53 protein-coding genes and 1 tRNA gene (2 of these 54 cut by a window edge) are annotated in these 56,972 nt (G+C 62.6%); 34 read left to right on the top strand and 20 right to left on the bottom strand.

Going from position 1 to position 56,972, the window contains the following annotated elements:
* From NQ490_RS04570 to NQ490_RS04550, 5 genes are all read left to right on the top strand, one after another.
* A protein-coding gene (locus tag NQ490_RS04570; protein ID WP_050764706.1) for a sensor histidine kinase crosses the window boundary here: on the top strand, positions 1-176 show its 3' end. Its footprint begins 1,681 nt before the window's first position; only the last 176 of its 1,857 coding nucleotides appear in the window; the start codon falls outside the window, past its left edge; it ends in the stop codon at positions 174-176.
* Complete coding sequence (locus tag NQ490_RS04565; protein ID WP_007047688.1) at positions 154-1,632, top strand: response regulator transcription factor; 1,479 nt, start codon at positions 154-156, stop codon at positions 1,630-1,632. The genes NQ490_RS04570 and NQ490_RS04565 overlap by 23 nt, the downstream gene beginning before the upstream one ends.
* Positions 1,633-1,759: 127 nt before the next feature.
* Positions 1,760-3,130: an ABC transporter substrate-binding protein gene (locus tag NQ490_RS04560; protein WP_040917836.1), complete on the top strand. Its 1,371-nt coding sequence runs from the start codon at positions 1,760-1,762 to the stop codon at positions 3,128-3,130.
* Between the two features lie 78 nt (positions 3,131-3,208).
* A complete protein-coding gene (locus tag NQ490_RS04555; RefSeq protein ID WP_007047686.1) occupies positions 3,209-4,102 on the top strand; it encodes a carbohydrate ABC transporter permease in 894 nt (297 codons plus the stop codon).
* A gap of 1 nt (position 4,103) precedes the next feature.
* Positions 4,104-4,949, top strand: coding sequence for a carbohydrate ABC transporter permease (locus tag NQ490_RS04550; protein ID WP_007047685.1), 846 nt, complete (start codon positions 4,104-4,106; stop codon positions 4,947-4,949).
* 276 nt (positions 4,950-5,225) lie between these two features.
* Here the strand turns inward: NQ490_RS04550 and NQ490_RS04545 are convergent.
* A tRNA-Asn gene (locus NQ490_RS04545) sits at positions 5,226-5,302 on the bottom strand.
* 205 nt (positions 5,303-5,507) lie between these two features.
* Between NQ490_RS04545 and NQ490_RS04540 the strand changes: the two genes are divergently transcribed.
* The 5 genes from NQ490_RS04540 to NQ490_RS04520 are packed head-to-tail and all read left to right on the top strand — an operon-like array spanning position 5,508 to position 11,448.
* Positions 5,508-6,845: a coiled-coil domain-containing protein gene (locus NQ490_RS04540; protein ID WP_007047682.1), complete on the top strand. Its 1,338-nt coding sequence runs from the start codon at positions 5,508-5,510 to the stop codon at positions 6,843-6,845.
* 22 nt (positions 6,846-6,867) lie between these two features.
* Entirely contained in the window at positions 6,868-8,589 is a 1,722-nt protein-coding gene (locus NQ490_RS04535) for an FHA domain-containing protein (protein ID WP_040917835.1), read from the top strand.
* Positions 8,590-8,614: 25 nt separating this feature from the next.
* Positions 8,615-9,091: an FHA domain-containing protein gene (locus NQ490_RS04530; protein ID WP_259951639.1), complete on the top strand. Its 477-nt coding sequence runs from the start codon at positions 8,615-8,617 to the stop codon at positions 9,089-9,091.
* Between the two features lie 12 nt (positions 9,092-9,103).
* Entirely contained in the window at positions 9,104-10,633 is a 1,530-nt protein-coding gene (locus NQ490_RS04525; protein WP_007047678.1) for an FHA domain-containing protein, read from the top strand.
* On the top strand, positions 10,615-11,448 hold the full coding sequence (locus NQ490_RS04520) for an ABC transporter permease (RefSeq protein ID WP_084759140.1): 834 nt from the start codon (positions 10,615-10,617) through the stop codon (positions 11,446-11,448). Before NQ490_RS04525 ends, NQ490_RS04520 begins: the two co-directional genes overlap by 19 nt.
* A 38-nt stretch (positions 11,449-11,486) precedes the next feature.
* On the opposite strand, the gene NQ490_RS04515 is transcribed toward NQ490_RS04520, so the two are convergent.
* Genes NQ490_RS04515 through NQ490_RS04505 form a run of 3 tightly spaced genes read right to left on the bottom strand, consistent with a single transcriptional unit; the run spans position 11,487 to position 14,313 of the window.
* On the bottom strand, positions 11,487-12,419 hold the full coding sequence (locus NQ490_RS04515; protein ID WP_007047676.1) for a putative ABC transporter permease: 933 nt from the start codon (positions 12,417-12,419) through the stop codon (positions 11,487-11,489).
* A complete protein-coding gene (gene trmB / locus NQ490_RS04510; protein WP_007047675.1) occupies positions 12,406-13,140 on the bottom strand; it encodes a tRNA (guanosine(46)-N7)-methyltransferase TrmB in 735 nt (244 codons plus the stop codon). Before trmB ends, NQ490_RS04515 begins: the two co-directional genes overlap by 14 nt.
* Before the next feature lie 21 nt (positions 13,141-13,161).
* Positions 13,162-14,313: an alanyl-tRNA editing protein gene (locus tag NQ490_RS04505; RefSeq protein WP_007047674.1), complete on the bottom strand. Its 1,152-nt coding sequence runs from the start codon at positions 14,311-14,313 to the stop codon at positions 13,162-13,164.
* 130 nt (positions 14,314-14,443) lie between these two features.
* Between NQ490_RS04505 and NQ490_RS04500 the strand changes: the two genes are divergently transcribed.
* The 5 genes from NQ490_RS04500 (at position 14,444) to NQ490_RS04480 (ending at position 19,246) form a co-directional block, all read left to right on the top strand.
* Positions 14,444-15,709 carry a hypothetical protein gene (locus tag NQ490_RS04500; protein WP_007047673.1) on the top strand — a complete coding sequence of 422 codons (1,266 nt, stop codon included), beginning with the start codon at positions 14,444-14,446 and terminating at the stop codon, positions 15,707-15,709.
* Between the two features lie 36 nt (positions 15,710-15,745).
* Positions 15,746-17,293, top strand: coding sequence for a 4-alpha-glucanotransferase (malQ, locus tag NQ490_RS04495; RefSeq protein ID WP_007047672.1), 1,548 nt, complete (start codon positions 15,746-15,748; stop codon positions 17,291-17,293).
* Positions 17,294-17,444: 151 nt separating this feature from the next.
* Entirely contained in the window at positions 17,445-18,242 is a 798-nt protein-coding gene (locus NQ490_RS04490) for a diguanylate cyclase domain-containing protein (RefSeq protein WP_007047671.1), read from the top strand.
* A 69-nt stretch (positions 18,243-18,311) separates the two neighbouring features.
* Positions 18,312-18,743, top strand: coding sequence for a hypothetical protein (locus NQ490_RS04485; RefSeq protein ID WP_007047670.1), 432 nt, complete (start codon positions 18,312-18,314; stop codon positions 18,741-18,743).
* Between the two features lie 68 nt (positions 18,744-18,811).
* Positions 18,812-19,246: a DUF523 domain-containing protein gene (locus tag NQ490_RS04480; RefSeq protein WP_007047669.1), complete on the top strand. Its 435-nt coding sequence runs from the start codon at positions 18,812-18,814 to the stop codon at positions 19,244-19,246.
* Between the two features lie 49 nt (positions 19,247-19,295).
* Here NQ490_RS04480 and NQ490_RS04475 read toward each other — a convergent pair whose 3' ends face one another.
* Positions 19,296-19,979: a 5'-methylthioadenosine/adenosylhomocysteine nucleosidase gene (locus tag NQ490_RS04475; RefSeq protein ID WP_007047668.1), complete on the bottom strand. Its 684-nt coding sequence runs from the start codon at positions 19,977-19,979 to the stop codon at positions 19,296-19,298.
* 13 nt (positions 19,980-19,992) lie between these two features.
* The gene (gene ychF / locus NQ490_RS04470; RefSeq protein ID WP_007047667.1) at positions 19,993-21,123 is read right to left on the bottom strand and encodes a redox-regulated ATPase YchF; all 1,131 of its coding nucleotides are present in this window, start codon (positions 21,121-21,123) and stop codon (positions 19,993-19,995) included.
* Positions 21,124-21,303: 180 nt separating this feature from the next.
* On the opposite strand from ychF, the gene NQ490_RS04465 reads away from it, so the two are divergent.
* Positions 21,304-21,990, top strand: coding sequence for a response regulator transcription factor (locus tag NQ490_RS04465; RefSeq protein ID WP_007047666.1), 687 nt, complete (start codon positions 21,304-21,306; stop codon positions 21,988-21,990).
* Complete coding sequence (locus tag NQ490_RS04460) at positions 21,987-23,420, top strand: sensor histidine kinase (protein ID WP_007047665.1); 1,434 nt, start codon at positions 21,987-21,989, stop codon at positions 23,418-23,420. Before NQ490_RS04465 ends, NQ490_RS04460 begins: the two co-directional genes overlap by 4 nt.
* A 49-nt stretch (positions 23,421-23,469) precedes the next feature.
* On the opposite strand, the gene NQ490_RS04455 is transcribed toward NQ490_RS04460, so the two are convergent.
* Complete coding sequence (locus NQ490_RS04455; protein ID WP_007047664.1) at positions 23,470-24,657, bottom strand: DEAD/DEAH box helicase; 1,188 nt, start codon at positions 24,655-24,657, stop codon at positions 23,470-23,472.
* Positions 24,658-24,770: 113 nt separating this feature from the next.
* Positions 24,771-25,364 (bottom strand): RICIN domain-containing protein, encoded by a 594-nt coding sequence (locus tag NQ490_RS04450; protein WP_007047662.1) that lies wholly within the window; start codon positions 25,362-25,364, stop codon positions 24,771-24,773.
* Between the two features lie 259 nt (positions 25,365-25,623).
* On the opposite strand from NQ490_RS04450, the gene NQ490_RS04445 reads away from it, so the two are divergent.
* On the top strand, positions 25,624-26,028 hold the full coding sequence (locus NQ490_RS04445; protein WP_040917833.1) for a methylglyoxal synthase: 405 nt from the start codon (positions 25,624-25,626) through the stop codon (positions 26,026-26,028).
* A 48-nt stretch (positions 26,029-26,076) separates the two neighbouring features.
* On the opposite strand, the gene NQ490_RS04440 is transcribed toward NQ490_RS04445, so the two are convergent.
* The 7 genes from NQ490_RS04440 to NQ490_RS04410 form a co-directional block, all read right to left on the bottom strand.
* Positions 26,077-26,631, bottom strand: coding sequence for a DJ-1 family glyoxalase III (locus NQ490_RS04440; protein ID WP_007047659.1), 555 nt, complete (start codon positions 26,629-26,631; stop codon positions 26,077-26,079).
* Between the two features lie 39 nt (positions 26,632-26,670).
* On the bottom strand, positions 26,671-27,423 hold the full coding sequence (locus tag NQ490_RS04435; RefSeq protein WP_040917832.1) for an alpha/beta hydrolase: 753 nt from the start codon (positions 27,421-27,423) through the stop codon (positions 26,671-26,673).
* A 468-nt stretch (positions 27,424-27,891) separates the two neighbouring features.
* A complete protein-coding gene (locus NQ490_RS04430) occupies positions 27,892-28,890 on the bottom strand; it encodes an SGNH/GDSL hydrolase family protein (RefSeq protein ID WP_007047656.1) in 999 nt (332 codons plus the stop codon).
* Positions 28,891-28,921: 31 nt separating this feature from the next.
* On the bottom strand, positions 28,922-30,490 hold the full coding sequence (locus NQ490_RS04425) for an MBOAT family O-acyltransferase (protein ID WP_007047655.1): 1,569 nt from the start codon (positions 30,488-30,490) through the stop codon (positions 28,922-28,924).
* 26 nt (positions 30,491-30,516) lie between these two features.
* Positions 30,517-30,750: an acyl carrier protein gene (locus NQ490_RS04420; protein WP_007047654.1), complete on the bottom strand. Its 234-nt coding sequence runs from the start codon at positions 30,748-30,750 to the stop codon at positions 30,517-30,519.
* 3 nt (positions 30,751-30,753) lie between these two features.
* Positions 30,754-32,265, bottom strand: a complete 1,512-nt coding sequence (locus tag NQ490_RS04415; protein ID WP_007047653.1) for an amino acid adenylation domain-containing protein — start codon at positions 32,263-32,265, stop codon at positions 30,754-30,756.
* A 178-nt stretch (positions 32,266-32,443) separates the two neighbouring features.
* Positions 32,444-33,520, bottom strand: a complete 1,077-nt coding sequence (locus NQ490_RS04410) for a branched-chain amino acid aminotransferase (protein ID WP_007047652.1) — start codon at positions 33,518-33,520, stop codon at positions 32,444-32,446.
* Between the two features lie 207 nt (positions 33,521-33,727).
* Here NQ490_RS04410 and NQ490_RS04405 point away from each other — a divergent pair, with 207 nt between their 5' ends.
* From NQ490_RS04405 to NQ490_RS04375, 7 genes are all read left to right on the top strand, one after another.
* Complete coding sequence (locus NQ490_RS04405; RefSeq protein ID WP_040917831.1) at positions 33,728-34,387, top strand: HAD family hydrolase; 660 nt, start codon at positions 33,728-33,730, stop codon at positions 34,385-34,387.
* 126 nt (positions 34,388-34,513) lie between these two features.
* A complete protein-coding gene (locus tag NQ490_RS04400; protein ID WP_007047650.1) occupies positions 34,514-35,125 on the top strand; it encodes an ECF transporter S component in 612 nt (203 codons plus the stop codon).
* A gap of 96 nt (positions 35,126-35,221) precedes the next feature.
* A complete protein-coding gene (locus NQ490_RS04395) occupies positions 35,222-35,875 on the top strand; it encodes an NAD(P)H-hydrate epimerase (protein WP_007047649.1) in 654 nt (217 codons plus the stop codon).
* An 86-nt stretch (positions 35,876-35,961) separates the two neighbouring features.
* A complete protein-coding gene (locus tag NQ490_RS04390; protein ID WP_007047648.1) occupies positions 35,962-37,347 on the top strand; it encodes an alanine/glycine:cation symporter family protein in 1,386 nt (461 codons plus the stop codon).
* 36 nt (positions 37,348-37,383) lie between these two features.
* Positions 37,384-37,833 carry a low molecular weight protein-tyrosine-phosphatase gene (locus tag NQ490_RS04385; protein ID WP_007047647.1) on the top strand — a complete coding sequence of 150 codons (450 nt, stop codon included), beginning with the start codon at positions 37,384-37,386 and terminating at the stop codon, positions 37,831-37,833.
* Positions 37,834-37,856: 23 nt separating this feature from the next.
* Positions 37,857-39,050, top strand: a complete 1,194-nt coding sequence (locus NQ490_RS04380) for an acyl-CoA synthetase family protein (RefSeq protein ID WP_007047646.1) — start codon at positions 37,857-37,859, stop codon at positions 39,048-39,050.
* Positions 39,051-39,169: 119 nt separating this feature from the next.
* Positions 39,170-40,435, top strand: coding sequence for an amidohydrolase family protein (locus tag NQ490_RS04375; RefSeq protein ID WP_007047644.1), 1,266 nt, complete (start codon positions 39,170-39,172; stop codon positions 40,433-40,435).
* 71 nt (positions 40,436-40,506) lie between these two features.
* Here NQ490_RS04375 and NQ490_RS04370 read toward each other — a convergent pair whose 3' ends face one another.
* Complete coding sequence (locus NQ490_RS04370; RefSeq protein ID WP_007047643.1) at positions 40,507-41,829, bottom strand: Sapep family Mn(2+)-dependent dipeptidase; 1,323 nt, start codon at positions 41,827-41,829, stop codon at positions 40,507-40,509.
* A gap of 203 nt (positions 41,830-42,032) precedes the next feature.
* Here NQ490_RS04370 and yfcC point away from each other — a divergent pair, with 203 nt between their 5' ends.
* The 3 genes from yfcC to NQ490_RS04355 all read left to right on the top strand — a co-directional run bounded on the left by yfcC (position 42,033) and on the right by NQ490_RS04355 (position 50,010).
* Positions 42,033-43,550 (top strand): putative basic amino acid antiporter YfcC, encoded by a 1,518-nt coding sequence (gene yfcC / locus NQ490_RS04365; protein WP_007047641.1) that lies wholly within the window; start codon positions 42,033-42,035, stop codon positions 43,548-43,550.
* Between the two features lie 335 nt (positions 43,551-43,885).
* Positions 43,886-49,072: a fibronectin type III domain-containing protein gene (locus NQ490_RS04360; RefSeq protein WP_040917830.1), complete on the top strand. Its 5,187-nt coding sequence runs from the start codon at positions 43,886-43,888 to the stop codon at positions 49,070-49,072.
* A 20-nt stretch (positions 49,073-49,092) separates the two neighbouring features.
* Positions 49,093-50,010, top strand: coding sequence for a hypothetical protein (locus NQ490_RS04355; RefSeq protein WP_007047638.1), 918 nt, complete (start codon positions 49,093-49,095; stop codon positions 50,008-50,010).
* A 90-nt stretch (positions 50,011-50,100) separates the two neighbouring features.
* Here NQ490_RS04355 and NQ490_RS04350 read toward each other — a convergent pair whose 3' ends face one another.
* Positions 50,101-50,946 carry an SDR family oxidoreductase gene (locus NQ490_RS04350; RefSeq protein WP_007047637.1) on the bottom strand — a complete coding sequence of 282 codons (846 nt, stop codon included), beginning with the start codon at positions 50,944-50,946 and terminating at the stop codon, positions 50,101-50,103.
* A 176-nt stretch (positions 50,947-51,122) separates the two neighbouring features.
* On the opposite strand from NQ490_RS04350, the gene NQ490_RS04345 reads away from it, so the two are divergent.
* The 3 genes from NQ490_RS04345 (at position 51,123) to NQ490_RS04335 (ending at position 52,669) form a co-directional block, all read left to right on the top strand.
* The gene (locus NQ490_RS04345) at positions 51,123-51,455 is read left to right on the top strand and encodes a PadR family transcriptional regulator (RefSeq protein ID WP_040917829.1); all 333 of its coding nucleotides are present in this window, start codon (positions 51,123-51,125) and stop codon (positions 51,453-51,455) included.
* Between the two features lie 4 nt (positions 51,456-51,459).
* Complete coding sequence (locus NQ490_RS04340) at positions 51,460-52,017, top strand: HAAS signaling domain-containing protein (protein WP_007047635.1); 558 nt, start codon at positions 51,460-51,462, stop codon at positions 52,015-52,017.
* Positions 52,018-52,108: 91 nt separating this feature from the next.
* A complete protein-coding gene (locus NQ490_RS04335) occupies positions 52,109-52,669 on the top strand; it encodes a flavin reductase family protein (protein WP_040917828.1) in 561 nt (186 codons plus the stop codon).
* A 52-nt stretch (positions 52,670-52,721) separates the two neighbouring features.
* On the opposite strand, the gene NQ490_RS04330 is transcribed toward NQ490_RS04335, so the two are convergent.
* The 3 genes from NQ490_RS04330 to NQ490_RS04320 all read right to left on the bottom strand — a co-directional run bounded on the left by NQ490_RS04330 (position 52,722) and on the right by NQ490_RS04320 (position 54,741).
* The gene (locus NQ490_RS04330; protein ID WP_007047633.1) at positions 52,722-53,453 is read right to left on the bottom strand and encodes an EFR1 family ferrodoxin; all 732 of its coding nucleotides are present in this window, start codon (positions 53,451-53,453) and stop codon (positions 52,722-52,724) included.
* A gap of 137 nt (positions 53,454-53,590) precedes the next feature.
* A complete protein-coding gene (locus NQ490_RS04325) occupies positions 53,591-54,157 on the bottom strand; it encodes a chromate transporter (RefSeq protein ID WP_007047632.1) in 567 nt (188 codons plus the stop codon).
* Positions 54,154-54,741, bottom strand: a complete 588-nt coding sequence (locus NQ490_RS04320; RefSeq protein ID WP_040917827.1) for a chromate transporter — start codon at positions 54,739-54,741, stop codon at positions 54,154-54,156. Before NQ490_RS04320 ends, NQ490_RS04325 begins: the two co-directional genes overlap by 4 nt.
* 116 nt (positions 54,742-54,857) lie before the next feature.
* Between NQ490_RS04320 and NQ490_RS04315 the strand changes: the two genes are divergently transcribed.
* From NQ490_RS04315 to NQ490_RS04305, 3 genes are all read left to right on the top strand, one after another.
* Entirely contained in the window at positions 54,858-55,736 is an 879-nt protein-coding gene (locus NQ490_RS04315; RefSeq protein WP_007047630.1) for a LysR family transcriptional regulator, read from the top strand.
* Positions 55,737-55,830: 94 nt separating this feature from the next.
* A complete protein-coding gene (locus NQ490_RS04310; protein WP_007047629.1) occupies positions 55,831-56,709 on the top strand; it encodes an MBL fold metallo-hydrolase in 879 nt (292 codons plus the stop codon).
* A 108-nt stretch (positions 56,710-56,817) separates the two neighbouring features.
* Positions 56,818-56,972: the 5' end (the start) of a sigma-70 family RNA polymerase sigma factor gene (locus tag NQ490_RS04305; protein WP_007047628.1), read on the top strand. It continues 289 nt past the right edge of the window; the window shows 155 of its 444 coding nt (coding positions 1-155); it begins with the start codon at positions 56,818-56,820; the stop codon falls past the right edge of the window.

The raw sequence follows: 56,972 nt of genomic DNA, 5'->3' as shown, positions 1-56,972 counted from the left end.
TCGGTATCCAGAACGTACTGGCCCGGCTGCGGCTGCATTTCGGCGGTGCGGCGGGACTGCAGATCGACAGCACGCCGGGCCGGGGTACCTGTGTGCGGCTGGCCCTGCCCTGGGAGGCTGTGGCCCCGCTGCCCCGAAAGGAGGAGGAAACTCATGATCCGCACACTGATTGCTGACGATGACGCCCTGCTGCGGGCGGCCCTGCGCACGATGGTGGACTGGGAGGCGCTGGGCTACACCCTGGTGGGGGACTGCACCAACGGCCTGCAGGCGCTGGACCTGATGCAGCGCCAGAGGGTGGACCTGCTGATCACCGACATGAAGATGCCGCTGCTGGACGGGCTGGGGCTGATCCGGCGGCTGCGGGCGGGGTCCATCCTGCCGGTGACGCTGGTGCTTTCCGGCTATGACGAATACGAGCTGGTGCGGGAGGCCTTCCGCCTGGGCGCCCACGACTATCTGCTCAAGGGCGACCTGGACACCCCCGGCCTGACCCGGACCCTCACCGACCTGCGCAAGGGGGTGTTTGCGGGCAGCACCACCGCGGCCGCCCCCGACCGGGGCAGCGCCCTGGCCCCCGGCAACTACGGGGTGGCGGTGTTTGCGGTGGACGGCCTGGCCGGGCTGTCGGCCCGGTTCGGCGGCGACCTGAAAAATCGGCTGGACAAACCCATGCTGGAACTGGTGCGCCAGATTCCCCGCGTGGCGGGCCGGGCCACCGTGCGCTCCGCAGGACCGGGGCAGTACGAACTGTTGTGGCAGGTGCGGGACAAGGCCCGCTACCATGGTACAATGCTCTCGGTGGTGCGGCAGGTCCAGTCGGTCTGGCGCGATATGATGAACCTGAGCGTTTCCGCCGCCGTGAGCGAAATGGTAAGCGAGAATGCTGTGGATGACGCCTGCGCTCTCTGTGCCGACATCCTGCAGCTGGCAGTGCTGCAGGGGCCGGGGGTTATCTGTACCCAGGGCGGCCAGGGCGCGTTGGCTGAGGAGGTCCGCCAGCGGGAATCCCTCTGCGAACCGCTGGTGGAAGCCTTGTGTACCGGGTCCGACGCGGGGTATCTGACGGCCAAGGATGTCTTTTTTCGCACACTGGAATCCCTGGATGGCGAGGCGCATACCCGGCTGATTCTGGCGCTGCTGGCACGGATGGCAGCCATGCAGCGGCGGTGCGGGCTTTCCACCGAGGGCATCGCGGGCTGTCAGGCAGAACTGCAAGCCCTGCCCACCGCCTGGGAGCGTGGCGTCTGGCTGCGCAGCCTGCTGCGGAGGGAGCGGGAACGTCTGCCCCGCCGCGGCGACAGCGGCGACCCCATCCAGCGGGCCTGCCAGTATCTGGAGGACCATTTTGCCGACCACGACCTGACCCTGAAAACGGTGGCCGACCAGGTGGGCCTGAGCGAGAAGTATTTCAGCACCCAGTTCGCCAAGCGGTGCGGGTGCACCTTTATCAGTTACCTCAACGGGCTGCGGCTGCGCTATGCCCAGGACCTTTTGCGCAGCACCGACCTGAAGATTTATCAGGTCAGCGACCGTGCCGGCTACAACAGCATTGAGCACTTTACCCACATTTTCAAGAAAAACTTGGGCATTTCTCCCAAAGACTACCGGGTGCAGGGCCAAAATACCTGAAAAATCCGCAAGAAGTCAAACGGCTTTTCATGGAATGGCGGGTCTCCTCCCCTGTATAATAAGTACAACGAAACGGGCACGCGGAAGGCGATGCCCGAAGCTATCAACAGGAATGGAGGAACACAGAATGAGAAAGAAAGCAATCAGCGCTGCGCTGGCAGCGTCCATGCTGGCGGTTTCCCTGGCCGCCTGCGGCGGCAGCGGGGCCTCGAGCACGGCGCCTGCCGGGGATGCGGCTACCGGAGATACCGCATCCGGCACTGAGGCACAAGCCACCGTCGATGAGGACCTGAGCGGCGAACTGGTCTTTGCCATCTGGGACAACAACCTGATGGAATACATCGACCAGAACGACATGGTGGGCAAGTTCCAGGAGCACTACCCCAACGCTGAGATCGAAGTGGAAAAGATCAAGGACGACAGCGAGTACTGGAACGCCATGAAGATGCGCGCCTCCGCCAACCAGCTGCCCGACGTCATGTTCAACAAGCCTTTCACCCTGTCCCGGTTCCAGGACTACCTGCTGGACCTGTCCGACCTGGACGCCGCCAAGAACAACACGCTGGCCGCCGGCTATGCCCTGGACGGCAAGATCCTCGGCGTGCCGATGACCGCCGGCTATGAATATGTCTACTACTGGAAAGACATGTTCCAGGAGGCGGGCGTGGAAGTGCCCACCACCTGGGAGGAACTGAAGACCGTCTCCAAGACGCTGCAGGACTACTACGGCGCCAAGGACCCCGACTTCATGGCCATCGCGCTGGGCGCCAAGGATGAATGGCCCGACTACCCCTACATGGAATTCATGCCCGCCCTGGTGAACGGCAACGGCCAGAACTGGAACGACATGGCCAAGACCGACACGCCTTTTGCCGAGGGCTCCGACATCAACACCGCCTACCACCGCGTGTACGACCTGTTCACCTCCGGTGTGTTCGGCAAGGACCCCCTGGGCCTGGGCAACGACCAGGCGACCACCCTCTTCGCCCAGAAGAAGGCCGCCATCATCGCGCTGGGTGACTGGGGCCTGCAGAACATCCAGGCCGGCGCCGAGAGCACCGACGAGCTGGGCACCTTCTACCTGCCCGTCCGGGAATCCACCGATGAGCCGTTCCGCTATGTGGTCCAGGGCGACAGCTTCATGGGCGTGACCACCCACAGCAAGAACCCCGAACTGGCCAAGGCTTTCGTGGAGTGGTTCTACAGCGAAGAATGGTACCCCGGCTACATCGCATACGTTTCCAGCGCTTCCTCGATGGAGAACTTCCCCAAGGAGAAGGACCCCGTGCTGGCCGAGGCCGATGCCCTGCAGCCGGATGCCGAAATGGTGATGTACGACGGCGGCGGCGATGACTTCACCGCCCTGCAGAACGAGACCACCTTCGACTACAAGAAGCTGGGCGCGCAGATGTTCACCGACGGCTTTGATCTGGACAGCATGCTGGCCGATCTGGACGCCAAGTGGACCGCAGCCCGCGCCAAGCTGGGCATCCAGTAATCTGTACGGAACACCCGCGGGGGCCGCTTGATCCACCAGGCGGCCCCCGCTTCGTTTGTCTAGGGGGGTTATTACCGAATGAAAACCTTGAAACAACAGCGCCAGCTCTTCATCGGGGTGTGCCTGATCGTGCCCACCCTGCTGCTGATCGGCTTCGTCATGGTGCCGGCGCTGGACCTCATCCGCATGAGCTTTACCGACTGGGACGGCCTTTCGCCCACCAGCAACTTCATCAAGCTGGACAACTACATCAGCATGTTCCACAATCCCGACCTGTGGCAGTCCCTGAGCAACAACGCCGTCTACTTCTTCGCCCACCTGTGCATGATCCCAGTGGAACTGGCCTTTGCCGTGCTGCTCAACTCCAAACTGCGTGCCGCCGGCTTCTACAAGACGATGGTCTTCCTGCCCTACATCATCAACGGCGTCGCCATCGCCTACGCCTTCTCCTACTTCTTCTCGCCGGTCAACGGTGCCTTTGACGGCATCCTCAACGCGCTGCACCTGGGCATGCTCAGCCGCAGCTGGCTGTCCGACCCCACCATCGTCAACTTCGTGCTGGCCTTCGTGTCGCTGTGGCGGTACTCGGGCTACCATGTGATCCTCTTCCTGGCGGCGCTGCAGTCGGTGTCCCAGGACATCCAGGAGGCCGCCGTCATCGACGGTGCCAACACTTGGCAGATGTTCCGCCACATCCAGATCCCCTCCATCATGCTGATGGTGGACTTCGTGCTGTTCGATAACATCCGCGGCGCCCTGCAGGTCTTCGACATTCCCTTCGTCATGACCGCTGGCGGTCCGGGCTACGCCTCCAGCACCTTCACCCTCTACACCATCAACACCGCCTTCCAGTTCTCCAACTTCGGGCTGGCGTCCACGATGGCCGTGGCCATCATGGTCATGATCGTGGTGATCTATCTGATCCAGAACAAGATCATCCACGGACTGATTCTGAAGGAGGACAAGGACTGATATGCTGGAATCAAGAAAACGCCGCGAGCTGCTGGCCCAGATCCTCAAACAGCTCATCTGCATCGGGATGGTGCTTATTGTCATCACTCCCATCCTGCTGACCTTCTTCGCCTCCCTCAAGACCAAGGGCGATATGGTCAATACCTCGCCCCTGACGCTGCCCCTCGACCGCATCACCTTGGAAAACTACGCCGAAGTTTTCCACAACAAATACCTGCTCATCGGCTTCAAGAACACCATCATCATCCTGGTCGTCAGCATCGTCTTCAACGTGCTGCTGGGCACCGTCACCGCCTTCATCATCGAGCGATTCCAGTTCCGGGGCAAAAAAATCATCGTCAGCATGTTCTTCATCGGCATGCTGGTGCCCACCTTCGTCACCGAGATTGCCCGCTTCAAGATCATCAACGGGCTGGGCCTCTACAACACCCTGGGCGCCCCCATCGTCATCTACATCGCCGCTGACCTCATGCAGCTGTACATCTACCGGCAGTTCATCTCGACGCTGCCCGTTTCTCTGGACGAGAGCGCCCTGCTGGACGGCTGCAGCTACTTCGGGCTGTTCGGCCGCATCATCTTCCCGCTGCTGTCGCCCGCGACGGCCACCGTCGTCATCATCAAGGCCATCACCATCATCAACGACATGTACATTCCCTACCTGTACATGCCCAAGAACAAACTGCGCACCCTGACCACCTTCCTGATGGACTACGCCAACGCCCAGCAGGGTTCCTGGCAGAGTCTGGCAGCGGGCATCATCGTCATCATGCTGCCCACCATCCTCATCTATGTGATCTTCCAGCGACATATTTTAGCGGGGGTTGCGGCAGGCGCCGTCAAGGAATGAAAACGCCCGCAAATGGCAATGGCTGCGCCTGAAAATGGGCAGCTGTCAGATATCAAAAAATGAGATAGGCGTCCTCAAGAGAGGACGCCTATCTCGTTTTTGCTATTGTAAAAGACGGGGTGTCGTCATAGCAATATCGCATTTTGCAATTTAGGGAATATCGGGAAGGAAAGCAAGCGCCAAAAACGAATGTAGAAGGGAAAAGGTGGTTCTGACTTTTAGGACAAAGGTCTGCTAAAACAAAAAAAGCGACAGAGGAAAACCTCTATCGCTTGGTGGCTGCCCCTCTCGGACTTGAACCGAGGACACCCTGATTAACAGTCAGGTGCTCTAACCGACTGAGCTAAGGGGCAATGTTTACTTCGTCTGTGCTGCTCTCGAGTCAGCTTTATTATTATAGCAAGCTCGCGTTTCTTTGTCAACGCTTTTTTTGAATTTTTTTTGCACATTTTTTGCGGAGAAGACCAGCTGCGGCTTTCGCCAAAATCCGCTTGCGTTCCCCTGGGGCATGCCTTATAATAAAATTACTTATAGAAATTTGTCGGGGGATTGCGGCATATGGCAAAAATTGACGTCAACCAATATATGGAACAGTGCGGCGTGCGCAAGGCACGGTTTGGCGGCTACGAACCGGAAGATGTACGCCAGGCGCTGCGGGCGCTGTGCAGCGATTATGAGCAGAGCCTGGCGGTGGCCAATGCCGAAGCACGCGCCGCCCGGCAGGAGAGTGATGCCCTGCGCCGCCGCTGCCAAACGTTGCTGGGACAGAACCAGAATCTGGCGGCCCAGAATGCCACCCTGGCCGGGCAGGCGGACAAGATCTCCCAGCGGCGGGATGATCTGGAGACGCGCTATTCCAAAGTACAGGAGCGGAATCATTCCCTCAGCGATCAGGTAGCGGTGCTGCGGCTGAAAAACGGCGATCTGACCCGGGAAAACAAGGAACTGACCGACCGTGCCGAGGAGGCAGAGGCGGCGCTGCGCATCAAGGGGCGCGCCCATGACGAAGCCCGGCAGCAGGTGCTGAAGGAGAAAGAGCAGGTCCTGGCCGATGCCCGGACCGAGGCAGACAAGATCCGTCAGAAAGCCCATGAGGACGCCGATGCCCTGCTGGCCGAAACAAACCGCAAGGCGGAGGCCATCGACCAGCTGGCGCGGGAGCAGGCCATCAGTCAGGCGCGCAAAATGGTGCAGGCCGCCACCGACGAAACGCGGGAGATCCAGAATGCCCACCGGCTGCGGCTGCAGGATCTCAAGAGCCGCATCGCGGCGATGGAGCAGCAGCGGGACAAGCTGATGGACTTTTTCAGTCAGATGATCGGGGAACTGCAGGAAGCACAGGACTATGCCCGGCAGAATACCCCCATCGCCCCCTATGATGAGGAGGTCACCGAGGCTTCGCCCGAACCGCGGCTGGACCTGTCCGACAAGACGGTGGATGCTGCGGCCGCCGCGCTGCCTGCAGCGGAGACTCCTTCGTCGGAGGACGGCCAGGAGCCGGTGAACTGTGTGGTGGCGCCCGGTCTGGACGAGGAGGAACCCGCCCCGCCGCGCACGGTGGAGCTGGTGCCGGAGGAGGAAACCACGCCTTCGCCGGAATACTTTGATACCGAACCCAAGCAGCAGCCCAGCGACCCGCCGGAAATCGAGATCCCGGGGGCCATTTTCTCCTACCCGATCCTGCGGCAGGAGGGGGAGCCCATTCTGGACGAGGAACCACCGGCCCACGGTCCCCATACTCCGGTGATGCCCGACCTGAGCGACACCGGGGAGGGCGAGGACCTAGACAGCGGCGACATCCAGATCTTGCCCGAGCGCAAGCCGGAGGAAAATCCCCGCCGCAAAAAAGCGGTGGCCGCGCTGCGGGCGCTGCGGAAAAAGATGTCCCATACTTAATTTGTCAAACGGGAGACAGTGCGTGAAAACTCTCAGATACACCCTGTCCGCCGTCTGGATGCTGGTGTTTTGTCTGGCAGTCTGTCTGGCTGCCGGGGCGGAGACCACCACCGCCACCAGTGGAGCGGGCAGTTTCCGGGTGGAGCAGATCTACGTCAATGTGCCGGAGATGGACGTCTTTTTCTACGCTCAGGACGCCAACGGAGATTCCTATACCCCCATGGTGGTACAGGCGGCCGGGCTGGAACTGACGGTAGGGGATCAGCATCTGGACACCAGCTCCCTGGGCCAGGCGGACAGTCCCATCTGTTACCTGGTGGCGCTGGACAACAGCGCGGATATCGACCCGGCGGATTTCCGGCAGATGCGCGGAGCTCTGTGGCAGCTCATCCGCAACAAACAGGAAAACGACCAGATCGCCCTGTATACCCTGGCAGGCGGTGCAGTCTGCGTGCAGCCCGCCACCTCAGATACCACGGCGCTCTATACGGCGCTGGCAAAGATCCAGCAGGCGGACGGTCAGATGGACCTGGCGGGAGCGGCCGGCAAGGTGGCGGAGGATATCCAGCGGGACTACCAGGCCCTGGCACCCCGCAAGGCCATCTTCGTCTGCACTGACGGCAAGCGGATCGTCACCAATCCGGCGCTGCTGGCGGGACTGCTCACCGATGTGAGCAGCAAACTCAATGTGGCTATGTATACCTTCGTGGGCAGCGGCGCGCCGGACACCTTGGCGGTGCTGAACACCATGTCGGACGGGCGGATCGTTCCCTGCACGATGCAGGAGATGGGCAGCGAGCTGCTGGCCAAGCAGCAGCTCTTTGCCACGGCCCTGGAACTGCGCACCGAGGTGCCGGAAAGTCTGTACGGTGAACGGCAGGAGATCGTCACCCTTTCGGTGCCCAGCCTGGGCAGTGCGGTGCAGAGCAGCTCCACCGTCTATATGGGCTTTCAGATGGAGAAGCCCCATGTCGGCGAGGTGCAGGTCCTTGGCCGCAACACGCTGCGGCTGACCATGAACCAGGCCATCAACGCCAACGCCACCCGGCCGCAGTTTTACCATGTGGTCACCAACGACATCTGGAACTGGCATGTGCCGGTGAAAAAGGTGGAGATCAGCGAGGATGGCCGCACGGTGACGCTGACCACCGCCAACCTTTATAAAGGGCAGTATCATGTGGCTCTGAACAAGGTATCCAGCCGGATGTCCCCGGCCAATGTCAGCACCCTGCGGGAGGAGACCGATTTCACCGTGGCGGTCTGGCCCCGGGACAACGGTTTTTACCTGGCCCGGTTCCGCGCCCCGATGCTCGTCACGATTTTGGTGCTGGCCGTGCTGTTCTTCCAGTGGCGGCGGCTTCGCCGTCGTGACCGCAGCGCCGAGCAGGCCGCCGAGGCGGAACATCTGCTGGCCGGTGCCGAAGAGGCATCGACCCTGCCCCGCCGCTGGGTGACGCTGTTCTGGGCCCAGCGCGGTTCCATTGCCGAGAGCCGTTGGGCCGGCATGGTGGAGAGCAGCCTGATGCTGGGCAGCGATGCGACCCAGTGTGATCTCTGCCTGCCGGATCCCAAGGTCCGGCCCCAGCACTGCCTGCTGTGCGTGCGGGGAGAGTCTCTGCTGGTCCAGACGCTGTCGCCGGAGGCGGCGGTTTTTGTCAACGGGGAGCGCATCGGCGGGGAACACCGCCTGCAGAACAACGATACCCTGCGTCTGGGACGCACCACGATCCGTCTGGTACTGTGACCCGGCGTGAAAAGAGGATACTAGGATGAAACTGACCAAATGTGAACAGGGACATTTTTACGACGGGGACAAATATCCCGCCTGCCCCTACTGCAACACCGACCTGCAGACCGAAACGGCCATCGTACAGACCAGCGAGGCCCCGGCGGCCCAGAGCGCGGCACCGGACGGCCCGGTGGCAGGCTGGCTGGTGGTGCTGGACGGCCCCGCCCGGGGCCGGGACCTGCGTCTGGGCGTGGGGCGCAGCTTTCTGGGGCTGGATGCCGCTGCGGCGCCGGTGACGCTCAGCCCCGACGCACCGCTGGGCGCCCGGCAGGCCACCGTGGTCTATGATGACCAGGCCGATGCGTTCACGCTGCTGCCCGGGTCCTCCCAGGAGCTGTGCTACCTGGCGGGGGAAGCGGTGCTGGAACCCCGGCCCCTCACCGGCGGGGAGGAGCTCCGGCTGGGCAGCAACACGCTGCGGTTCGTGCCGTTCTGCGGCGGCGGATTCCGCTGGTAAGGAGGTGCCGCCGTGGCGAGCGAGATCGTATTTCTCATCACCGAACAGCGCAACAAACAGCGCATCACGCTGCCTTCCGACCGGGGCGCCTACCGTTTCGGCCGCAGTGCTCAGTGTGAATATGTACTGCGCCGGAACAATGTGGGGGACCGCCAGTTCACCATCGCCTGTGCCGACGGGCAGTGGACGATCACCGACGATTCCAGCGACTGCAATACCTGGTACAACAACCGGTATCTGACGGCGGGGGAGACCTGCGCCCTGCAGCCGGGGGATGTGATCGGGCTGAATACCGACGGGGACGCCGCCACCCAGGAGATCACCTTCCGGGTGGAGGAGATCCGCACCGTCCAGGGCAGCGTGGAGGGGCCCCGCCAGGAGCAGACCGACGCCGCCGTGCTGCGGGAGGTGGACATCCGCCGCAAAAAGCGGGTGCTCATCGGCCGTGGCGATGACTGTGACATCAAGCTGGTCAGCGACCGTGTCTCCCGCCACCACTGTGAAGTGGTCTACAGGGACGGCCAGTTCGAGGTGCGGGACCTGGGCTCCACCAACGGCACCTATGTGGACGGGGTGCGCATCAGCCGCACGGCGCTGCGCAGCGGTGCCGTCATCAACGTGCCCACCCAGGTCTTTGCCTTCACCGGCGGGCTGCTCCATTATCATGAACACAAGAGCGGCATCAGTGTGCAGCTGCTCAACGTCTACAAGACGGTGCAGGACCGCAACACCGGCAAACCGCTGAACATTGTGGACGGCACCAGCCTGGAGATCGAGCCCAACAGCTTTGTGGTGCTGGTGGGCGGGTCGGGCACCGGCAAATCCAGCCTGCTGACCTGCATCACCGGTACGGATCCCTGCACGGCGGGCAGCGTCCGGTTCGACGGCCTGGAGACCCGGGGCAACCGCAACGCCTTTGATGCGGTGCTGGGCTATGTGCCCCAGCGGGACATCATGCACGACAACCTGACGGTGGAGCAGAGCCTGACCTTCACGGCGAAGCTGCGCATCGCCCACGACGCCAGCAAGGCCGAGATCGCCGCGGCGGTGGCCCATGCCATCGAGGCGGTGGACCTGACCGGACGGGAAAAAACGCTGATCTCCCAGCTGTCAGGAGGGCAGAAAAAGCGGGTCTCCATCGCCATGGAGCTGCTGGCCAGCCCCCGGCTGCTCATTCTGGACGAGCCCACCAGCGGACTTTCGCCGGATCTGGACCGCAGCATGATGGAACTCTGCCGCAAGCTCAGCCACCAGAACTGCACGGTGCTCATGGTCACCCACAATATGTCCAACATCAACCTCTGCGACAAGATCGCCTTTCTGGGCGTGGGCGGCGTGCTGTGTTACTACGGTCCGCCGGAAAATCTCCATTCCTATTTTGACGTGGAGCTTACCAGCGATATCTTTGAAAAGCTGCGGGTGCCGGAGCTGGTGGAACAGTACCGTTGCCAGTATTTTACCACGCCGGAGTTCAACCGCCTGGCGGCGGCCTGGCCCGAGGCAGCACAGGAGGCGGACAAGCGATGCGACCAATCGAACTGATGAAATTCCTGCGCCAGTTCACCGTGCTGGTGCAGCGCAACCTGCGGCTGATCTGGAACGACAAACTGCTGCTGGCCAGCCTGATCCTGCAGGCCCCCTTTATGGTGTTCGTCATCAAGCTGGTGGTGGACCCCAACTGCTTCACCTCCAACCTGGTGAACGTGGGCAGCCGCACGGCGCTGTTCATCCTCAGTGCCATGGCGGCGTTTATGGGCACCCTCAACTCCTACCGGGAGATCTGCAAGGAGCGGGACATCATCCTGCGGGAAGCTTCGGTGGGGGTCAGCCTGGGGGCGGTGGTGCTCAGCAAGGCCTTTGTGCTGCTGCTCATCGAGATCGTCCAGGGGTTCATCCTGACCTTCGGTTTTGTCAACGTGGTGCACATTCCCCAGAACCACCTGCTCTTTGAAACCAACCTGGAAATCTTTGTCACGGTACTGCTCATGCTGTTTGCCTCCGGCGCCACCGGTCTGCTGGTGTCGGCCCTGTTCAAGAGCGGTGAGACCGCCATCCTTGTGGTTCTGGTCATCATGATCGGCCAGGTGGTGTTCAGCGGCATCATGTTCACCCTCACCGGTGCGGCCAACGTGATCGCCAACATCATCGTCTGCCGCTGGGGCATGGGCGCGCTGGGCGCCTCCACCGACCTCAACAGCCGGCTGGCCTGGCTCAAGGCGGGCTTCGACGGCCCCATGTACGATGCCACCATCGCCAACCTGCTGCACTGCTGGCAGATGCTGGGTCTCATCGCGGTGGTCTGTATCCTGGCCGCCTGGCTGGTGCTGCAGATCTCCTTTACCCGCAAAAAAGCATAAGAATACGCCCCGTCCGGCAGGACGGGGCGTTTGCTGTATCAGGATTCGCCGCGGCGCAGCTTGTCGGCGGCTTCTTTGGCGGCCGTCTGGGCGTTGCGGGCCAGCTGGCGCAGATGACGCAGCGCCGTGCGGGTGGAGGCCAGAGTCTCGGCATAGCGGGGGCTCTGCATCTTGGGGAAGGCCCGCAGCAGACGCCGGGTGCCCATCCTGTCATGATAGGCGGCGTGCAGTTTGGTGCGCAGGGCGTCGGCCCGGGCGGTCAGTTCGGCGCGCAGGGCGTCGGCGTTGTCCCGGCTCTCCAGCCTGGCCAGGGCCAGCTGCAGTTTCTGCTCGTCCAACAGGGTGTCGGCGGTCATGGCGCCGGTACCCAGCACTTCGGTGAGTTTGTTGCTGGAAATGCGCAGCCTGGCGCGCAGTTCGTCGATTTCTTTCAGCCGCTTGTTCAGGCCGATGGCCGCTGCGGAGGAAACACCCACGTCCACCAGGAAAAATACCAGCAGCACTCCGTCCAGAGGCAGCAGCACACGCAAGGTCAGCGGTGCGCTGATGCCTGCCAGCAGGGGATGTACGAATTTGACCATGATGACGCTGCCCAGGCCCCACAGCAGGGAAAACTGCGGGCAGATATACCCGCCCAGATTGCCCTTGAGATGGGAGTAATCCCACCACCGGATGTGGTACAGCCGGAACAGCACCCAGCCACCCACCAGTTCGATGGCGGTGGTCAGCGCCATGCCCACCACAAAGACCGTCACCACACCGGGCTCGCCGTCGGCGGGCAGCCGCCGGATGCAGTGCAGCAGCCCCACCATGCCGAAGCCGTAGATGGGGCAGATCGGCCCGCACAGAAAGCCCCGGTTGACCAGACGATGCTCCCGGATGGCGGCGTAGATGACCTCCACACACCAGCCCAGGATCCCGTAGAGGAAAAACCAGTACAGGGTGCGGGCGGCAATCTCAAGCGGGGTCATCGGGAGTCTCCTGCTGGCGGGCCAGCTCCTTGGGCTCCACCCAGCTGATGGTGCTGTCGGGGCCCTTGCGGGCGATCAGCGCCTTGATGGGAATGCCCTGTTCGCTGAACATACCTTCGTGCTCGGTGCGCAGATTCCAGGCCGGTTCGTCGGCGTGCAGGTCGAAGGTTTTCCAGGTGATCTCAAACCCGGCGGCCGGGAAGTAGGAAAGGCTGTCGTGGAACAGATCGTCGTCGTCGGTCTTGAACCAGATCTCGGCGCCCTCGTCCATGAGGGCGCGGTACTGGAGCAGCTGCCGCGGATGGGTCAGCCGGTGCTTGTTGCTGCCGGCATTCTTGCTCCAGGGATTGCAGAAGTTGATGTAGATCCGCGCTACCCGGTCCTCAGGGGAGAAGGCGTTGCCCATCCGCTCGATGTCCAGGCTGGCGATCTTGACATTGTCGGGGGGCAGCTGGCGGGCCGCATAGGCCGCCTCCACCTTGCGCTTGGCCAGGATCAGCACCTTGTCGGTGATGTCGATGCCCAGATAGTTGATGTCGGGATGGGCCGGGGCAATCTGGGCCAGAAAACCGCCCTTGCCGCAGCCCAGCTCCAGATGCCAGGGCTGGTCGGGACGGGCGTAGAGCTCATGCCAATGGCCCGCGTGGGTCAGCGGCTCGTGGACGTGGAAGTCGCAGGCCAGCAGTTCCGGCCGTGCATAGGGTTTGAATCGCATGCGCATAACGGTATCTTCTCCTGATTCTCAAAGATTGTGGGTGAGGAAGGCGCGGACCTGCCCTTCGTCGCCTTCCGCCAGGCTGCCCTGGCAGAAGGCCGGTTTGCCGCCGCCGCGGCCCGCAAAGGCGGCGTTCAGTGCCTGACAGGCCGCCCGCACATCGCCGCCCGGTGCAGCAGCCAGGGCGTAGGCCAGGCCCTGGCCGCCCGGGGCCAGAGCGCAGCAGGGGGCGCCGGTCTGTGCGGTGACAGCCATGGCGATGCGCCGCAGCCCGTCGCCGTCGGCACCTTCCGCCCAGACTGTGCAGGGTTTGCCCGGTTCGGCTCCCGCCGCACAGGCAGTGGCCAAGGCGTTCTGCAGGGCGGCCAGCCGCTGCTTGAGTTTGGCCTCTGCCTCCCGCAGCCGTCCCGCGGCCCCGGTCAGGCTGCCCACTGGCACCGAGAGCAGCCGCCCCGCCGACTCGGCGTCGGCCCAGCCGGCGGCCACGGCGTCATAGGCGCGCTGCCCGCAGGCTACGGCCAGCCGCATGCCCACCTTGTAGTGCTGGGCGGAGATGATCTTGATGAGCCCCACCTCGCCGGTGCGGGCCAGATGGGTACCGCAGCAGGCACAGCGGTCGCCGCCCGCCTCCACCAGCCGCACAGGGCCCTCCAGCTCCTTTTTGCTGCGATACTCGGTGGCCGCCAAGGTGGCGGCGTCGGGCACGTAGCAGTGCACCGGGGTGTCGGCCCGGACAGCGGCGTTGGCCTGGGCTTCGGCGGCCGCCAGCTGTTCGGCGGTCAAGGGGATGCTGGTGTCCATCCGTACATAGGGACTGCCGATATGGAAGCCCACATTCTCGGCACCGTACAGCCGGTGCAGTGTGCCGCTTAAAATATGTTCGCCGGTGTGCTGCTGCATGGCGTCCAGCCGGGCAGCCCAGTCCAGGATCCCCTCCACCGCGGCGCCCACCGGCAGCGGCGCATCGGTGGTGTGGGTGATGGTCTCGCCGTCGGTGTGGACGGCCAGCACCCGGGCATCGCCCAGGCGGCCGGTGTCGCAGGGCTGTCCGCCGCCCTCGGGGAAAAAGGCCGTGCGGTCCAATACCACCGCCCAGCCGTCTTTGCTTTCGCGGCAGTCCAGCACAGTGGCGGTGAACCGCTGCAGATAGGAATCGGTTTCGTACAGTTTCTCGGTCACAGGGGGAAAGTGACCTCCTTTTCCGTGAATTTTTCCTATTATACCATAAAACAGGTGTGGAAAAAAACACCGAAATCTTATATAATAAAAGGCAGTACCATTTTATTCTAGAACGTAAGGAATTTGCCCTATGAAGATGATCCGTTTCGCGGCGCTGGCTCTGCCGGCGCTGCTGTTGGCGGGCTGCGCGGCCAATCCGCTGGAGGCGCTGCAACCGTCCGAGAATACGGCCACGGTGGAGACCGCTGCGGCCCCCGCTCCCCAGACCCTGAATGTCTACGCCACCGACGCCCTGATGCCGGCGCTGCAGGCCTATGCCGCGGCCCAGCAGGTGACACTGAACGTGACCGGGGACCCGGCCACCGCCGATCTGGCGGCGCTGGATCACACCCCCGGCGACCTGGTGGACGGGCTGGACGTGATGAGCGATACCCTGCTGGCGGCTGCCGCCTCCCGGGCCGGCATCACCGAGAGCACCGACGCCCTGCCCCTGGGCCGCAGCCTCTACGGCTACTGGGCCAACGGCACGGTGGTCACCTCCCTTCTGGGGGAAGGCGGGCTCACGGCGCTGCAGAACGCCAGCTGGGATGAGTGGAGCGACTTTGTGGAGACGCTGCAGGCCTGGTTGGAGGAACCGGAAGCTGCCACCGTGACGCTGTCGGGCAGCGACTACACCTTGCCTGAGACCAAGCCCGATACCCTGAACGCCACCGGCGTGTTCTCGGAGCCGATGGACCGGGTTTCCGGCTACACGGCAGCCATGCTGGCGGCGGGCAGTGAGGTGAACGAGGACACCCTCACCGGTCCTCTCAACGGCGTATACAGCGCCGTGACGCTGGAATGGGACAATCTGGCCGACAGCGATGAGACGGCGCTTTTCCGCCGCGCCACCTTGACCGATCTGCTCTCGGCCTACGGGTCGGAGGCCTGCCAGAGCCTGGTGTTGATCCCCTTCAAGTGCAACCTGGAGGAGAGCGATCTCTCCACCGAGGAATACAACCTGACGGGCCTGCTCAACTACCCGGTGCTGGCTGATGCGGGGTATCTGACCCTGCGTGCCGGTGCCGACGAGACCGCCCAGAAAGCCGCCAAGAGCGCAGCCCTGTGGCTTTACAGCAGCGGGGAAGGGGAGGAAACCCTCACCGGAACGCTGGGGGTCATCACGCCGTGGAACACCGCGTCGGACACCACCACCCTGGGAGCCATGCAGATCCAGCAGGCCGGTACTGGTATTCTGCCGGGCATCACGGTCACCCAGGCCCAGGCCGACGCATTGACGGCCAATGAGGAATCCCTGCGGGAGGGAAAACGGACCACGGCGGAACGCACTGCCTTCACCGAGGCGGCCCTCGAAGCCCTGGGCGCCACCCAGGCCAATACCGACACCGAAGAATAAAACCTGCCTGTGCAGGCATTTGTATGGAAAAGGGGAATGATGATGGAACTGAAACGTTGCAGCGGAATCCTGATGCCGATCTCCAGCCTGCCAGGCGGGTACGGCATCGGCAGCCTGGGCGCCCCGGCGCGCCGGTTTGTGGATTTTCTGGCCCGTGCGGGGCAGAGCGTGTGGCAGATCCTGCCGGTGGGGCCCACCGGCTATGCGGACAGCCCCTACCAGAGCTGTTCGGCCTTTGCGGGCAATCCCTATTTCATCGACCTGGATCTGCTGGCCAAGGAGGGGCTGCTCCAGCGTAAGGACTATGCCTTTCTGCAGTGGGGTGCCCACAAGACCCGTGTGGACTACGGCACCCTGTATGAGCGCCGGTTCCCGGTGCTGCGCAAGGCCTACGCCAACTTCCTCAAGCGCCGTCCGGTACCGGGGTACGAGACACCCTATCCCGATGATTGGTACCGGTTCCAGTTCCTTTCGGCGGACTGGCTGCCGGACTACTGCCTGTACATGGCCATCAAGGAAGAAAACGGCATGACCGACTGGCAGCAGTGGCCCCGGGCGCTGCGCCGCCGGGATCCGGCGGCCCTGGCCAAGTTCCGGGCCGAGCATGCCGAGGAGATCGAATTCTGGGCATTTTTGCAGTACGAGTTCGACCGCCAGTGGCGTGCCCTGCATGAATATGCAGCCAATAAAGGCATCTCCATCATGGGGGATATCCCCATCTATGTGGCGCCGGACTCTGCCGATGCCTGGGCGGGCACCGATCTGTTTGAGACCGATGCCGAGGGCCGGCCCCGCCGCGTGGCGGGCTGCCCGCCGGACTATTTTGCCGAGGACGGCCAGCTCTGGGGCAATCCCCTCTACGACTGGGACTACCACAAGCGCACCGGCTATGCCTGGTGGATCGGCCGGGTGCGCCATGCACTGTCCATCTATGACATCCTGCGCATCGACCATTTCCGGGGATTTGATACCTACTGGGCAATCCCGGCGGGGGATCCCACGGCCCGCAACGGCCGGTGGGAGCAGGGCCCCGGCATGGATCTGTTCCGGGCGCTGCACGAGGCCATGGGGGATCTGCCCATCGTGGCGGAGGACCTGGGGGAGATGTTCCCCTCGGTGCGGCAGCTGCTCAAGGAAAGCGGCTTCCCCGGCATGAAGGTGCTGCAATTTGCCTTTACCGGGCAGGATAGTGTCGATCTGCCGCACAATTATCCCCGCAACTGCGTGGCTTACCCCGGCACCCACGACAACAACACCCTGGCCGGCTGGTTTGCCGAGGAGGTGGGTCCGGCAGGTCGCCGGCAGGCCATCGACTACTTTGCCCTCACCGAGCAGGAGGGCTATCTGCGGGGGCTCTTGCGCGGCGTGCTGGCAAGTCCGGCGGCGCTGGCGGTCATCCCGCTGGCGGACTGGCTGGAAGCCCCGGCCGAGGCCCGCATGAACACCCCCGGCAAGGCTCAGGGCAACTGGCAGTGGCGCGCCGAGGAAAAGGCGCTGACCCCGGCTCTGGCCAAGGAGATCCGTGCCCTGACGGCGCGGTATTTCCGCACCGATCCCCGGGCTTCGGCCACAAAGAAGGACTGATTTGTAAACATCGCCCAGTATTGAACCGTCTGCCGTAAAATTCTTTGTGCAACGGCTACCTAGGAAAAAGTCCGAAAATGTGGTAATATACATCTATATACAATACCCGTTCCGTGGGACGGAGGATGCTTTTCGCAAGTGAGGGAGCGATATGAAGCTGGAGTATACAAAGGAAGAGCTGGCGGTCGAGATCGCTGCGCTGGAACAGATGTTCGAAGGGGTGCAGATCGTGGATCCGTACCGCGGTGCGCTGCTGGATCCGGCCACACTGGAACCGGGCGCTGAGAGCGGTCCGGTGCCCATGCTGGATGAGAGCGGCCGCGGCCTGCAGCTGGGGCAGGTGGACGGCCGGGATGAGATGCGTATCTACCAGGGAATCCAGGTGGAGGACCGGCCCTGTGTGCTGTTGATGCACTGCCGGATGCCCCACGACAGCAACGCGTCGGCGGGGGAACAGAACTCCTATGACCGTGCCATGGCTCAGTATCAGGAGGATATGCGCCGGGACTACATCACCGGTGTCTACAATGCCCGGTACATTCAGGAGGAATACCGCAGCTACGCTGAAAAGCAGGCGGTGCAGGGCAAACCGGTGGGTGCTGTGATGCTGCGCGTCAACGAGTACTGGAACCTGCGGGACAAGGAGTCCGAGCAGGCGGCGGAGTGTTGCCTGAATACGGCGGCCGGCATCCTGCAGCTGGCCGTGGGCACCGACCGGGATCATGCGGTGCTGGCCCGCCTGGAGGATGGCCTGTTTGTGGCCATCACGGTGGGCATGCCGGCGGCGCGGCTGGCCCAGACCATCAACGAAGCGCTGGAATCTTCCCGCCGTGTCTTCAGCATCACGCTGGCCCGGCGCGGCACTTTCACGGTGAGTACCGCCAGCGCCGAATGGGGCGAGACCTCCTCCTGGGAGATGATGCTCTCCCTGGCACAGCAGCGGCTGTAACCCTTGCATAAAACGAACCCCCCTGTGTACATACTATGCTTGACGCAAGTACACAAGGGGGTTTTTACTATGCAAAGCGACAACGAAAAGATGCTGCAGGAGATCGTCCAGAACACCGAGATGGGCAAGAATACGCTGGACGAGCTGATGGGGCTGACCCACGACCAGAAGCTGAAGGATGAGATGATGCGTCAGAAGCGGGAATACCGCCGCATCAATCAGGCGGCCCACACGGCGCTGGACGCCATCGGTGCCCAGGCCCGCGGCCAGAGTGCGGCCAACCGGATGAGTGTGAGCATGGGCATCCGCACCCGCACCATGATGGACAAATCCACCCGCAACCTGGCCACCATGCTGGCCGAGGGCAGCGGCCAGGGGGTGCTGGACTGCAAGCGGGCGGAGAAGGATTATCCCACCGCCAGCCCCGGAGCCAAGAAGCTCTGCGGGGAGCTGGAAGAACTGCAGTCCCGGGCCGAGAGCGCCTGGCGGGAATTTATCTGACCGGCTCTTGCGGCAGGGAGGCCGGGCTGGTATAATCAGGGCAGAACCGGAAAGGAAGGGATCTGCCCATGAGAATCCTTGTCAGTGCCTGCCTGTTGGGGGAAAACTGCAAATACAACGGCAAGAATAACCGCAGCGAGGCCCTTTTGCGGCGCTTGCAGGGCCATGAGGTGGTGCCCGTCTGCCCCGAAGTGCTGGGCGGGCTGGGGGTGCCGCGCCCCTGCGTGGAACTGCGGGGCGGTGTGGCCTACAACCAGTACGGCGAGAACGTGGATGCCGCATTTCACGCCGGGGTGGACAAGGCTCTGGCGCAGATTGAAGGGCAGACCATCGATCTGGTGGTGCTGCAGTCCCGCAGCCCTACCTGCGGCGTCAAACAGATCTACGACGGGACTTTTTCCCGGCATCTCATAGACGGCCAGGGGATGCTGGCGGCGGCGCTCACTGCCCGGGGTTACCGGGTGGTGGATGTGGAAGACATCGACAGGGTGCCGGAACTCTGAACAAAAGAAAGGCGGGGCCTCCCGGAAGGGAGGCCCCGCCTGATCTTATTTACAGATGCTCGATCATATTCGCCACGATCTCGGTAGCGGTCTTGACGTACTCCGCGATGCTGAACTGCTTGACTACCAGCACTTCATAGCCGCTCTCGTCGGCGTTGTCGCTCATGGCACGCAGCACCACACAGGGCACCCCGTTGCGGCCTGCTACCTGGCTGACCGCGGCGCCTTCCATCTCCACACAGTCGGGGTGGCACTTCTCCTCGATGAGTTTCTTGGTGGCGGCGTCCCCTACAAAGGTGTCGCCGGTGGCGATCTTGCCGGCGATGGCTTTCACCCCGCAGGCCTCACAGGCATCCAGTGCAGCCTGCACCAGCATGGGATCCCCGTGATATTCCTTCAAAAAAGGTGCACTCTGGGCCAGCATGTCCAGCTGGGCGTCGTGGTAGACCACCGTTTCGCCCACACAGACATCGCCGATGCCGATCTTGCTGGTCATGTTGCCGGCAATGCCGCTGAAGATCAGATGGTCGATGCCGTACTTGGTGCAGAGCACCTGCACGGTGCTGGCCGCGTTGGCCTTGCCCATACCGGCACAACAGACCACCACCTGTTTGCCGTGCAGCGTACCGCAGTGGTAGTCCACCCCGGCATACATTTCACGGGTTACGTTTTCCAGCCGCGCACAGAGCTGATCCACTTCGTCGGGCATGGCGCCCATAATGCCGATGATCATACCTGGCCTCCTATCAGACATTGAACAGGAACTCGATCACGTCGCCGTCCTGCACCACATATTCCTTGCCCTCGGTGTGCTGCAGGCCCTTGGATTTCACCGCCGCATAGTTGAAGTCGGCGTCGGCCAGATCCTGATAATGAATGACCTGGGCCCGGATGAAGCCGCGCTCGAAGTCGGAATGGATCTTGCCGGCAGCCTGGGGCGCCTTGGTGCCCCTCTTGATGGTCCAGGCGCGGCATTCCTTCTTGCCGTCGGTGAGGAAGCTGATCAGGCCCAGCAGTTCGTAGCTGGCCTTGATGAGCTTGTCCAGGCCGGTGGACTCAATGCCCATCTCCTGCAGGAAGGCCAGCTTCTCCTCGGGGGTGGAGTCGGCAATGTCCTCTTCGGTCTTGGCGCAGATGGGCAGCGCCTGGGCGCCCTCTTCCTGGGCGCGGGCCACCACCAGCGGGTAGTACTTGTTTTCGTCCAGACCGCCCAGCAGATCATCCTCGCCCACGTTGCAGGCGTAGATCACCGGTTTGGCGGAGAGCAGGCCCAGCTCCTTGCGGGCGGCCTTCTGGGCGTCGTCCTCCTCGTCGAAGGCAAAGGTGCGGGCGGGCTTCTCCGCTTCCAGATGGGCGGCCAGTTCGGCCAGCCAGGCAGCCTCGGCGGCTGCGGCCTTGTTGCCGGTCTTGGCGGCCTTCTGCTGACGGCCCAGACGGTTGTTCACCACTTCCAGGTCGGCCAGAATCAGCTCCAGGTCGATGGCGTCGATGTCCCGGATGGGGTCCACGCCCTCCGGCTTGTTCACATCCTCCACCACGTGGACGATGTTGTCGTCGTCGAAGCAGCGCACCACATGCACCAGGGCGTCGCATTCCCGGATGTGGCCCAGGAACTTGTTGCCCAGGCCGGCACCGTGGGCGGCGCCCTTCACCAGGCCGGCGATGTCCACGAATTCCACGATGGCAGGGGTCTTTTTATCGGTCTGCCAGACTTCGGCCAGCTTGTCCAGGCGGGCATCCGGCACGGCCACGATGCCGGAGTTCGGCTCGATGGTGCAGAAGGGATAGTTGGCAGCCTGGGCGTTGCGGGTGGAGGTGATGGCATTGAAGAGGGTCGATTTGCCCACGTTGGGCAATCCGACGATACCTAATTTCATATTGTTTCGCTCCTTTTGGCGGTTTTTCCATCCCTTATTATACACACAAGGACGGCGCCACGCAAGAAAAATGCGGTAAAACCGCTTTTGTGTTCTTTTTTTATCCACAATTATACGGTATAATAAACTCTATAGCGGGCGTGCCGCGAGGGTGCGCCGCCGAAACGGAGGAACGATACCATGGCGAATGAAAAAATTCTGGTAGTGGATGACGATAAAAATATCTGCGAACTGCTGCGGCTCTATCTGGTCAAGGAGGGCTACAATGTCACGATGGTGCACGACGGCAACGCCGCGCTCACCGAGTTTGACAAGCTGCATCCCGACCTGGTGCTGCTGGATGTGATGATGCCGGTGATGGACGGCTGGGAGGTCTGCCGCAAGATCCGTGCCAAGGACAACACCCCCATCATCATGCTGACGGCCAAGGGTGAGACCTACGACAAGGTGCTGGGTCTGGAGCTGGGGGCCGACGACTACATTGTCAAGCCCTTTGATGCCAAGGAGGTCACGGCACGTATCAAGGCGGTGTTGCGCCGCTCCACCAAGGAGGAGGACAACAAGGGTGTTTACGACTTTGACAACCTCCACCTGGACATGAACCGGTACGAGCTGAAGGTCAAGGGCAAGGTGGTGGAAGCGCCGCCCAAGGAGCTGGAACTGCTGGCCTGCCTGGCGGGGCATCCCAACCGGGTCTACACCCGCGACCAGCTGCTGGACGAGGTGTGGGGCTTCGAGTATTACGGCGACTCCCGCACCATCGACGTACATGTGAAGCGCCTGCGGGAAAAGCTGGAGGGCGCCTCCGACAAGTGGAATCTGAAAACCGTCTGGGGCGTGGGCTATAAGTTCGAGGTACGGGAATGAGCCGCCGCAACACCATCAGCCGGGAATTTTTCTCCACCATTGCGGTGGTGCTGATCCTGGGCCTCAGCGTCATGTGCGCCATCCAGACGGCCCTGTCTGCCGCCTACTTTGTCAATGAACGGCGGGCGGCGCTCACCGCCATTCTGGACGGCGCCAGCGCCCTGAGCCAGCGCTTTGCCGAGGGCGGCGACATCGTCACCAAACCTTTGGGGGATGACCGTGCCCAGGATGCCCGCAGCGGGTTTGAGCTGTTCAACACCACCTCGGGGGCGCTGGTCTTCGTGGCAGCGGAGGACGGCCAGGTGCTGCTGCACACCGACGGCGGCGACTTCACCGAGCAGGCCGTGCCCCGGGAACTGCTGGACGAGATGGACGCCGGGGGCGATGTCTTTGACGCCGGCACACTGGGGGGCGTCTACAAAGACAAATATTATACGGCCGGGCGCCGCATCGACGTGGGCGGTTCGGTGGGGTATCTCTTTGCCGCCAGTCCCATGACGGCGCTGGGCTCCTACATTCTGGACATGCTGGTGATGTTCGGCATCTCGGCAGCGGCCATCCTGTTGCTCTGCAGCCTGTTGTGCTGGGTGCTGGCCAAGCGCATCACCGGCCCCATCGAGGATATCAGCGAGGCCGCCCGGCGGCTGGGCAGCGGTGATTTCACGGCCCGGGCCCCGGTGGACGGCTGCGTGGAGCTGGCGGATTTTGCCACCACCTTCAACAATATGGCCATGCGGCTGCAGACCATCGACAACTCCCGGGGTCAGTTCATGGGCAACATCGCCCACGAGCTGCGTACCCCCATGACCACCATCAAGGGATTCATCGACGGCATGCTGGACGGCACCATCCCGCCGGAGGAAAACCAGCACTACCTGACCATCGTCTCCCAGGAGACGGGACGTCTGGCCCGGCTGGTGCAGAACATGCTGGACATCACCAAGCTGGAGGCCGGGGAAGTGCCGGTCCACGCCCAGAACTACGATCTGTGGAAGACCGTCACCGACGTGGTGCTCAGCGATGAGCAGCGCATCGAGGACGGCAAGATCGACATCCAGGGACTGGGCGGCCCGCCGCTGGCCATCTACGCCGACCCGGACTTTGTGCATCAGGTGGTCTACAACATTGTGGACAACGCCATCAAGTTCACGCCGGAGGGCGGGACCATCTCCTTTGCGGCCCAGAAAAAGGGCAATATGGTGGAGGTCCGCATCGAGAATACCGGCGCCGGCATCGCCCCCGAAGCGCTGCCCTTTGTGTTTGAGCGCTTCTACAAGGAGGACCGCTCCCGGGGTATGAACACCCGGGGCAGCGGCCTGGGACTGCACATCTGCAAGATCCTCATCAACCTGTCGGGCGGGCAGATCCACGCCGAGAGCGAGGAAGGCAAGTGGTGCCGTTTCGTCTTTACCCTGCCGGCCGGCAACTGACCCAAAACAAAAATTCCGGAAGCAATTGCTTCCGGAATTTTTTTGTCAATTAAAAGTAGGCTTTGATCTGGAACCGGTCCTGGGGCTTTGCCTCCTCCACGATGAGCTTCTCGTGGTTGAAGTCGAATTTCACAGCCTTGCAGTCGTCCAGGTTGCGGGTCAGCCGCAGCAGCTGGTCCACCCGCTTCTGCTCCTCCTTGGTGTAGAAGAGGTAGCTGGCGCCCTCCTTCCGGGCGCGGCCGGTGCGGCCGATGCGGTGGGTGTAGTGCTCGTTCTCCTCGGGCACGTCGTAGTTGATGACGGCGTCCACGTCGGAGACATCGATGCCCCGGGCTGCCACGTCGGTGGCCACCAGCACGGCGATCTCACCGGCCTTGAACCGGGTCATGATGCGGTTGCGCTCCGCCTGGGAAAGATCCCCGTGCAGGCAGTCCACGTTGAAGTTCAGCCGGGCCAGCTGGTTGGCCAGCATACCGGTATTGTACTTGGTGTTGCAGAAGATCATCACCCGCTTGTAGCCTTCCGAAATGATGATCTGGGCCGCGTCGGCCAGCTTGTCCCGGCCGGTGGTCAGCAGCTTGTACTGGGCGATCTTGGGGCTGGAATCCTCCACCGGCTGCACACTGACCTCGGCGGCGTTGTGCTGGTAGAGCCAGCCGATGTCCAGCACTTCGCGGCTGATGGTGGCCGAGAACATGGACAGACTCTTGCGGTGCTTCATCAGGTCGATGATGTGCCGTACATCCTTGTAGAAGCCCATGTTCAGCATCTCGTCGGCCTCATCCAGCACCACGGTCTCCACGTCGGAAACATCGATGGCGTGGTGACGGTAGTGGTCCATCAGCCGGCCCGGGGTGGCCACCACGATCTGGCAGCCGGCTTTCAGCTGGCGCTGCTGCTTGTCCAGCCCGGCACCGCCGTAGACGCAGACGATTTTGATGGCAGGCAGGAACTGGGCCAGGTTCTGCAGGTCCTGGGCAATCTGCTGGGCCAGTTCCCGGGTGGGGCTCAGCACCACGGCCTGGGGCTTGAGGGAGGCCGGGTCCACCTTGGAGAGAATGGGAATGCCGAAGGCCACGGTCTTGCCGGTGCCGGTGGGGGCCTTGGCGATCATGTCGTGGCCGTCCATCATCAGCGGAATGGCTTTCTCCTGAATCTCGGTCATCTCGGTAAAGCCCATGGCCTGGGTGGCGCGGATGATCTCCGGCGCAACGTGGGTAAGCTCGGTAAACTGCATAGCGTTTGTACTGCCTTTCGTAACGATTTACGGTTTCTTTTTATTATAACAGGCTTTGCGGCCCCCTGCAAGGCAGAGAAAAGCCCCGCGGCAGGCGGGGCCTTTCGGTGAAATTACTTGTTCTTGCTGGCCCGGCGGGCGGATTTGCCGCTGGACTTCTTGCCGGTCTGGGTGCGGGTGGCCTTGGCCGCCTTGCCGCCCTTGGCCGGCGCCTTGGCAGGCGGGGCCTCTATGGGCTTTTCCATCAGACGGTCGGGCACGGGCTCCAGCTTCCACAGCTGATTCTCACCCGAAACATCCTGCCAGATCTGGGCCTGGGTGCCGTTTTCCACCCGCATGCCCACCAGATCGATGACCTTGTCGGCCAGTACGTTGCGCAGCTTGACCTTGCCGCCGCCGGCTTCCACGATCTGCCAGCGCTGGCCCGCGCCGGAAGTCTGACTCCACTGGTGGACCCAGGTGCCGTTGTTCACGCCGGACATGGCCAGGTCCATGACCTTGCCGGTGAAGCGGTTCTTGATGCGGTATTCGCCCTCGCCGGCTTCCTCAAACTTCCACTGCTGCCAGGGCTGGCCTTCATAGCTCCACAGACGCACCGAAGCGCCGTTCTCGGTATTGAAATCGGCCACCTCCAACACCCGGCCGTTTGCAGCGGCGATGGTATAACATGCGTCGGGACGAATGATCGTCTGGGCAGATTTCCTCATGGTAGATCCTCCTTTGGCAGGGCATCCCCCGGGGATACCCCCTGTGATTTCCTTTATTATAACATGGACAACGCGCGCCGTTTTGCCAAACTTTCCCAACTTGATTTAGGCAAAACGACGAGAACTATCTAAAAAATCCCCGCAGTTTTGGCGGTTTGCTTGCTGCGGCACTTGCAATTTTAGGGAAATTGCCGTATCATATAAAAGATAGTATTGTTTCGGGGTCATGGTGGACCCCCAGAGGGAGAGAGTATTCGTCATGAGAATCGCGTTGATCGCCCATGATTCCCGCAAGGAATTGATGGCACAGTTTTGTACGGCGTACGTCCGGATCCTGTCGGAGAACGAGCTGGTCGCCACCGGCGTAACCGGCAAGATCGTGCACGACGCCACCGGACTGCCGGTACGGTGCCTGTATCCGGGGCGGCGTGGCGGATCTGAGCAGATCGCGGCCATGATTGGCTGCGGGGAAGTGGACATGCTGTTGTTCTTCCGGGACCCGGTAGCGGCCAAGCCCGGAGAACCCAATGATGTGACGCTGCTGCGTCTGTGTGATATGCACACCATTCCGGTGGCCACCAACATCGCCACGGCGGAGGTGCTCATCCACGGCCTGGAGCGCGGCGATCTGGCCTGGATCGAACTGCAGCGAGGCCGGAAATAAAAAGCAAAGAGGCTGTTTCCCTTGGGAAACAGCCTCTTTTGTTTGCTCTTATTGGTAGACGATGGCTTTCTTCACGCGGTCGGAATCCTCAGCGCTGCCCAGCAGACGGGCCAGGGCCAGGGCAAAGGGGATCGCGGCGCCCAGCGCTTCGCCGGTGACGATATTGCCGTCGATGGTCAGCGGCAGGCCGGTGTACTCGGCACCGCCCTCGGTCAGCGCGCCGTACATGCCGGGGTAGACGGTGGCTTTCTTGCCGTTGAGCACACCGAAGCTGGCCAGCACGGTGGGACCGGCGCAGATGGCGGCCACGGTCTTGCCGGCAGCGGCGTAGTCCTGGCAGACCTTGCGCACGGTGGCGTCGGCTTTCAGGTTGTTCACGCCCGGGATGCCGCCCGGCAGGATGCAGGCGTCATAGGCGCTGTAGTCCACCTGTTCGGCCAGGGCATCGGCTACGATGTTCACATGATGGGAACTGGTCACGGTCTGGCTGCCGCCCACCGCGGCGATGGTCACCTCCACCCCGGCGCGGCGCAGCAGGTCCACGCAGAGCAGGCCTTCACATTCCTCCAGGCCCGGGGCAAAAAAGATCACAGCTTTTGACATAGGAAAATACCTCCTTCGGGTTCGGTTATCGCGGCCGGGTCATTCCCAGCCGAACAGAAAACGGAAGCAGCGGTCCAGCTGGCGGCGCCAGTCGGCTTCGCAGTGCCGTCCGTCCATCTGAAAATAGGGGTAGACCGCAGCACCCTTTTCGCTGAGGAGCCGGGCCACGGTCAGGGCGTTGTGGGTGTACTCGGCCAGCTGGTGCTGGTCGCGGGCTTCCCGTTCGCCCCAGCTCAGATAAAAGCGGGTGTCCTTGCGCAGCCTGGCCGCGCGCAGATCGGCGGTCAACGGCTCCATGCAGAGCCGTACCGACGGCGACAGACAGGCCCCCTTGCTGAAAACATCGTTGTAGCGGGTCGCGGCATACAGGCTCATGAGCCCGCCCATGCTGGAGCCGCCGATGGCGGTGTGGGCCCGGTCGGACAGGGTGGGATAGCGGGCGTCGATCCAGGGCTTGAATTCCCCCACCAGCCAGTCCATATAGGCCTTGCCGGTGCCGTGGATGCCGTCAAACCAGTCGGAATCGTAGGGGCAGTATTCCTCCAGCCGCCGGTTGCCCTCGTGGTTGCATTCAGGCGCCGCCACGATGGCTTCGGGATGGGCATCCAGATATTCCTTCAGTCCCCAGCAGGTGCCGTAGGTGGCGGTGGCATCAAAGAACAGGTTGTGTCCGTCAAACATATACACCACCGGGTACCGCTTGCCGGATGTCTGCCAGTCGTCCGGCAGATAGAGAAAGACCTTGCGGTCCAGCCCGTAGGGGGTGATCCGGGTGGTAAAGGTTTCGACCATGAGGGTCCGCGCTCCTTTTAACAGAATCAACAGGTTTGTTTTATTGTACCGCATCCGGCGCTTTTTTTCAATCGCCCGGGGATATTTCGCAGAAAATCCGGCAAAAAGAAAACAGCGCCGGCCCATAACGCGCCGGCGCCGGGAAAAAGGTAAAAATAAAACGGGACGGCCACTGCCCCGTCCCGTTTCAAAAAGAAGGAGAAAAACAGAACGTCTTGCCGCTCGTATATCGAACGGAACCCACCCCTCTACAAGTGGATGCCCTTCCAGGATGACCGGCAGGGCGCTCTGGTATTCTTCCTCTTGCCAGAAAGTCTTTCACAAAAAAGCGCTTTGGTACGGTGGACCTTACCAACCGTTCCAAAGCGTCATTGCTTTCTGTGCTTCTATACTACAACATTTCGACTTTCTTTGCAAGAGGAATGCATGTACAATGTGCTGCAAAAATGGACTGCACATTTGTGCAATTTATACAAGGCCGGCGTTTTCCTGCACCCGCTGGTTGATTTCCGGCAGCAGGTCCCGGTAGCTCTGGGCGTCACTGTCCCAGGTCTCGTAGCCGGGCTGACCGCGGTGATCCGTCAGGTCGTAGTGCGCCAGCAGATAGTCTCCCAGTGCCTCGGTGACTTTCTGGGCTCCCAGCCAGTTCAGGTGGGTGCCGCCGTCTGCCGAGTCGGTGGTCCAGTCGATGCCGGGGTTGCTGTCCGCCATGTTGAAATCCAGGTAGGGAACATCGTTTTCCTCGGCAAAGGCGGCGATGCCGTTGTGGCGGGCCAGGTTCCAGCCCACCGCTGCCGGCACCGTGACCAGCAGTACCTCGCTGTCGTGGTCGTCGCACAGCTGCAGGATGCGCTGCATATAGAATTTCACCAGGAAGGGGATGGACTCGCTGGCGCCGGTGTCGTACATGTAATCGGTGTTGGGGCGGGCGGCCACATCGGTGATGGGGCTGTAGCCTTTGTTGATGTCCCGCCAGCTGTAGTCCTTCTCGGTGAAAAGGTTGTCGGGGCGCAGATACTTCCAGTTGTCATGGAAGCGAAGCAGCGGCAGCAGCTCGTCGGCAATGTCGCCCAGGGCGCTCTGCATATAGCTCTCGCTGCTCTTTTTGGTGTAGGCGGGCGCTGTGCAGAGTACCACCACTTTGGGACTTTGCTCCTCGTAGATCTGCTGTAGCCGGTAGTAGATGTTGTACATGGAAAGCCAGCCCGCCGCGTAGGTGTAGCCGGTGATGCCATGCTCATCGTACCATTTCATGGGGGCGATGCCCTGGGCGGCGTTGGAATCCCCCAGGACCAGCACGTCGATGGTGTCGAAGTCCTCCCCCAGGATGCCGCCCGCCGTGTAGCCTTCCAGGTAGCGGTTGGACTGGGGCATCAGGTAATGGCCCACGGCCAGCACCAGCATCAGCAGCACCAGCAGAAAGGCGATGATGCGGAGGGCGTTTTTTTGCCAGGTTTGTAAAGACATACAGGATACTCCCGTTTTGTGATCGGTCCCGTCAGAACTGCGCGTAAATGAACGCAGCGGGATCGTAGTTGTCGCCGTAAGCGCCGAAGATCATGACCGCCAGCATGGCGCCGCAGTAGACGGCCCAGCGCAGCGGCAGGGGACGGCGGGCGATGGCCTCGCGGATGGCGATGCCCCGCTCGTGGGCCAGGTCCACGGCCAGCAGGATCGCCGCACCCACGACCAGCACCCACAGATCGGCCGCATCCAGCTTGATGAGCAGGCTGCCTGTATAGGGGCGGCGCAGGCTGGCCAGCATGTCGAGGGCCGCCCGGGTGCCGTTGGAGCGGAAGATCAGCATGCCGAAGTTCACGAGCACAAAGGTGCGCACCACCTGCCACAGTTTGTACCAGCGGCGGGTGCGCCACTGAGGCAGGGCGGGGCAAAGGCGCAGCAGCGCAGGCTCGCAGACCTCGCCCAGCCACTGGAGCGCAAAGTAGTACAGCCCGTATACAATGTAGAGCCAGCCGGCGCCGTGCCAGATGCCGATGGCCAGCCAGGTGAGCAGCAGGCCCGCCCAGACCGGCATGCTGCGGCCCAGCGCTGCGCCGAACCGGGTGCGGCACCATTTGCCGAAGCGCATCATGGGTTTGCTGACGATGACGGGCTGGAACAGGTATTCCCGCAGCCAGGCGCCCAGGGTGATGTGCCAGCGGCGCCAGAATTCGCTGACACTGCGGGCAAAGAAGGGCTGGCGGAAATTTTCCTCCAGCGGCACACCGAAACACTGGGCGGCACCCAGCACCATGTCCATGCAGCCGGAAAATTCCGCGTAGAGCTGCAGGGTGTAGAGCAGGGTGGCCACCAGGACGGCACTGCCGGAATATTTGGTCCAGTCGTCAAAGACCGCCTTGACGTACATGTTGGCCCGGTCGGCGATGATGAGTTTTTTCATCATGCCCCACAGGATCCGCTGGACGCCGAAGGTGAAGGTGCGGTAATCGGGCTTGGGCGGGTCCAGCAGAGCCGGGGAAATGCGGGCCCAGCGGTCAAAGGGACCCTCCACCACATGGGGCCAGAAGCTCAGGTAGAGCAGGACCTGCCAGTAGTGGGCGGCAGGCCGGGTGGTGCCGCGCCGCACGTCGAAGAGATAGCTCAGGGCCATCAGCGTGAAGAAACTGAGGCCCAAAGGCTGCACGAAACTTGGGGAAGTGACCTGCCAGCCCATGGGCAGACGGGCCAGCACCGCGTTGAGGGTGCGGACCAGGAAAGGCAGGTATTTCAACCAGACCAGCAGGCCCAGCAGCCCGATGACGCCCACCGCTACCATGCCTTTCTGGAGGGCGGCAAACTGCTGTTTGACCTCCTTGCGGGCGGGCTTGTCCAGCCCCGGCACGGTGGCCTCCTGCAAGACCTGCAGACGGCCCAGTCCCAGCCCCAGCACCCAGGTCAGGGCAGCGGCCAGCAGCAGCCAGACAGTGTAGGTCCCGGCGGTGAGCCAGTAGAAGATCAGGCTGCCGCCCAGCAGGGCTGCGGGCCGGTACCGCTGGGGCAGCAGCGCCCAGGCCAGCCAGCACAGCGGCAGGAAGATGCATAAGTAGGGAAAGGAATTGTAAGCCATAGACGAACTCCTAAGGGGTCAGCGGCTCAGTCGTCCAGCCGGTTGACCAGATCGAGGATCGCCTGCGGTGTGTGAAAGTTTTCCTCTTTCAGGTCCAGCGGGCTGATCTCCAGGTCGAATTCTTCGGCCAGGGCCATGACCACCGACATGATGTCCACCGAATCCAGTACGCCGGTGCGCACCAGTTCGGTGTCGGGGCCCGCTTCGATGCCGGGTTTCACTTCGGAAAGAATGTTCATGATCTCATCCATGGTATGCATGGTTCAGTCCTCCTTGCAAAGGGCGCGCAATGCGGCGCGGTCGATTTTTCCGTTCTGATTCTGGGGCATGGCCTGCAGGCGGCGGTACACCGTGGGCTGCATGTAGGCGGGCAGACGCTGGGCCAGCCGGGGACGCAGTGCCTCCTCCAGGCCCTTTTTGCCGGTGTAAAAGAGCACCAGCCGGTCCCGGGGAGCATCGTAGAGGCAGGCACAGCTCTGCAGCCCCTCCTGCCCGAAGGCTGCCGTCTCGATCTCCCCCAGCTCGATGCGGTAGCCCATGTGTTTGATCTGGTTGTCGGCCCGGCCCATGTACTGCAAAAGTCCCTGGTCGTCATACCGTACCAGGTCGCCGGTGCGGTAGATCGTTTCGGGGTAGTGGGGCTGCAGCGGGTTGGGGCAGAACCGCTCGGCGGTCTTGTCGGGCATGTTGTAGTATCCTGCCGCCAGAAAACTACCCCGTACGCAGAGTTCGCCCACCGCGCCGGGGGCGGCGGCCCGGCCGTCTTCGGTAAGGATCAGCAGGCCGCAGTTGTCGCAGGCACGGCCGATGGGCAGCGGCTCGTCGTCGGCGAAATCCCGGTCAACGATATAGTAGCTGCAGATGTCGGTGGTCTCGGTGGGGCCGAAGAGGTTCGCGAACAGCGCCCCGGGATAGTGGGCCCGCCAGTAGTTCAGGTAGGGGGTGGGCATGGTTTCCCCGGCAAACAGGATGGTGCGCAGCGGCGGCAGTGCCGTGTAGTCCAGCGCCTTCCACCGCACCACGCCGCCCAGGGCGGACGGCACCCAGTAGAGGGTGTTGACCTCGTGGGTGGTCAGGTAATCCAGCAGCTGCACCGGAAAACTGAACAGCCGCTTGGGGATCACCTGCAGCTGTGCGCCGGTGCGCAGAGCGGTGTACAGATCGGTCACCGACATGGAAAAGTAGAAAGGGGTCTGGTTGCCGAAGACCGTCGTCTCATCGATGCCGAAGGTCCCGGCGCTCCAGGCGCTGTAGGCCAGTACGGCCCGGTGCTGGATGGCCACCCCCTTGGGGGTACCGGTGGAACCGGAGGTGAAGAGGACGTAGGCCAGGTCGGTGTCGATGGCCTGCTCCCGCAGCGTCTGCAGCAGGAAGGTGTCCGGTGTCACCGCCAGTGCCTCCTCCAGCTCCACCACCGGGCAGACAAGACCCAGGGCGTCGGCGGCCGCCCGGTGGGCGGCATCGGTGACCAGCAAAGCGGGTTCCAGCTGGCCGGTGATCCGCCGCACCCGCTCAGGGGGCTGGGCGGTATCCAGGACGGTGTAAAAACCGCCGGCGGCCAGTGTGCCCAGCATGGCCAGCAGACAGGACACTTCGTGGTCCAGGTAGAGGGCCACCGGGCGGTGCTGTACGGCGTACTCCGCCAGGGCGGTGCCGAGGCGCTGCACGGCGGAGTCCACCTCCGCCCAGGTCAGAGTGCCGTGCTCGTCGCCAAAGGCCGGGCGGGCACCCCAGCGCCGGACCGTGCGGTCCAGCAGTTGCAGAATATGTTTCATGGAAAAATCCTTTTTATCATTAGAAAAAAGCAAAGCAGCCCGAAAACCGGTCCCGGGTTGTGAACAGTATACCATATTCTGTATTAAGAAAATGTAAAGAATTGAAGAAAAAGCGCGCAGGGAAGCCTTTTTCGCTTCCCTGCGCGCTTTTTTACACTGGAATTTTACAAAATCGGATTTACTGCTCTTCCACGGGAACGATCCAGCCCTTGGTGTCAGGCAGCTTGCCCCACTGGATGCCGGTCAGCGTGTCGTAGAGCTTCTGGGTCAGCTCGCCGATCTTGCCGCCGCTGATGTGGGCCACCTTGCCCTCCCAGTCCAGTTCCTTGACGGGGGAGACCACGGCGGCAGTGCCGGTGCCGAAGACCTCTTCCAGCTTGCCCTCGTCGGCAGCCTTCATGACGTCGGCGATGGCCAGCTTGCCTTCGATGACCTCATAGCCCCAGTCCTTCAGCAGCTCGATGATGGAGCGGCGGGTGACGCCGGGCAGGACGGTGCCGGTGCAGGCGGCGGTGTAGATCTTGCCGTCGATCTTGAACATGATGTTCATGGAGCCGACTTCCTCGACGTACTTCTTCTCCACGCCGTCCAGCCACAGAACCTGGCTGAAGCCGCGCTCCTCGGCCAGCTCGCCGGCCTTGATGGAAGCGGCGTAGTTGCCGCCGCACTTGGTGAAGCCGGTCAGGCCCGGGGCGGCACGGATGTACTCATCCTCGACGTAGATACGGACGGGATCTAGACCCTCGGCGTAGTAGGCACCGGAGGGCGAGCAGATAATGGCAAAGCGGTAGTGCTTTGCCGCATGGACGCCCAGGCCCACATCGGTGGCGATGCAGAAGGGGCGGATGTACAGCGAAGCGCCGTCGGAATGGGGCACCCAGTCACGATCCACATCCACAATGGCTTTCACAGCCTGGACGAAGTCCTCCGGTGGGATGGGGGGCATGCCCAGACGGTCGGCGGAATCGTTGTAGCGGTTGGCGTTGCAGTCGGGGCGGAACAGCTGGATCTTGCCCTCGGCGGTACGGTAGGCCTTCATGCCCTCAAAGATCTCCTGCGCATAGTGGAAGACCGTCGTGGCGGGGTCCATCTCCCACGGGCCGTAGGGGACGATGCGGGCGTCATGCCAGCCCTCGCCTTCGGTATAATCCATCAGGAACATATGATCGCTGAAGATCTTGCCGAAACCCAATTTGCTTTCGTCCTGCGGCTTCGCCTTGGGCGCAGTCGTTCTGGTGATTTTGATGTCCAACATGATTTACACTCTCCCTAGTTTATCACAATGCCGCCAGGCGGGCCGCCGCACAGCAACCCGGAAGCAGTTTACCCAATTATAGCGCTCTAAAGCGGTAAATACAAGCCCCAATTTCACCGGAACAAAAATCTCTTGCCGGGCCGGGGAAAATGCGGTACAATGGGCGTGCGAAAAACGGTTTTACGGGATGGAAAGGACGGCACCTGTATGGTCAAAGGCGTGATTTTTGATATGGACGGCCTGATGTTCGACACCGAACGTCTGTGGGATACCCTGTGGGAGCCCGCCTGCGAGGCGCTGGGGGTGTCCATGCCGGCGGATACCGAGAGCTTTTATGCCAGCGGGCGCGGTCTGGCGGGGCAGTATCTCATCGACCATGTGAAGGAGTACTTCCCCGGTGTGGACCCCCGCAGGATGCTGGACAAGGTCTGGCAGATCGGCAACGAGCGCTTTGCCCAGGGGGTGCCCTGCAAGCCGGGGCTCAAGGAGCTGCTGGAACTGCTGGAAAGCCGGGGCATGCCGCGGATCGTGGCCAGTTCCAGCCCGCGGAATATGATCGAGCAGAACCTGCAGACCACCGGCACGGCGCGGTATTTCCACGACATTGTCTGCGGTGCCGACGTGCAGCGCAGCAAACCGGCGCCGGATATCTTCCTGGAGGCAGCCCGCCGTCTGGGGCTGGACATCCATGACTGCCTGGTGCTGGAAGACAGCTTCAACGGGGTGCGTGCCGGCCATGCGGCGGGAGCGGTGACCGTGATGGTGCCCGATCTGGCCCAGCCCGACGCCGAGATCCGCCAGCTCTACACCTGCTGCTGCCACGACCTCTACGAGGTGCGGGACCTTATGCTCCAGGACAAACTGTAAAGATTTTCTGCCGGCCGCTTGTAACGCGGCCGGTTTTGCGTTATACTGTGATTTGGCAGCCTGCGGGCTGTACATTTGCGCTGTACTCCCGAAGTATAGGAGACGGCAGCAGGAGGAAAATTGAATATGAAAAAGCGTACCAACGTCCGTTGGCTCACCCAGCTTGCGCTGCTGGTGGCCATTCTCCTTGTGATGAACTATACGCCCCTGGGCTATCTCCAGGTCGGGCTGCTGTCGGCGTCGCTGCTGTCGGTACCGGTGGCCATCGGCGCCATGACCATGGGACCCCTGGCCGGGACCATTCTGGGCGCCGCGTTCGGCATCACCAGTTTCCTGCAGGCGATGGAAGGCAAAAGCCTTCTGAGCACCGCGATGTTCAGCGCCAGCCCGGCGGGAACCTTTGTGGTGTGTGTGGTATCCCGCGTCCTGATGGGACTGTGCGCGGCCCTGCTGTTCCGGGCGCTGTGCAAGCTGCTGCCCAAGTGGGAAAAATTCTGCTGCTTTGCGGGCGGGCTGCTGACGGCACTGCTGAACACCGTGTTCTTTATGGGAGCGCTGGTGCTGCTGTTTTACGACCTTCCCTACGTGCAGGACGCGGCCCAGAACATGGGCGCCACCAATGCCCTGATGTTCATCGTGATGTTCGTGGGTGTGCAGGCCGTCATTGAGTGGATCATCTGCTGCGTGGTGGCGGGCGCCGTCGCCCTGCCGGTGCGCAAATATCTCAAACTGAACTGATATCTTTCCGTGTTCCGGACCGCAAGGCCCGGAACTTTTTTTGTGGATTTCCGCAGCAGGGTATGATACCATACAAGAAAAAGGGAGGGACACCTTATGAAAAATAAAGCCGTCGTCACCGCCGACCAGATGAAGCGCATCGAGCAGGCGGCCAATGAAGCGGGCCTTTTGTACATCCAGATGATGGAAAACGCGGGCCGGGCCGCCTGGGCGGAACTGGCCGCCCGGTGTCCGGCGCCGGGGCGGCTGCTGGTGGTGGCCGGCAAGGGCAACAACGGCGGCGACGGGTTTGTCATCGCCCGGATGGCTGCCAAGGCGGGCTGGAAAGTCAGTGTCTGGCTGGCGGAAGGGGAACCCAAAACGCCGGACGCCTGTACCAACCGGGCATGGCTGGCGGAGCTGCCGGTCACGGTGTTGTCTGCCGGGGAACAGCCCGACGCCCGGGGGTGGCAGGCCGCGGTGGATGCCCTCTACGGCACGGGTTTCCACGGAGCGCTGCGCCCGGCGGGGCAGGCAGCCTGCGGATTGCTGAACCGGGCCAGGGCGTCGGGGGCTTTTGTGCTGGCGGTGGATCTGCCCAGTGGTCTTTGCGCCGATACCAGCGAAGCTGCCGAAGGCGCCGTGCAGGCCGACCTGACGGTCTGCTTTGACAGCCGCAAGCCTGTACACACCGAACCTCAGGGGGCGGCGTACTGCGGCGAGGTGCTGCTGGCAGACATCGGCATTCCCGAGGCTTGCCACCAGGTATAAAAAAGGCATTCCCAAACAAGGCTGTTTATGGTACACTGATGGGACATGTTCTACATTACACTGCAGAAAATGAGAGGAATTGTTTCATGGCCCTGTTCCAAGCCATTTATACCCTGCTCTGGGGCGATCTTGTCACCATCCCGCTGCCCGGCGGCAGTTCCCTGGGGCTTTCGCTGCTGGTGATGATCCTGGTCCCGGCGGGGCTCTATTTTACCCTGCGCACCCGGTTCCTGCCCTTCCGCCTTTTTCCCGAGATGGTCCGGGTCACCCTTTCCAACAACAAAAAGACCGAGCATGGGCTGTCCGGCGTGCAGGCGCTCATCGTCTCCACCGCCTGCCGGGTGGGTATGGGCAACCTGGTGGGCGTGGTGGCGGCCATCTCCGCCGGCGGTGCCGGCGCGGTGTTCTGGATGTGGATCATGGCCCTGCTGGGGTCCTCCACGGCGTTCATCGAGGCAACCCTGGCCCAGATCTATAAGGAAAAGGATCCCCTCTACGGCGGCTACCGCGGCGGCCCGGCCTACTATCTCCACGCGCTGTTCCACCCCCAAAAACATCGCCGTTCGGTTGTTGCATCGCTGTTTGCCCTGTCGGGCCTTATCTGCTGGTGCGGCATCAGCCAGGTCACCAGCAATTCCATCTCCGCTTCCTTTGAAAATGCCTTTCATATCCCGCCGCTCTACTCCACTATCGCCCTGGTGCTGGTAGCAGCGGTGATCGTGCTGCGCAAAAATGCCACCGTCCGGGTGCTGGACATTATGGTCCCCGTCATGGCGGCCTGCTACTTTTTTATTACGGTCTTCATCATTGTGAAAAACGCGCCGCTGCTGCCCGGTGTCTTCGGGCGTATCTTTGCCGAGGCCTTCGGTCTGCGGCAGGTGGCGGGCGGCGGCATCGGCGCCGTCATCATGAACGGCACCAAGCGCGGTCTTTTTTCCAACGAGGCCGGTTCCGGTTCGGCCCCCTGCGCGGCGGCAGCCTCCCACATCGACCATCCGGCCAAGGCGGGGCTCTTGCAGGCGCTGGGCGTATTTATCGATACACTGGTCCTCTGCAGCTGCTCGGCCATGATCATGCTGCTGACTCCCGCGGAACTCACCAATGGGCTGCAGGGAATGGACCTGCTGCAGACCGCCATGCACTATCACCTGGGAGAATTCGGTGTGGTCTTCATTGCGGTGATCCTTTGGCTGTTCAGCCTGTCCACCTTTCTGGGTATTCTCTTCTACGCCCGCTCCAACGTGGCCTACCTCTTCGGCGACCGCTGGGGCGCCCAGCTGGCCTACAAGATTCTGGCACTGGTCATGCTGTTTGTGGGCGGTCTGGCGGCCTACCAGTTTGTGTGGGACCTGGGGGACGTGGGCGTGGGCCTGATGACGGTCTTCAATATGATCGCCCTCTTCCCGCTGGCGCCCAAGGCGCTGGCCAGCCTGCGGGACTATGAGGAAAACTGTATGCCCCCGAAATCCTGACGGTTTGGTTCCACTTGCAAAGAAAGGAATGAACCCATGACCAAAATCCTGTTTGTTTGTCACGGCAACATCTGCCGCAGCCCTATGGCCGAGTTCGTGATGAAAGATCTGGTGGAGAAGGCGGGCCTGACCGCTGCATTCGAGATTGCGTCTGCCGCCACCAGCACCGAGGAGATCGGCAATCCGGTCTATCCGCCGGCGCGGCGCAAACTGGCCGAGCACGGCATCTCCTGCGCCGGCAAGACCGCCCGCCAGATGACCCGGGCGGATTACACCCACTATGACCTGCTCATCGGGATGGATCACGCCAATCTGCGCAACATGACCAGAATCTGCGGCGGTGATCCGGCGGGGAAGATTCATGCCCTGCTGGACTACACCGCCCGCCCCGGCGAGGTGGCTGACCCCTGGTACACCGGCGATTTTGAGGCAACCTGGCGGGACGTGTACGAAGGCTGCACGGCGCTGCTGCGCAGTCTTCTGTAAATTGTAAGAAGGAGGGTACCGTGATGAGAAAACTGCCTCTGGCAATCCCTGCTTTTCTGCTGGCGGCGCTGACCGCCTGCGGATCGTTGTCCGTCCCCGAGGCAACACCGCTGCCCACGGAGACCCCGGCGGCAACGGCGGCCTCCACGCCGACGCCCACCGCGGCGCCTACCCCCACACCGGACCCCAGCGCCCAGCTGGACTACGAGATGCTGACGCTGCCTGCCACGCCCCAGCCGCCCCATGTGTATGACGGCCAGTTTATGCCCAATAACGCCGCCGGCCACGATAACGGCCTTGCCTTTGTGGAGGCGTTGTACACGAACGATACCGAAAAGATGCAAAGCGTTCTGTCCGATTCTTTGCTGGACAGCGGCCTGCCGCTGCCCGACCTGACCGGGCTGGTCATCACCGATGTGTCTGTGGGCGGCGGCCTGTATGAGGCTCCGTATGCAATGCTGACCATCGCGGAGCCCGGTGCTACCGGGCTGCCCGTGGGCGATCACGAGTTCCGGTTCTCCTTTGACGAGGAAGACAAAATCAACGGATTTTCTGCGATGGACGGCGACCTGGAAGATGATGCAGCGAAGGGCATGGGGCTGGAACCCGGTGCCTGGATGCAGCTGGGGAGTCTGGATGTGACGGATACCCGCAAGGACAATGTGTATCTGACTTCCGCCACCCGGGTGGTAGGGCGCAAACAGGACGCCCTGGGCTTTGCGGTAGGGGAGGTGCGGGCCTTTGCCGTCACCGAGCGCCGCACCTACGACGGGGACAACAATCTGGCGGAATACGCCATGACCTCCTGCGAGGAACTGCCGGGAGACTGGCCGGTGCCGCGGAACCGGTACGAACGGTACATGCAGCCCCCGGAGGGCAACTGCCTGAGCGAGGAGCAGCTCCAGTCGGTGAGTGACCAGCTGAACGATTTCTTTGCCCGGCTGCTTGACGGCACCTATATCGGGGAATGGCAGGATGACCCTGTCTGGGCGGCACTGTCGGTCTGGGATGCGGCCCGCCCGGTGCCGGTGGCGGTGACGCCGGAAGTGCTGCGCAGCGATGTGCTGCAATATCCCAACCCTGACATTGCGCCCGAGACCCGGGTCTGGGTGCCCCTGCCCGATGACTGTTGGGCGGTATGTCCTCTTACGGAGGATGGTTCGCCGAACCTGTTTCTGGGCTTCAGCTTTGCCCTGGCGGAACCCGTCACCGATTGAAGAAAACGCTTGAAATCCAGAGTAACCGTGCGGCTTTTTGCCGTACGGTTGCTTTTTTGTGGAAAATTGTGATACACTGATCTGTAAAACAATTTCTCAATCCAAAAGGAGCAAAACCCATGCAAACCACCTTTGCGATAAAAGGCAATCTTGTCCATACCCCCCAGTGCGGAAAACTGGAGCTGCATCCCCAGGCGTATCTGGTTTGTGAAAACGGCACCGTCGCGGGCATTTTTGAAACGCTGCCCGAAGGGTATCAGAGCATCCCGGTGGAGGATTACGGCGACAAGCTGATCCTGCCGGGCCTGGTAGATCTGCACGTGCACGCGGGGCAGTATGCCTACCGTGGGCTTGGCATGGACATGGAACTGCTGGACTGGCTGGAGCAAAACGCTTTCCCGGAGGAAAGCCGTTTTGCCGAGGAAGCCTATGCAGAAGCGGCCTACCGCATCTTTGTGGATGGGCTGCTGCACACGACCACCACCCGGGCCAGCATTTTTGCCACGCTGCACCGTCCGGCGACGCTGAAGCTCATGGAGATGCTGGACAAGGCCGGACTGCCCTGCTATGTGGGCAAGGTCAATATGGACCGCAACAGCCCCGACTACCTGCGGGAAACCACCGGGGAGTCCCTGGCGGAGACCCGCCGCTGGCTGGAGAAGAGCGGGGAGTTCACCTGTGTCCGGCCGATCCTGACGCCGCGGTTCACCCCCAGCTGCACCGACGCGCTGATGAACGGTCTGGGACAGCTGCACCGGGAATTCGGCACGCCCATGCAGTCCCATCTGTCGGAAAATCTCTCCGAGATCGCCTGGGTGCAGGAACTCTGCCCCGGTACCCGGTTCTACGCCGAATCCTACGCCCGGGCGGGCCTGTTCGGCGGGGACTGCCCCACGATCATGGCCCACTGCGTCTGGAGTGGGGAGGAGGAGCGCGCCCTGATGAAGGAAAAGGGTGTCTTCATCGCCCATTGCCCCCAGTCCAACATGAATGTTTCCTCCGGCATCGCCCCCATCAAGCAGTATCTGCGGGAAGGGCAGAAGGTAGGCCTGGGCAGCGACGTGGCCGGCGGCGCGCATCTGTCGATTTTCCGGGCCATGACAGACGCTATCCAGTGTTCCAAGCTGCGTTGGCGGCTGGTGGATCAGGAAACCCCCGCCCTGACGATGCCCGAGGCCCTCTATATGGCCACCAAGGGCGGCGGTGCCTTCTTCGGCAAGGTGGGCAGTTTTGAGCCAGGCTACAAATTCGACGCCGTAGTCCTGGACGACAGCAATTTGCCCACCACCCGTTCCTGCACCCTGGCCGAGCGGGTGGAGCGGACCGTCTACCTGTCGGACGGTCGCCCCTGCGCCAAGTACGCCGCGGGCCGCAAACTGTTCTGATTGTTCTTGGCAGGATAGAAAAAGCCCCCGGGCCGCAGCGGTCCGGGGGCATTGCTGTATTCCCAAAAGAGTCAGTCGACCACCACCAGATAGGAGAAGGCGCGGCGGTAGACCTCGGCGGCCTGCATCAGCTTGATGAGAGAGATCCGCTCGTTGGGCTGGTGCTCGGTGGTGGGGCTGTGGGGCATGTTGGCGCCGAAGGCCACGCAGTTGTCGAAGGCCCGGGCAAAGGTGGCACCGGCGGAGATATAGGGCTCGGTCTTGGCGTCGCCGGTCACCTCCCGGTACGCCTGGAGCAGCTTCGTCACCAGAGGTCCGTCCTGGGCCACGTGGATGGGCCGCAGCCAGTCGAACTCCTCCACCGTCAGGTGGTAGGCGTCGGCCTTGCTGCGGACAATGGCCATCAGGTCCTCCTTCTCCATGGTCACCGGCAGGCGGAGATCCAGTCCCAGCACAGCGCCCTGTTCGTCCAGGGTGAACTGGCCCAGATTGACGGTCACCGGCCCGGAAAAGTCCGACAGATCCTCGTCGGTAAAGCCCTCAAACCGGAACTTGCCGTCCAGCACATCGCAGGCAAAGGCGATGGCGTCGTGCTCGTACCCGGCCTTGCGCAGCGCCCGCAGCAGGTTCAGGTTGGCGCTGACCCCTTTCCAGGGATTCTTGGCGTGGGCGGTCAGACCCTCGGCGCAGACCTGGTCGTCGGTGAAATGGAAGGGCAGCTCCAGTTCCCGCAGCGCCCGCTCCACGGCGGCGTCCCGCGGGCATTCGGCGTGGGAAGATACGGCGTTCATGCTGTCGCCGCCGGAGCAGGCCAGGGCAAAGGGCTTCGGGGAGCGCAGCTTCAGCTGCAGAAGACCTTTTTCGGCGTAGGTCAGCGGGAAGGTGGAATCCGGCACAAAACCGCTGGCCGGCCGCTCCTCCCGGTCACAGTAGGCATGGATGGAATCCCACATCGTCTCCTCGTCGATGCCGAAGATGAACCGCACCCGCTTGTTCAGTGCGTGTCCCTCATCCAGCAGGGATTTCAGGGCATAGACGGCGGCCACCGTAGGCCCCTTGTCGTCCTGGGTGCCCCGGCCGCAGAGCCAGTCCCCCTGCACCATGGGCCGGAAGGGGTCATGGTCCCAGCCGTCCTCCCGGCGGGCCTGCACCACATCCAGATGGCACAGCACACCGAACAGTTCGCCCTCACCGGTCTCGGCATAGCCGTACATGCCGTCGGGGGCCTTGAAGGTGCGGAAGCCCAGGTCTTTCATCATCGAGAGGGTCACGTCCAGACAATGGTCCACGGCGGGACCAAAGGGATATTCGGTGCTTTCCGAAAAGACCGAGGGGATCTCCACCAGCCGGCTGATGGCGGCGATCATTTCGGCCCGGTAATTGTTCATCATCATGACAGGTCTCCTGTGGTTCAAACTTGTACGAAAAGGTACAGACAATATAATTATACCGGCTTGTGCGGATATTTGCAAATAATTTGGGATTTTGCATTGCATTTTCTTGCATTTTACGCTACTATAGGGGAGCGCTTGGCGCGGTGTACCGTACAAGAGATGTATACCGCGCCGAATTTTATGCAGGAAGTGAGATAGGAATCGTGGAGAAACAGAAGAAAAAGACCATCCAGATGCCGCATACCTATGTGATCATCTTTGCGGTGGTGGTCCTGTGCGCGGTGCTGACCTACCTGATCCCGGTGGGCAGCTTCCAGACGCAGGAGATCAGCTACATGATGGGCGATACCGAAAAGACCCGCACCGTCATTGTGGCGGACAGCTTTACCTATGCGGTGGATGAGGCTGGCAACCGGGTGCGCAGCGGTGTGCCTCTCTTCGGCACCGAGGATTTCGGCGGCCAGGGCATGCTCAACTATGTGTTCGAGGGCCTGACCTCCGGCGATAAGAACGGCAGTGCTGTGGGCATTGTGGCGTTCATTCTGGTCATCGGCGGTGCCTTCGGCATCGTTATGCGCACCGGCGCGGTGGATGCGGGCATCCACGCCATGATCCGCAAGACCAAAGGCCGGGAGATCATCCTGATCCCCGTGCTGTTCACGCTCTTCTCCCTGGGCGGTGCGGTCTTCGGCATGGGGGAGGAGGCTATCCCCTTTGCCATGGTCATCGTACCGCTGACCATCGCCATGGGCTACGACGCCGTGGTGGCGGTCTGCGTCACCTATGTGGCGACCCAGATCGGCTTCGGCACCAGCTGGATGAACCCCTTCGGCCTGGCCATTGCCCAGGGCATTGCCGGGGTGCCGGTGCTGTCCGGTGCCGGATTCCGCATCGTCATGTGGGCCGTCTTCACCCTGGCGGGGGTCCTCTTCACCATGGCTTACGCCCGCAAGATCAAGAAGAATCCCCAGTCCTCGGTGGCCTATGAGAGCGACGCCTACTACCGCAACCAGATGGCCCAGAGCGATGCCGCCGCGGCGCCTTTCACCCTGGGCCAGGGCCTGGTGCTGGTGAGCATCCTGGTCACCATCGTCTGGACCGTCTGGGGCGTTGTGGTGGAGGGTTACTACATCCCCGAGATCGCCTCCCAGTTCTTTGTGATGGGTCTGGTGGCCGGTATCATCGGCTGCATCTTCCATCTCAACGGCATGCGGCCGTCCGATATGGCCTCCTCCTTCCAGAGCGGCGCCGCCGACCTGGTGGGGGCTGCTCTGGTGGTGGGCATGGCCCAGGGCATCGTCATCGTGCTGGGCGGTACCGATCCCACCACCCCCAGCGTCATGAACACCATCCTCTACACCCTGGGCAACCTGCTCAGTGGTGTGCCCGGCGTGCTGGCGGCCTGGCTCATGTATGTCTTCCAGAGCCTGTTCAACTTCGTGGTGGTCTCCGGCTCCGGGCAGGCGGCCCTCACCATGCCCATCATGGCGCCTCTGGCCGACCTGGCCGGCATCACCCGCCAGGTGGCCGTGCTGGCCTACCAGCTGGGCGACGGCCTGACCAACCTCATCGTGCCCACCTCCGGCTGCCTGCTGGGCGTGCTGGGCGTGGCCCGTCTGGAATGGGGCAAGTGGGCCAAATTCCAGATCAAGATGCAGGGCATGCTCTTTGTGCTGTCCACCATCTTCGTGGTGGTGGCGGTCATGATCGGCTTCGCCTGATCGCGCTTTCCCCTGCAGTCTGAAACCGAAAAGCGGCGTGTGCCTTCCACCGGGAAGGCGCACGCCGCTTTTTTTGCCCTTTGACCAGAAAAATCAAAAGAATGCAAAAAATCATGAAATTTTAAATAGACGATGCTTCGATGAATCCAAAAAAATAAAAGCTGTCAAAAAATTATTTTATAACAAATTTCGAAAAAGGCTTGATTTCCTAGTTCTTTTATAGTAGAATGGCCGCTGCATACAAGCAACCCGGCGCAAAACCGATACAGCGTTTTTTGCCTTCTGGCAGGAAACGCAGCGGTGCGGCGCCCGCAGAAAGGAAAGGACGGAATCAAGTGAAAAGAGCCATCGCCACCTTGCTGAGCAGCTGCATGCTGCTGAGCATCCTGGCCCAGGGCCCGGCCGCCCTGGCGGAGGAACTGGCCGCGGAAGCGGCCGTGCAGACGGTGGGCAGTGCCACGCAGGAAAGCGCGGCAGCCGAGCCGGAACTGCCCGCCGGGGAAGAACCGGCACAGGAGCCGGCAGCGGAACTGCTGGCCGAGATTGTGCAGGAAGACGAATCGGAAGAAACCGGGGCGGAGGAAGCCCCGCAGAATACAGCGGAAGTTTCGGTCACGCTGCTGGCGGGTCTGCCGCTGCAGGGGAACGCCGACTTCACGGTACGCCTCAGCGGCCCTGCGGAGCGGTCGCAGCAGATCATCCTGCCTGCCGCCGGCGGCAGCGAGCCTGCCCGGCAGGAGGTCCGTTTCAAGGGCCTACCCCGGGGCAGCTACACCCTGACGGTAGAGGGCAGCGGCTTTGCGGCCTATACCCAGACCCTGGAAGTGGGGGAGCTGCTGTACAGTGTGCAGCTCTACACCGGTTTCCTGGCCGGCTACACCTACACGGCGGACAGTCTGCATCCCGGCGCCCTGCGCATCGGTGATGTGGATGGGGACGGGCAGCTCACCGGGCAGGACACCGACGTCCTGATCGAAGCCATCGAGGCCGGGCAGGCCGGCAGCGCCGACCTGGACCGCAGCGGTGCGGCGGACCTGGTGGACCTGCAGATGCTGGCGGCCTCCCTGGAGGAGACCCGGGACACGGCCGCCTCGGTACTGGTGCGGGTGCCCGAGAGCCTGATGACGCTGGAGAAGGAGGAATCCACCCAGGTGGTCAGCGGCAGTCTGGAAGACCTGCTGACCGGCGGCAGCACGGTGGAACTGAAGCCTGCTTCGGACGGCGCCATCTCGGAGGAAAACCCCGTCACGGTTAGCTTTGACTTTGAGAAGGCGGCCAAGGCCGCCGTACCCATGGCCGGTCTGGTGCTCCAGACCCCGCCCGCGGCGGAGAGCGCCGTCAGCGGCGCCACCGTGATGGTGGAGTACGAGGAAAACGGGGAGACCAAGACCATGCCCATCACGGTGGGCGGTTCTGTGCTGGCCCGTTTCCTGGGCGCGGCCACCGTACAGCCCGACGGTTCCATTGCGGTGGACTTCGGCGGCCAGATCGCCGTCAAGAAGGTCACCATCAAGATCACGGCGGTTTCGGGCGGCGGCAGCCTGGCCGAAATCTCCCAGGTGGAATTCCTCAACGATATGGAATCCCGCATCCCCGCGCCCACCATGGACATTCCCACCGGTCTGACCGCGGCACCGGAAAGCCAGGCCTTCACGCTGGCCTGGGATCCGGCGGTGAACGTCACCGGCTACGAGGTGGAGATCACCCTGGGTGACAAGACCGAGACAGTCCGTACCGCGGCCAACACCCTGGCGGTGACCTCTTTCGGCGGAAAAAAGGTGCAGAACGGTCAGACCTACACCGTGCGGGTGCAGTCGGTGAACGGCGAGTGGCGCAGCGGCTACAGCGAGGCCATCACCGTGGTGCCCAAGGCGGACAAACTGCCCGCAGCCCCCGACGCCCTGCGCCTGACCGGCCGGTTCCAGCGCATCGAAGCCTCCTGGAAAGACATGAAGGACACCGACACCTACAATGTCTACTACCGCAAGAAGGGGGATGCCGACTTCACCAAGGTGACCGGCATCGCCCAGAACAGCTACACCATCCAGAATCTGGAAAACAATACCCGCTACGAGGTTTATGTCACCGGCGTCAACGAACTGGGCGAAGGCCCCGCGTCGCTGACCTCCACGGCTTCCACGGCCAACGTCAGCCCGGTGAAGCTGCCGGCCTACAAACTCATCAACACGGCCGGCGCGGCGGGAGAGGTCACGGCGCACATTGCGTCGGTGACCCACGAGGCCGGCTACATGAAGGACAGCCCGCTGGATTCCGGCAAGACCGCCTGGGGCGTGGTGGACAACGATTTCACCTCCTGGTACGGTCTGGACGACTGGGATGACGGCGCGGCCTATGCCGACAACGGCGGTGTGCGGGTGACCTTTGACGCCCGCTACCACATCGGCAGCCTGTCGCTGTCTCCCTCCGAGGACCGGGGCACCTACGGCAACGTCCGTCTGTACGCCCGCGGGGAGGACGGCCGGGAGTACCAGGTTTCCGGCGTGACCATCGCCAAGCACAGCGACGGCAGCCAGAACTACTACACCATCAAGATCCCCGGCGGCGTCACCACCGATTATCTGCGTGTCTGCGTGGGATACATCTATAACAACCGGCCGGTCTCCATCTCGGAGATGCGGTTCTATGCCTACGACAGCCTGGAGGCCGACATCCTGGCCCTCTATGACGACGACCTGCACGTGACGCTGCGCAGCGGCGTGGACGAGAAGACCATCGAGGCGCTCCAGACCCGTCTGGACACCCCCGACGAGGCCAGCGGTGAGCTGCATCCCGAGCGGGAGGCCCTGCAGCGGGAGCTGGACAACGCCCGCAGTCTGCTGACCACCACCCTCAGCGACGTGGTGGAGGTGCATACCACCATCACGGCCAAGAAGGACGGCCACCTGGGCTTCACCGGGCTCAACGCCTGGCAGCCCCTGGGCGTCACCGCCAAGGCCGGTGAGGAGATCATCGTCTACGTGGGCAGCAGCAATGTGGCCACCGGTGCCAACGCCTGGCTGCAGCTGGTGGCGACCCAGTACAATTCCGAATCGGGAGAAGTGGTCTCCCAGCCCATTCAGCTGAAGGTGGGCCGCAACGAGATCATGGTCCCCGAGCTGGTCACCTTTGATGCCGAACATGGCGGCGCCCTCTATGTGCAGTTCACCGGCGACAACGCCAACGACCGCTACTCGGTGCGGGTCAGCGGCGGGGCAACCATCCCCGTGCTGGACCTCTACGGCATCGACGACCCGGGCCAGCGCAAGGAGCGCGTCACCGCCTATGTGGCGGCCCTGGAAGCGGCGAACGACACCCTGAACAGCCGTCACGACGAGCTGCACGGCGAACACGGTACCTGTGAGCCCCAGACTTGCATCCTCAACACCACCGACATCATGCTGGATCAGATGATGTACTCGGTGCCCGTCAGCCAGCTGCTGGCGGGGCTGGGCAGCGGTTCCACGGCAGACAAGGCCGCCCGCCTGCTCAGTTCGCTGGACGCCATGGACCAGATGATGACGCTGTTCTACCAGCACAAGGGCCTGACCGACCTGGCCGGGGCGGGGGACAAGAACCGTCTGCCCTCCCAGCATCTGAACATCCGGTATATGCGGATGTTTGCCGGCGCCTTCATGTATGCGGCCGGCAACCACATCGGCATCGGCTGGGATTCGGTGCCCGGTCTGGGCGGCGGCGAGCCCATCACCCTGAACGAGGACGGCAGCTACCGCAGCGGCGACCTCTTCGGCTGGGGCATCGCCCACGAGATCGGCCACAACATCAACCAGGGCAGCTATGCCGTGGTGGAAGTCACCAACAATTATTTCTCCCAGATCTCCCAGGCCCATGAGGGCGTCCGCTTCGGCTACGACGCCATCTACAGCAAGGTCACCAGCGGCACCACCGGCCATTCCAGCGATGTCTTTACCCAGCTGGGGCTGTACTGGCAGCTGCACCTGGCCTACGACAAGGGCTACGAGTACGAGATCTACGACAACTACGAGGAGCTGTTTGCCAGCCGTTTCTATGCCCGGGTGGATACCTATGCCCGCAATACGGCTCAGGCCCCGGCCCCCGGCGGCATCAAGCTGACGCTGGGCGGGGATGCCGACCAGAACTTCATGCGGCTGGCCTCTGCGGCGGCCCAGAAGGACCTGACGGACTTCTTTGTCCGCTGGGGCATGACGCCGGATGCCGCCACGGCTGCCTACCTGGCCCAGTTTGAGCCGGAGACCCGTGCGCTGTATTACGGCAACGATGCCTCCCGCAACTACCGCTTCACCCACAGCGAGAGCACCAGCTTTGCAGACAAGGCGGTGCTCACCGGCAAAACCGCCGCCGTGGTGGATGAGCGCACCCCCAACCAGGTGAACCTGACGCTGGCCACCGATGCCGGCGACCTGCTGCTGGGCTACGAGATCGCCCGCATCACCTACGAGAACGGCCAGCCCCGCACCGAGGTGGTGGGCTTCACCACCGGCAGCAGCTACGCCGACACCGTCACCACCGTGAACAACCGCACCATCACCTACCAGATCACGGCGGTGGACCAGTTCCTGAACCGTTCCCAGCCGCTGACGCTGCCCGCCGTCAAGATCAGTCATGACGGCAGCTACGACAAGAGTCAGTGGACGGTGACCACCAACATGACTTCAGCAGCCGATACCACCCCCGACGCCGGGGAGCACGACCCCTGTGAACCGGAGCCGGTCTCGGCCATCACCAAGGTCATCGACAACAAGAAAAACACCACCTACACCGGCCAGGCCAACGGCGAGGCCGTCATCACGCTGAACTTCGGCAAGACCCTGGCGGTCACCGGCCTGAAGTACACCGTCACCGAGGGCACGCCCATCCGGGACTATGAGATCCAGATCGCGGCGGCCGGCGGCAGCTGGCAGACCCTGGCCACCGGCACCTTTGCCGGCGGCGAGGTCAGCACCGTCTACTTCCGCAACGAGAACAACGACCCCTGGGTCTGCACCTATGACGCGGCGCAGCTGCGGCTGGTGGTCAAGGCGCCCGCCGGCGAGATTTCCGTAAGCGAGCTGGACGTGCTGGGCCCCACCGGCGACAATGTGGAGCTGCTGACCACCGGCATCGGCACCCTGTCGGCCCCCTATGTCTATGAGGAGAGCACCGGCCAGGCCATCCCCGAGGGTTCGCTGGTCTTCACCGGCAGCTACAAGGGCAACCCCGCCTACAACGTGGTGCTGCTCTACGACCAGGACGGCAACGTGGTGGGCGGCGTGGATGCCGAGGGCAGCATCGTGGCTCACCAGATCATTCTGGCGCCCGACCCGAAGGAGGGCCAGCTGGGCGAAGTCAGCGAAGGCTACTGGGTCTACTGGATCGAACCCCAGGACCTGGAAGGCATGGCCATGCCCGAGACGGTGCGGGTGGAACTCTACCGCGTGGACAACGCCACGACCAACGAGGGCCAGCGCCTGACCAGCGATACGCTGGCGGTGACGATGCCCGACCCGCTGCCGCCCCTCACCATGGGCAGCCAGGCGGACTGAGCACAAACAAGGAGACGATCATGAAAAAAATTCTGGCCACCCTGCTGCTGGGCCTGGCTCTGACCGTGGCGGCACTTCCCGCTGCGGCGGAGACTTCCGACGGTGCGGTGACAATGACCGCCACCGCCCAGGGCGCTTCGGTGCGGCTGGAGCTTCCTGCCGAGAGCGTGCAGGGCGTCAAGGCCATGCGCCTGAGCTTTGCGGTGGAGAGCACCGATCCCGTACAGGCGGAGTTTGCCTTTGACAGCGCGCTGCCCGGCAGCGTGCAGCAGTACCGCTACGACGCCGCCACCGGCCGCATGAATGTCTATGTGGCCGGCGGGCAGGAACTCTTCCCCGACGGCACGGCCTCTCTGGGCAGCATCCGGGTGGAGGCCCCCGCAGGCAGCACCGCCACGGTGCGCCTGGTGGAGGATTCCCTGGAACTGGTCAACGGGGCTTTCGGCAGGACCGCCGCCCCGGCGGTGGCCCCCGCCTCGGTGGAAGTGACGCTGGGCAGCGGGGAGCAGACCCCGGCTCCGGAAGCAACCCAGAACCCCTCCGGCAGTTCCGGCAGCGAAAGCACCTCTGCCCAGACGGTACAGAGCACCCCCACCCCCACGCCTGCCGTGACGACCACACCGGTATCCACGGCGGCGCCTGCGGTGTCCGGGCAGTCCTCTGCTCCTTCGAATACCACCGGCAGCCGGAAACCCACCGGCAGTGCGAACCAGGCGGCGGCTGAGGCAACCCCCAACCCCACCGAGGCCCCGCAGTCCACTGTCACGCCGGCTCCTTCCGAAGCACCTTCGGCCACACCGGCCCCTGCCACCCCCGAACAGGCAGAAACGACCGCCGCCCCGGCGACAAACCTGCCGCTGGCGGTGGCCATCGCGGTGGCCTGCCTGGCCGTCGCCGTCCTCATCGGCATTGCGGTGCTCCGCTTCCGCAGCCGCTGATCCTCTGACGCCGTTCCCCACGGCGGTACTACAAAGCACGCCGCCCTCCCGCTGCAAGCCGGGAGGGCGGCGTATTTTTGGTTACCAGGTTTACAGCAGACCGGCCAGGCCGTAGTCCGCCGCGCAGCGGCGGATGCCGTCGGCGGTGGAGTCAAAGGCCAGCCCGCCGGCGCGGGCTTTGGTGGTGTCCATGAGCAGGCTGCGGGGCCAGTCGGCGGCTTCCAGGGGTGGGTCGATCCCCAGCACCTGGCAGAACTGCCGGGCGGTGGTGACCATATCGGTATTGTTTTCACTGCCGAAATTGTACACGCCCCCGGGCAGTTCCAGGGCGGGCAGCAGTGCCTCCACGGCCTGGCGGGCGTAGGTCACGCCGCGATAATCCCGGCGGGAAAACCGCAGCACTTCCCCGGTGCGGGCGGCCCGCAGCAGGTTCAGCGGCAGATTCCCCCGGATGGGCAGCCCATAGCCCGGCAGGTCGTAAAGCCAGGTGGCCCGCAGCAGCACGGCACCGGGCAGGATGTCCAGCACCCGCTGTTCGGCCTCCCGCTTGTGGCGGCCGTAGACGTTGGCGGGGGAGAGGGGCGTATTTTCCGTAAAAGGACCGTGTTCCTGCAATCCGGCATAGACCTGGTCGGAACTGAACGCCACGAGCTTGGCCCCGGCGGCACGGGCCGCTTCCGCCAGCCAGAAGGGCACCTCCACGTTGGCCCGGTAAGATTCCTCCGGGTGTGCCTCACAGTAGCCGGTGTCCGAGAGGGCCGCCGTGTGCAGGATGGCGTCGGGATGCAGGCGTGCCACCGCCTCGCGGAGCTCCTCCTGCCCGGCCCGGGCCATCAGGCCGTGGGGAAGGGTCAGCAGTTCCAGCCGTCCGGCCAGCTGCTGTAAAATCCGGGCACCCAGGAATCCCCCGGCGCCGGTCAACAAAACACGCATCATCCCATGACTCCTGTTCTGCCCCTGCCCGGGGCATGATTTTTCTCCATTATACAAGGAAAGAAACCGCCCCTGCAAGCCCGGCCGTCCGGCGCGGAAAAGGAAGTTGTAAAAAGTACGGCATACTGTTGACGAAAGATATACTGTGTGGTACGATGTATACAAAGGAGGCAGGGCAGATGAACCTGGATGACTGGAAATCCCAAATCAAGCGCGGAACCCTGGAGTTCTGTATTTTGCTGATGATCCGGCGGCAGCCTTCCTACGGATATGAGATCATCAGTACACTGGAAAAATACCCGTTGCTCGCTGCCAAAGAGAACACGATCTATCCGCTGCTGCGGCGGCTGCTCAAGGAAGGCTGGATCTCCTCAGCCTGGCAGGAGAGCACCGAGGGACTGCCCCCGCGGAAATATTATTCCCTGACCGCGGCGGGGCAGGAATATCTGGAAGCGATGTCGAAGGAATGGAGCGACCTGCTGGCCGCCGTTCAGGAAATCAAAGGAGTGTAATGGTATGGATGCCCGACTGAATGCTTATCTGGAACAGATCGAAAAGAATCTCAAGCCGCTGCCGGTTTCGGAGCGGGTGGATATCGTGCAGGAAATCAAAAGCGAAATGCAGGAACTGTCCGGTGTCGGGCAGACGCCGGAACAGATCCTGCAGCGGCTGGGCGCACCCCGGGAACTGGCCCGGGCCTATCTGGGAGATCTGATCGTCCGGGATACCCGTTTCAGCTGGGGGCGTGTCCTGGCGATTTTCGCCTACTACAGTCTGGCGGGGCTGTCCGGTCTGCTTATCCTGCCCACGCTGGGCATCTGTGCACCGGTCTTTCTGCTCTGCGGGCTGGCGGTGCCGCTGCTGGGGGCGGTCAAACTGGTGGACGAGGTGCTGCGCCTTCACCTTCCCTATGTGCAGTATATCACCGTGGCCGGGGTCGATAATCCGGCGCTGGCCTTCCTGCTCTGTTTGATTACAGGGGCGGTGCTTTGTGCCCTGGGGTACGGGTGCTGGAAATTGCTGCTGGGGTACATCCGGTCGGTGAACCGGATCGGGCGCAAACTTTCGGCGTGAAGGCGGACGGACGGTTGCCTCCTGTGCTATAATGGAAAGAAAGGGCAGGGAGCGCATCTTCCTGCCGCAGGATACAGGAGGTCATGAAACTATGCGTAAGAATTTCGGTGCAAAACCCTGGACCTATCCCCAGCCGGTGTTCATTCTGGCAACCTATGGAGAGGATGGCACCCCCGACGCCATGAATGCGGCCTGGGGCGGCATCAGTGACGACACCCAGCTGTCGCTGTGCATCAGCGCGGGGCACAAGACTACCGCCAACATCCTGGCCCGCAAGGCGTTTACCGTCAGCATGGCCACGGCGGACCAGGTGGTGGCCTGCGACTATGTGGGCATTGCCTCGGGCAACACGGTGGCAAACAAGCTGGAAAAGGCCGGCTGGCATACCACACCCTCGGCGTTTGTGGACGCGCCGGTCATCGATGAATTGCCCATGGCGGTGGAATGCCGTCTGGTCAGCTATGACCCCGAGAGCTGCCGCCTGGTGGGGGAGATCGTCAACGTCAGTGCCGACGAATCGGTGCTGGATGCCGATGGAAAGATCGACCCCGACAAGCTGGACCCCATCACCTTTGATCCCATCCATCATGTCTACCGCAAACTGGGCAACAAGGTGGGCAACGCCTTCCGCGACGGCGCAGCACTGAAATAACCAGAAGAAAAAACGTCCCCGGACCATGGTCCGGGGACGTTTTTGTTTTGCCTTACAGCGGGCGGTACTGTTCGATGGTATAGCGGCCCTTGGTTTCGGTTCCCTTGCCGTACTGGATGGCCTGCACGGGGCAGCTGTGCAGGCAGCGCAGGCACTGGTAACACTTGTCGCCCCATACCGGGCGGCCGTTCTCCAGCCGGATGGTCCCGGCCGGGCAGTCTTTGGCACACCGTCCGCAGCCGGTGCAGGCGTTGGTGGCGTAAAAGGCTTTGGTGCTGCGGGCAAACCGGTTGAAGCCGTAGTGCACCACGCTGGATTTGAGTGCCGCCAGACTGCCCTCCCGGACGCGGCAGACCGGCTGGGCAGCGGCGACTTCCCGTGCGATGACCGCCAGCTCTTTCTCCGCCGCGTCGATCTTGGCGCGGGCGGTGGCTTCGTCGTCCAGGTCGGCACCCAGGATATAATTGTTGGGCATCACCAGACTGTAACTGCTGCGCAGCGGGAACAGCCTGTCCAGTTTTTTCAGGGCATGACCGGCTTCCGACCCGCAGGTGGCCACCGCAAAGGTGAACGCGCCGGTGCGGGGCAGCGTCCGGGCGAAGGTTTCCACCGGTTCGGGCAAACCCCAGGCGTAAACCGGGAAAACCAGCCCGATCCGGGTCTCGCCGGAGCAGTCGGGAGCCTTGTCCAGCCGGGCCAGGTCGATGGCAGTATCTCCGGTAAGTTCAGCCAGGCGCCGGGCTGCCCAGCGGGAGTTGCCGGTGCCGGAAAAATAGAAAATCATAGTTGATCCTTTCTTGCATGGGACATTATGTGCAGGATATTTTCTATTATAGCATGGGCATCCCCGCGGCTACAAGGCAAGCCATCCCCGGACAAACAAAAAACGCCCCCGCAAGGGAGCGCCGCAAAGGCAGGCCGTCAGGCGACGGGCAGCAGCAGATGGAGCACCAGACCGGCCACGCCGCACAGGCACATGGTCAGGATGGGGTTCCACTTGAATTTGCGCAGCAGCACAAAGGCCACCACGAAGCTGCCGGCACCGATCCAGTCCACGATGTTCAGGGCAGGGGTCTCGCCGTTGAAGAGCACCAGCGAGAGAATGGACAGTCCCGCGCCGAGGATCAGGGCTACCACCACCGGGCGCAGGCAGGAAAGTACATTCTGTAAAAGGGAGATGTCTTTGTACTTATTGTATACGTAGGCCAGCAGGGAAACCAGGATGAGCGCCGGTGTGATGCAGCCCAGGGTGGCGATCAGGGCGCCGGGAATGCCGGCAATGCGGATGCCCACAAAGGTGGCCGAGTTGACGGCGATGGGGCCGGGGGTCATCTCGGCGATGGTGATCAGGTCGGTGAATTCCTGCAGGGTCAGCCAGGGGTGGAGTTCCACCACCTGGTTCTGGATCAGCGGCATGGCGGCATAGCCGCCGCCCACGCTGAAAAGTCCTACTTGCAAAAAACTGAAAAATAGTTGAAAATAGATCATGAACGGGCCGCCTTTCTGCTCTGGAACAGGGCACGCACGACGCCGAAGGCGGCAGCGGCCAGAATGATGACGATGACATTCACATCGAATACGAAGCTGGCCACAAAAGCAACCACCATCAGACCGATGTAGATGGGCGAACGGGTCTTGAGCACATCGCTGCCCAGACCGCAGACCACGTCCAGGATGACGGCGGCCACACCGGCCTGCATGCCTTTGAGCACTAAGGCCACATAGGTGTTGGTGGCGAAAGCCGCATAAAAGAAGGAAATCACCGATAGGATGACCATGGGCGGAATGATGGTGCCCAGCACGGCGACCACCATGCCGGCCAGACCTTCCACATGCCAGCCCACCAGGATGGCGGCGTTGACGGCGATGGCGCCGGGGGAAGACTGGGCCAGGGCGGCCATATCCAGCATTTCCTGGTCGTCGATCCAGTGCAGCTCATCCACGAATTTGCGCTTCATGAAGGTGACGATGACGAAACCGCCGCCGAAGGTAAACGCGCTGATGTACAGGGTGCTGAAAAACAGGGCCCGCAGCCGCGCGGCGCGGGTCTGGGGTTGGGGATGCTGATCCATAGGGTTCCTCCTTGTTTGATTTTGCTCCGGAACTATCATACCGCAAATTGACTCCGGTGTGAAATGCTGATTTTTTATAACTGTTATGTGTTTTTTGTTGGAAAGGAAGTAGGGCTATGACCATACGGCATCTGCGCATCTTCGTGGCGGTCTATCAGGCCGAGAATGCCACCCATGCGGCGGAGGAACTGCACATGACCCAGCCTGCCGTGACCCGGGCCATCCAGGAGCTGGAACAGTACTACGGGACCCGGCTGTTTGAGCGGATGTACCGTCATCTTTCGCCCACTGAATGTGCCCGCCGGCTCTATCCCCAGGCGGTGCATCTGCTGGATTCCTTCGACCGCATCGAAACCGGGCTGCGCAACTGGGATTCCATGGGAATTGTCCGGGTTGGGGCCACCGTCACCCTGGGCAGCACGGTGCTGCCCGGACTGGCCCACCGGTTTGCCCAGGAAAATCCCGGCATCCAGCTCCAGGTCACGGTGGCCAACGGCGGTACGCTGACGGCGGCCCTGTGTGAAAACCGCCTGGATCTGGCACTGCTGGAGAGTACGCCCTCCCTGCCCGACCTCCATACCGAGGAGATCGGCACCGATCTGCTGTGTGCGGTGATGACTCCTGCAGACCCCCTTGCCGCCGGGCAGACCGTTACGCTGGAACAGCTGTCCGCTGCGCCCCTTCTGGTGCGGGAGGAGGGCAGTACCGCCCGGGCGGCCCTGCAGAGTGCGCTGGAAGCGCAGGGTTTGCCGCTGCACATCGTGTGGGAGAGCGTCAGTACCGAGGCGCTGCTCCAGGCGGCCGCCGAAGGACTGGGGGTGGCGGTGCTGCCGGAACCCCGCGTCAAGAATGCTGCCGCGGCAGGCATCGTCTGCACGCGGCCCATCGACGGACAGGCGCTCCGCCGTCACCGGGTGGCGGCCTGGCATAAAGAAAAATACCTCTCCGAATCAATGCAGCGTTTTCTGGCTTTGTGCCGCCGAACCACCGGGTGATCCGCACAGGGAGGACTTGTGGAGAGAGACTGGATGCGCTACAATACCGGTAGAGCGGCTGCGGGAAAAGCCGCCGGGAGAGGGGGATACATTTATGTATGAACTGATGCAGGTTTCCCAGAACAGCTATTATATCCAGAGCCCGGCCAAGATCGGACTGTACAAATGCAATGACACCGATGTCTGTCTCATCGACAGCGGCAACGACAAGGACGCCGGGCGCAAGGTCCGCCAGCTGCTGGACGCCAACGGCTGGCACCTGACGGCCATCTACAACACCCATTCCAACGCTGACCACATCGGCGGCAACAAATATCTGCAGGCACAGACCGGCTGCAGGATCTACGCCCCCGGCATCGAGTGCGGCTTTACCCGCCACCCGGTGCTGGAACCGGCCTTTCTGTACGGGGGGTATCCCTGCAAGGACCTGCGCCACAAGTTCCTCATGGCCCAGGAGAGCAGCGCCGAACCGCTGACCCGGGAGGCGCTGCCCGCCGGATGGGAACTGATCCCGCTGCCGGGACACTTTTTCTCCATGGTGGGGTTCCGCACGCCGGAAAATGTGGTCTATCTGGCGGACTGTCTGTCCAGCAGGGAAACGCTGGACAAATACCAGATCGGTTTCATCTACGATGTGGCGGCCTATCTGGACACGCTGGAAAAGGTGAAAACGATGCAGGCGGCGATGTTTGTGCCGGCCCATGCCGCCGCTACCGAAGACATCGCCCCGCTGGCCCAGTACAACATCGACAAGGTACAGGAGATCGCCGGGAAAATTCTCGAACTGTGCAGCACTCCCCAGAGCTTTGAGGAGCTGCTCCAGAAGCTGTTTGCCCACTACGGCCTGACCATGAATTTTGAACAGTACGTGCTGGTGGGCAGCACGGTGAAATCCTACCTGTCCTGGCTGAAAGATACGGGCAGACTCACGGTACAGTTTGCGGACAACCGGCTGCTCTGGCAGCGGACCTGAATTTTCATCCCCGGGCGGGACCTTCCGGTTCCTGGCCGGGGATTTTTGACGGCATCCGGCGTATTTTCGCCCCGATTCCGGCATAAAGTGAGCCAGGGGGTGGGTAGTATGTTGGAAATTCTGGGTTTGTTCCTGCAGGCGGCGGCCGGCCATGTACTGTATCTGATGCTGCATCTGGAGAGCGGTTCCTTTCCGCGGCCTCTCTCTCCCGCCCGGGAAAGGGAGGCGTTTGCCGCACTGCGCGCAGGGGGCGCCGGGGCGGC

Origin of the sequence: Subdoligranulum variabile, from assembly GCF_025152575.1 — a bacterium.
GTDB lineage: Bacteria > Bacillota > Clostridia > Oscillospirales > Ruminococcaceae > Gemmiger > Gemmiger variabilis.
The sequence above is the reverse complement of the archived record's forward strand: the minus strand, read 5'-3'. Positions and strand labels throughout refer to the sequence as shown.

Excerpts from the sequence above, each read along its gene's own strand:
- NQ490_RS04565 (WP_007047688.1), top strand. The coding sequence starts at position 154 with ATGATCCGCACACTGATTGCTGACGATGACGCCCTGCTGCGGGCGGCC.
- NQ490_RS04560 (WP_040917836.1), top strand. The coding sequence starts at position 1,760 with ATGAGAAAGAAAGCAATCAGCGCTGCGCTGGCAGCGTCCATGCTGGCG.
- NQ490_RS04555 (WP_007047686.1), top strand. The coding sequence starts at position 3,209 with ATGAAAACCTTGAAACAACAGCGCCAGCTCTTCATCGGGGTGTGCCTG.
- NQ490_RS04550 (WP_007047685.1), top strand. The coding sequence starts at position 4,104 with ATGCTGGAATCAAGAAAACGCCGCGAGCTGCTGGCCCAGATCCTCAAA.
- NQ490_RS04540 (WP_007047682.1), top strand. The coding sequence starts at position 5,508 with ATGGCAAAAATTGACGTCAACCAATATATGGAACAGTGCGGCGTGCGC.
- NQ490_RS04530 (WP_259951639.1), top strand. The coding sequence starts at position 8,615 with ATGAAACTGACCAAATGTGAACAGGGACATTTTTACGACGGGGACAAA.
- NQ490_RS04520 (WP_084759140.1), top strand. The coding sequence starts at position 10,615 with ATGCGACCAATCGAACTGATGAAATTCCTGCGCCAGTTCACCGTGCTG.
- NQ490_RS04515 (WP_007047676.1), bottom strand. The coding sequence starts at position 12,419 with ATGACCCCGCTTGAGATTGCCGCCCGCACCCTGTACTGGTTTTTCCTC.
- trmB (WP_007047675.1), bottom strand. The coding sequence starts at position 13,140 with ATGCGCATGCGATTCAAACCCTATGCACGGCCGGAACTGCTGGCCTGC.
- NQ490_RS04500 (WP_007047673.1), top strand. The coding sequence starts at position 14,444 with ATGAAGATGATCCGTTTCGCGGCGCTGGCTCTGCCGGCGCTGCTGTTG.
- malQ (WP_007047672.1), top strand. The coding sequence starts at position 15,746 with ATGATGATGGAACTGAAACGTTGCAGCGGAATCCTGATGCCGATCTCC.
- NQ490_RS04490 (WP_007047671.1), top strand. The coding sequence starts at position 17,445 with ATGAAGCTGGAGTATACAAAGGAAGAGCTGGCGGTCGAGATCGCTGCG.
- NQ490_RS04485 (WP_007047670.1), top strand. The coding sequence starts at position 18,312 with ATGCAAAGCGACAACGAAAAGATGCTGCAGGAGATCGTCCAGAACACC.
- NQ490_RS04480 (WP_007047669.1), top strand. The coding sequence starts at position 18,812 with ATGAGAATCCTTGTCAGTGCCTGCCTGTTGGGGGAAAACTGCAAATAC.
- NQ490_RS04475 (WP_007047668.1), bottom strand. The coding sequence starts at position 19,979 with ATGATCATCGGCATTATGGGCGCCATGCCCGACGAAGTGGATCAGCTC.
- ychF (WP_007047667.1), bottom strand. The coding sequence starts at position 21,123 with ATGAAATTAGGTATCGTCGGATTGCCCAACGTGGGCAAATCGACCCTC.
- NQ490_RS04465 (WP_007047666.1), top strand. The coding sequence starts at position 21,304 with ATGGCGAATGAAAAAATTCTGGTAGTGGATGACGATAAAAATATCTGC.
- NQ490_RS04460 (WP_007047665.1), top strand. The coding sequence starts at position 21,987 with ATGAGCCGCCGCAACACCATCAGCCGGGAATTTTTCTCCACCATTGCG.
- NQ490_RS04455 (WP_007047664.1), bottom strand. The coding sequence starts at position 24,657 with ATGCAGTTTACCGAGCTTACCCACGTTGCGCCGGAGATCATCCGCGCC.
- NQ490_RS04450 (WP_007047662.1), bottom strand. The coding sequence starts at position 25,364 with ATGAGGAAATCTGCCCAGACGATCATTCGTCCCGACGCATGTTATACC.
- NQ490_RS04445 (WP_040917833.1), top strand. The coding sequence starts at position 25,624 with ATGAGAATCGCGTTGATCGCCCATGATTCCCGCAAGGAATTGATGGCA.
- NQ490_RS04440 (WP_007047659.1), bottom strand. The coding sequence starts at position 26,631 with ATGTCAAAAGCTGTGATCTTTTTTGCCCCGGGCCTGGAGGAATGTGAA.
- NQ490_RS04435 (WP_040917832.1), bottom strand. The coding sequence starts at position 27,423 with ATGGTCGAAACCTTTACCACCCGGATCACCCCCTACGGGCTGGACCGC.
- NQ490_RS04430 (WP_007047656.1), bottom strand. The coding sequence starts at position 28,890 with ATGTCTTTACAAACCTGGCAAAAAAACGCCCTCCGCATCATCGCCTTT.
- NQ490_RS04425 (WP_007047655.1), bottom strand. The coding sequence starts at position 30,490 with ATGGCTTACAATTCCTTTCCCTACTTATGCATCTTCCTGCCGCTGTGC.
- NQ490_RS04420 (WP_007047654.1), bottom strand. The coding sequence starts at position 30,750 with ATGCATACCATGGATGAGATCATGAACATTCTTTCCGAAGTGAAACCC.
- NQ490_RS04415 (WP_007047653.1), bottom strand. The coding sequence starts at position 32,265 with ATGAAACATATTCTGCAACTGCTGGACCGCACGGTCCGGCGCTGGGGT.
- NQ490_RS04410 (WP_007047652.1), bottom strand. The coding sequence starts at position 33,520 with ATGTTGGACATCAAAATCACCAGAACGACTGCGCCCAAGGCGAAGCCG.
- NQ490_RS04405 (WP_040917831.1), top strand. The coding sequence starts at position 33,728 with ATGGTCAAAGGCGTGATTTTTGATATGGACGGCCTGATGTTCGACACC.
- NQ490_RS04400 (WP_007047650.1), top strand. The coding sequence starts at position 34,514 with ATGAAAAAGCGTACCAACGTCCGTTGGCTCACCCAGCTTGCGCTGCTG.
- NQ490_RS04395 (WP_007047649.1), top strand. The coding sequence starts at position 35,222 with ATGAAAAATAAAGCCGTCGTCACCGCCGACCAGATGAAGCGCATCGAG.
- NQ490_RS04390 (WP_007047648.1), top strand. The coding sequence starts at position 35,962 with ATGGCCCTGTTCCAAGCCATTTATACCCTGCTCTGGGGCGATCTTGTC.
- NQ490_RS04385 (WP_007047647.1), top strand. The coding sequence starts at position 37,384 with ATGACCAAAATCCTGTTTGTTTGTCACGGCAACATCTGCCGCAGCCCT.
- NQ490_RS04380 (WP_007047646.1), top strand. The coding sequence starts at position 37,857 with ATGAGAAAACTGCCTCTGGCAATCCCTGCTTTTCTGCTGGCGGCGCTG.
- NQ490_RS04375 (WP_007047644.1), top strand. The coding sequence starts at position 39,170 with ATGCAAACCACCTTTGCGATAAAAGGCAATCTTGTCCATACCCCCCAG.
- NQ490_RS04370 (WP_007047643.1), bottom strand. The coding sequence starts at position 41,829 with ATGATGATGAACAATTACCGGGCCGAAATGATCGCCGCCATCAGCCGG.
- NQ490_RS04355 (WP_007047638.1), top strand. The coding sequence starts at position 49,093 with ATGAAAAAAATTCTGGCCACCCTGCTGCTGGGCCTGGCTCTGACCGTG.
- NQ490_RS04350 (WP_007047637.1), bottom strand. The coding sequence starts at position 50,946 with ATGATGCGTGTTTTGTTGACCGGCGCCGGGGGATTCCTGGGTGCCCGG.
- NQ490_RS04345 (WP_040917829.1), top strand. The coding sequence starts at position 51,123 with ATGAACCTGGATGACTGGAAATCCCAAATCAAGCGCGGAACCCTGGAG.
- NQ490_RS04340 (WP_007047635.1), top strand. The coding sequence starts at position 51,460 with ATGGATGCCCGACTGAATGCTTATCTGGAACAGATCGAAAAGAATCTC.
- NQ490_RS04335 (WP_040917828.1), top strand. The coding sequence starts at position 52,109 with ATGCGTAAGAATTTCGGTGCAAAACCCTGGACCTATCCCCAGCCGGTG.
- NQ490_RS04330 (WP_007047633.1), bottom strand. The coding sequence starts at position 53,453 with ATGATTTTCTATTTTTCCGGCACCGGCAACTCCCGCTGGGCAGCCCGG.
- NQ490_RS04325 (WP_007047632.1), bottom strand. The coding sequence starts at position 54,157 with ATGATCTATTTTCAACTATTTTTCAGTTTTTTGCAAGTAGGACTTTTC.
- NQ490_RS04320 (WP_040917827.1), bottom strand. The coding sequence starts at position 54,741 with ATGGATCAGCATCCCCAACCCCAGACCCGCGCCGCGCGGCTGCGGGCC.
- NQ490_RS04315 (WP_007047630.1), top strand. The coding sequence starts at position 54,858 with ATGACCATACGGCATCTGCGCATCTTCGTGGCGGTCTATCAGGCCGAG.
- NQ490_RS04310 (WP_007047629.1), top strand. The coding sequence starts at position 55,831 with ATGTATGAACTGATGCAGGTTTCCCAGAACAGCTATTATATCCAGAGC.